Consider the following 47005-nt stretch of genomic DNA (forward strand, 5'->3'; position numbering starts at 1 on the left):
TATGACCCCCCCCCCCGCCGCTCCCGTGCCTCACGCGGACTCGGCGAGATCCTTGCCCTTGGTCTCCGGCAACGTCGCGATGGTGATGATCGAGATGATCGAGAGCCCGATCGCGTACAGCCCGAACAGCACCTGGTTGCCGAAGAGGGTGTTGAGCGTGGGCGCCGTCCCCCCGAACAGGGCGATGGCGATCGCGTAGGGGATCCCGAACCCGCTCGCACGGTTGGCGGTCGTGAACATCTCCGCGTACATCGCCGGGGCGTGCCCCAGGAAGCCCGCCAGGAACGCGAGCTGCACGCAGATCGCGAGGGTCAGCTGCCAGAACTCCCCCTGGATGAGCAGGATCAGCGGGATGTACGTGATCGCGCTGCCGGCCAGCGCCGCGATCGCGCACACCTTGCGTCCGATCCGGTCCGAGGCGAGCCCCCACAGCGGGAGCGCGACGATCAGCACCACGTTGCCGATCAGCGCGGCCTCGAAGGCCTCCTGCGGGCTGTACCCGAGGTTCTGCTTGGCCAGGGCCGCGATCGAGACGGACCAGATGTAGTAGGAGACCGTGAGTCCCGCGGTCATGAAGATGACCTGCAGGGCGGTGCGCCGACCCTTCCAGAGCGCGGAGAAGACGCGGACCTTCGTGCCGGCGGACTCCTGGGCGGACTTGTTCTCGGCGAAGACCTCGGACTCCTCCATCGAGGAGCGGATCCACAGGGCGATCAGTCCCAGCACGGCGCCGAGGGCGAAGGGGATCCGCCAGCCGAAGGAGTTCATCTGCGCCTCGGTCAGGACGCTGGACAGCAGCAGGCCCAGCAGCAGCCCGGCGATCAGCCCGAGAGTGCCGGTGATGTAGATCGAGCTGGCCCACAGCCCGCGTCGCGCTCGCGGAGCGTGCTCGGCGAGGTACGTCTGGGCCGAGGGCAGCTCCCCGCCGTGGGCGAGCCCCTGGATGAGGCGGGCCAGCAGCAGGATCAGCGAGGAGAAGACGCCCACCTGCCCGTAGGTCGGGAGCACGGCGATCAGCAGCGAGCCGAACGAGGCGCACAGCACGGCGAGGGTCAGCGCGTGCTTGCGGCCGATCCGGTCGCCGATCCAGCCGAACACGACCCCGCCGAGCGGGCGTGCCACGAAGCCGACGGCGAAGATCGCCATGGTCGAGAGGAATGCGGAGGTGGGGTTGGTGTCGTCGAAGGCCTGCGCGGAGAAGTACACCGCGAAGCTCGCGTAGATGTTCCAGTCGTACCACTCCAGGCCGTTGCCCAGGCCCGTCCCGAGGACGGTCTTCAGGCGGGACTGCGGAGCGGGTGCGGTCGTGGAGGAGGTCGGGGGCGAGGGGTGCGGGGACATGGGCGCGAGGGTAGACCTCCGTCCGGGCCACGATGCAAGTCCCCGAGGGTCCGCGGCGGCGTGTCCTGGCGAGATGCGCCGGTTCGTCCCGGTGCCCGGACATGCGGCGCCCCGACGTCCGCGTGGACGCCGGGGCGCTGCAGGTCCGGGGGTGCGGTCAGTCGACCTCGACCTCCGCGGTCTCCTCGCCCTCGGGCGTCTCGACGGACAGCCGCAGGCCGTCGGCCTCCTCGTCGCGGTCCACCGCCACGGTGTCCCCGTCGTGGACCTCGCCCTGCAGGATCAGCCGCGCGAGGGCGTCGCCGATCTCCTTCTGGACCAGGCGCTTGAGGGGGCGCGCCCCGTACAGCGGGTCGAAGCCCTTCTCGGCGAGCCAGTCCGTCGCGGCATCGGAGACGACGAGGTCGATCCGGCGCTCCGCGAGCCGGGCGCCCAGAGCCGCCACCTGGAGGGTGACGATCCGCGCGAGGTCCTCGCGGCTCAGCGGCTCGAAGATCACGATGTCGTCGAGCCTGTTGAGGAACTCCGGCTTGAACGAGGCACGGACGACGGTCATCACGGCCTCCTCCTGCGCCTTCTCGTCGAGCCCCCGGTCCTGCAGGAACTGGGCCCCGAGGTTCGAGGTGAGGATCAGGATCGTGTTGCGGAAGTCGACCGTGCGGCCCTGCCCGTCGGTGAGCCGCCCGTCGTCGAGCACCTGCAGGAGGATGTCGAAGACGTCGGGGTTGGCCTTCTCGATCTCGTCGAGCAGGATCACCGAGTACGGACGTCGCCGCACGGCCTCGGTGAGCTGACCGCCCTCCTCGTAGCCGACATAGCCCGGAGGGGCACCGACGAGCCGCGCGACGGAGTGCTTCTCCCCGTACTCGGACATGTCGATGCGGATCAGGGCGTGCTCGTCGTCGAAGAGGAACTCCGCGAGGGCCTTGGCCAGCTCGGTCTTGCCCACGCCCGTGGGGCCCAGGAAGAGGAACGAGCCGGTGGGGCGGTTGGGGTCGGAGATCCCGGCGCGGGCGCGGCGGACCGCATCGGCGACCTCCCGGACGGCCCTCTTCTGGCCGATCAGGCGGTTGCCGATGATGTCCTCCATCTGCAGCAGCTTCTGGGTCTCGGACTGCAGCAGGCGCCCGGCGGGGATGCCCGTCCAGGCCCCCACCACCTCGGCGATGTCATCGGGTCCCACGCGCTCGGAGACGAGCGGCTTCTCGGCCTCGCCGAGATCTCCGGCCTGCTCGCGCTCCTCGGCGTCCAGCAGCTCCTTCTTGAGGTCCGGGATGTCGCCGTAGAGGATCTTCGAGGCCGCGGACAGGTCCCCCTCGCGCTGGGCGCGGTCGGCCTGCATGCGCAGCTGCTCGAGGCGGGCCTTGAGCTCGCCCACCTGGTTCAGCCCCGCCTTCTCCCGGTCCCACCGGGCCGCGAGCGCATCGGCCTTCTCGCTGCGGTCGGCGAGCTGGGCGCGCACGGACTCGAGCTGGGCGACGGACCCGGGGTCGTCGCTGCCCGAGAGCGCGAGCTCCTCCATCTTCAGACGGTCGACCTGGCGACGGAGGATGTCGAGCTCGACCGGCGAGGAGTCCAGCTCCATGCGCTGGCGCGAGGCCGCCTCGTCGACGAGGTCGATCGCCTTGTCGGGCAGCTGGCGACCCGAGATGTACCGGTCCGAGAGCGTTGCGGCGGCGACGAGCGCGGAGTCCGTGATGGAGACCTTGTGGTGCGCCTCGTACTTGTCCTTGAGCCCGCGCAGGATCGTGATGGTGTCCTCGACGCTGGGCTCCCCCACGAACACCTGCTGGAACCGGCGCTCGAGGGCGGGGTCCTTCTCGATGTTCTCGCGGTACTCGTCGAGGGTCGTGGCGCCGACCATGCGCAGCTCGCCGCGGGCGAGCATGGGCTTGAGCATGTTGCCGGCGTCCATGGCGCCCTCGCTGCCGCCGCCGGCCCCGACGACGGTGTGCAGCTCGTCGATGAAGGTGATGACCTGCCCGTTGCTCGTGCGGATCTCGTCGAGCACGGACTTCAGCCGCTCCTCGAACTCGCCGCGGTACTTGCTCCCGGCGACCATCGAGGACAGGTCCAGGGAGATGAGGGTCTTGCCGCGCAGGGATTCCGGCACGTCCCCGGCGACGATCCGCTGGGCCAGGCCCTCGACGACGGCGGTCTTGCCGACGCCGGGCTCACCGATCAGCACGGGATTGTTCTTGGTGCGGCGTGAGAGCACCTGCACGACCCGGCGGATCTCGGCGTCGCGGCCGATCACGGGGTCGAGCTTGCCCTCGCGCGCCTGTTCGGTCAGGTCGATGCCGAACTTCTCGAGGCTCTTGAACGAGCCCTCCGGGTTCTCCGTGTCCATCGTGGTGTCCTTGTCCCCTCTGATCTCGGTGATGGCATCTCGCAACGGCTCGGGCCCCGCGCCGACGGCGGCGAGGAGTCGAGCGGTGTCGTCCGCACCGAGGGAGATGCCCATGAGCAGGTTCTCGGTCGACAGGTAGGTGTGGCCGCGGGAGTCCGCGTCCTTGCGCGCGTTCTCGAGCGCGTCGTAGCCGGGGCCGACGAACGTCGGACGCTGACCGCTGCCGCTGACCCGCGGCAGCGCATCGAGCTGCCCCTCGACCTTCGCGGTCAGGGCCGACAGGTCGACGTCGACGGCCGCGAGCACGGCGCGTGCGATCCCGTCGGGCTGATGGATGAGGGCCGACAGGAGGTGCGCCGGGGTGATCTGGGGATTCCCCCGTGCCTCGGCGAGCTCCGCGGCCTGGGCCACGGCCTCCTGCGACCGGGTGGTGAAGTGGAATTCCACTGCGTCTCCTCCGCATGTCGTGGTGTGTGTGCCGATCGGTCGTGGCCGCGCGGGTGCGACCGCCCGGGAACGGCGTCACAGAGTGCAACCCGCGCAACCTTGAGTCTATTCCGCTCAACCCTGACGGGTTCCGTGTCTCCGTGACCCGGTGTGGACGACGAACGACCTGTGTCCCCCGTCACCGGTAGCATCACCCGAGATGGTGGGTGGGCACCAGTCGCCGGGGCGGATCGCTCCGACTCGGTGACCGCCTGCGCCCGCCGACGCCCGCAGCATCCCGTCCCCGGACCCGGAAGGCCCTCCCCGATGACCCAGCCCCCGAGCTCCCCGCCGCCCGGCGATGGGCAGTACATGCCCAACGGTCGTCCGCGCCAGGGTGCGGCCCCCACCGGGCCGGTCCAGGGCGCACCGTCCTTCCAGACCCAGCCGCAGCACGTCGACTACGGGCTGCCCCGTCTGTACGACACCTCCGTGCGTCCCGCCTCGGGGCTCACGCGTCAGCGGTACGCGCCCGCGGGCATCCAGGCCCCGCAGCAGGCACAGCCGTCGAGCGCATGGGCGACCCAGAGCCGTCGCGTCCAGGACGTCTCGGGGCAGAAGTCCCATGCCCCCGCCTCCCAGATCGCCGCGTGGATCATCGCGGTCCTGCTCGGCCTGCTGCTCGTGTTCATCCTGACCGGCGCCTTCCTGCTGGTGGTCCTCGGAGGCGAGGTCAACCCCGCCTACGGCCTCGTCTACGGGACCATCGCGCTGCTGTCGCTGCTGGTCATCACCGGCGTGATCGTCCTGGCGGACCGCTGGGACCCCCAGCCCCTCCCCCTCCTGCTCATCGCCGTGTTCTGGGGTGCGGCGATCGCCGTCTCCATCTCGTTCGTGCTCAACACGCTCTTCGGCATGGTCGTGTTCTCCGCGACGGGCGACAGCTCGATCGCGGACTTCGCAGGATCCGTCTTCAGCGCCCCCATCGTCGAGGAGACCAGCAAGGGCCTGGGACTCGTGCTGCTGGCGCTGCTGGCCCGCCGGGCCTTCAACGGCCCCCTCGACGGCCTCGTGTACGGGGCGCTGATCGGCGGCGGCTTCGCCTTCGTCGAGAACATCCTGTACTACATGCGCGTGGCCGAGGCCGGCCTCGGCTTCACCGACAGCATCCCGATGATCATCGTCCGCGGTGTCATCGGGATCTTCGGCCACTCGATCTACTGCTCCCTGACCGGCGTCATCATGGGGCTCGTCCTGCGCAAATGGGGCACGGTCCCCGGGATCATCTCCTTCCTCGTGGCGACCTGGCCGGGCATGTTCCTCCACGCGTTCTGGAACGGCGGCGTGACCCTCCTGCCCGCGATGCTCGATGTCGCCGGGCTGATCATCATGCTGGCCCTGCAGTTCTGCATGTCGGCGATCTGGCTGGGACTCATCGGCTACCTCGTGTGGGACGAGTCGCGCCTGACCCGCGTGCGCCTGGGCGACTACGCGAACCAGGGCTGGCTCACCCACGCCGAGGTCGACCTGCTGGCCACCTGGAAGGGACGCCGCGAAGGCCGCCGGTGGGCGAAGTCCTTCAACGCCGGACCTCTCATGAAGCGGTTCATCCGGGATTCGGCGGCGCTGGCCTCCAACCGGCAGCGTCTGCTGGCCGACGGGGCGAGCCCGAAGGCGGTCGCGGAGGAGCGGCGACTCCTGGATCGTCTGACGGCGAACCGTCAGGAGCTCGCGGCACGCAGCGCCTGACCCGCCGGGCCGGGCACCGTCAGCGCCCGTCCGCCTCGCGGCCCAGCAGGTGATCCAGCTCGCGTCGTTCCTTCTTGGTCGGCCGCCCGGAGCCCTGGTCGCGGCGGGGTGGCCGCGCGAGCATCTGCGGCGGCGGAGGCGGGGTGAGGTCCTCGTACGCCGTGCGGGCCACGGGGGCACCGACCCGCTTGGCCAGCAGCCGGCGCACCACCAGCACGTGCTCGATGCCCGGACGCCGCACCCTGACCTCGTCGCCGAGCCGCACGGCCTGGGACGCCTTGACCGGCGCCCCGTTCAGGCGCACGTGGCCGCCACGGCAGTCCGCCGTCGCGGCCGAACGTGTCTTGGCCTGACGCACCGACCACAGCCACACGTCCAGGCGCACGCTGGCGGGATCTCCGGGCCGGGGTCCGACGATCTCCCGCGAGGTCCCGGCGTCTCCGGCGACCGCGGAGTCCGAGCGCGTGGCGGCGACCGGAGCGTCGGCACGGGGGCCGATGCCAGGACGCCCGTCCTCGGCCGCTGCCTCGTCGTCAGACATGGCCGGGTCCCTCGTCGTCCTCGATGGAGGGCGCCCGGACCGGCGTCACCAGCGGCCACGGGTCCAGACGCTCGAGCAGCGCGGCGACGGCGAGCAGGAGGTCGTCGTCGCCCGCGCGCACGGCCCCCAGGTGCACGCCGAAGGGGAGCTCCACACCGTCGAGGGTCTCACGGTGCAGCGGGACCGAGACGGCCGCGCGGCCCGTCATGTTCCAGGTGCTGGTCCACGGGGTGAAGGCGCATTGGGCCGCGAAGTCCGCCGCCGGGTCCGGCAGCTGCAGGGTCTCGGGCAGGGCGGGCGGTCCGGAGAGGCTCGGGGTGAGGATCACGTCGAACGCGGCGAAGGCCTCCCCCGCCCGCCGCGCGACGGTCTGCATGCCGATCGATGCCGCGGCGAGCTCGCGACCCGTGACCTCACGTCCCTGCTCCCGCAGCCAGCGGGTCAGGGCCGTCACGTGGTCCTCGGCCCCGTCGGGCAGCGGTATCGAGGCGGCGCCGACGGCCCACAGCGGGAAGAAGGCCTGCCACTGCTCGGGGGTGAAGGGCGCGCCGATCTCGACGACCTCGCAGCCCTGCCCCCGGAGCAGCTCGGCGGCCCTCTCCGTGGCCCGCAGGGCTGCCGGGTGGACGACGGTGCGGATGTTCAACGGCTCGGTGAGCAGCCCCACCCGCAGGCCGCCGCGCAGGGGCTCGGGGTGCTCGCAGGCCTGTCGGAAGGTCGTCGTGCCCGAGGCCAGGGGATACGCGTCCCCGGGTCGGGTGTGGACGATCACGTCGAGCCCGAGGGCCACGTCGCGCACGGTGCGCGCGAGGATCCCGTCCGCCACCAGCCCGGGCCCCTCGGAGCCGTGCGGCCCCGGGGAGACGAGCCCCCGCGAGGTCTTCAGCCCCACGACGCCGCAGCAGGCTGCCGGGATCCGGACCGAGCCGCCGCCGTCGCTGCCGTGGGCCAGCGGGACGATCCCGGTCGCCACCGCGGCCGCGGCGCCGCCGCTGGAGCCGCCCGCCGTGCGGCGGGTGTCCCACGGGGTGCGGGCGGGATCCTGCCCGACGGGCTCGGTGTAGCAGGGGAACCCGAACTCGGGCACCGTGGTGGTGCCGATCGTCACGGTGCCGGCGGCGAGGATGTCCTCGGCGACCCCGTCGGTGACCTCCGCGACGGTGCCCCGCAGGACCACGCTGCCCGCGTCCCATGGGACCCCGGCGATGCGGGTCAGGGCCTTGACGGGCAGCGGCACCCCCACCAGCGGGCGCGCGTCCCCGCGGGCGATCGCGGCGTCGGCGTGCTCCGCCTGGGCGCGGGAGAGCTCGGGAAGCAGATGCGCGAACGCTCCGACGGTCGGGCCGAGCGTGGCCGCGCGATCGAGCACGCGCTCGGTGTGCGCCGCGGCAGTCGTCGCCCCGGAGCGCAGGGCGGCGGCGAGGGACTCGGCCCCCGCGTGGTCCAGGCGTGGGCCGACGTCCGTCATGTCGACGGGACCTCCGCGCCGGCCAGCTGCCCGCGGACGAAGTCCACGATCCCCGGAGCGCCCGCGGCCAGCAGGTCCCAGGTCGTCGAGAAGTCCGCGTCGTCCCCGTACCAGGGGTCGCGGATCCCGAGATCGCCGTGCGCCTCCGGATCGAACTCCCGGTACAGATGGACGCGGTCCTCGGCGGACCCGGCCATCCGGCACAGCGGACCGAGATGGTCCCGGTCCAGCGCGAGGATGAGGTCGCTGCGCCGCAGCTGGTCCGGCGTCATCTGGGATGCCCGGTGCTCCGCGGAGTCGATGCCGTGCTCGGCCAGGACGGCACCGGCACGCGGATCGATCGGTTCCCCCTGCTCCCATGACGTGGTCCCGGCGGACTCGACCTCCACCTGGTCCGCGAGGCCCGCGTCCTCGAAGGCGCGCCGCAGGAGCAGCTCGGCCATCGGCGAACGACAGATGTTGCCGGTGCAGACCGCCAGGACGCGGTAGGGCATCGAGGAGGTCCTCTCGTCGGAAGGGAAGGGGGTGCCCGGGCCTGGCGCACGGCCGGGTGAGAGTGTGGGGCCACGCTACACTCCCCCTCATGCCCGCGCCCCTGATCTGGCACGTCACCGAGCTCGCCCTCTGGCAGGACGCGGTGCGGACAGGTGTCTACACCCATTCGACCCGGGGACGATCCCTCGCGGAGGAGGGGTTCATCCACGCCTCGTGGCCCGAGCAGGTCTCGGCCCTCGCCCGCCGCCTGTACCCCGAGCACCCCGAGGACCTCGTGATCCTCGAGATCGACGTCGCACGCGTGGAGGCCGCGGGCATCGAGGTGGAGGTCGAGATCGAACCGCACCCCGGCGGCGGCGACACCGCCCAGGGCTACCCGCACATCCTGGGTGCGCTGCCCGTCGACGCCGTGGTCCGGATCCGCCGCACGCGATGGATCGGCGCGGAGTTCGTCGTCGTGGCCTGAGGCCGCGGCGACAGCCCGCGGGCACGGAGGTCCGTCCCAGGGTGCGTCCCTAGCATGGCGCCCATGCCCGAGATCCCTGCGCCCAGCGTCCCCGCGGCGCTCGCGGAGGCGGCCCTCCGCGCGCCGTTGCAGATCGCCCTCGAGCACGACGGCCATCGACGCACCTACGCGCGCCTCCTCGACGAGGTGGCGCGCCTCGCGCGCGGCCTGCACCAGCTGGGCGTGCGACCGGGTCAGCGCGTCGCGATCGTCAGCGGCATGCACGCCGAGGCGGTGGTCGCCTTCCACGCCGTCACGCGGATCGGGGCGGTCGCGGTGCTGCACGACGGGGACTCGACGCCGCGGGAGCTGCGGCGCGCCTTCGAGGACCACGCGGCCGTCGTCGCGATCGTCGAGCCCGAGGCGCTCGAGGCCGTGCGCGCGCTGCCACCGGATCTCCACCCCAAGGCGGTCATCGCGATCGAGCCCCGCCGCCGCACCGTCGAGCGCCTGCAGAGCGCTGTCACCGGTCCGGTGCGGTCGATGCGCACCCTGGGGCGGCGCCCCCGCCAGCGCCGCCGGATGACCGAGGAGGTGATCCCCTGGCGCCAGCTCGCCGCCTCGGCGCCCCTGCCCGCGAGCCATCCCCTTCCGCGTCCGCGGGATCTCGCGCTCCTGCAGTACACGATCGGCCGCGACGGCGAGCTGCTGGGCGCGATGCTGACCCACGAGAACCTCGTGGCCGATGCCGATCAGCTCGCCCGGCTCTGGGACCCTGCCCCGCAGCCGGCCCCCCGCACCGCGCAGGTGGTCTGCGCGACCGTGCCGCTGCACGAGGCCGCGGGCGCGCCCGTGGGCCTCGTGGCCGCGCTGCTGGGGGGCCATCAGCTGGTCCTCGCCGAGACCGGCGAGGACGTCGTCGCCGCCGTCAGGCGTGGGCGCCTGACGATCCTCACCGGCACCCCGGCCCTGCTCTCGGAGGTCGCGGCGATGGCCGAGGAGTCCGGATGCGACCTCGCCTCCCTCCATCGCGCGCTCGCGCTCCAGCCGGGGCTGCGCACCGCCGTCGCGGATGCCTGGGCGGGTGTCCTCGGGCATCCCGTCGACGTCGCCTACGTGCGCGCCGAGTGCGGGGTGGCCCTCGGCGGCTACTTCGACGCCGGTGCGCCCCGCGGGCTCGGATCCGCGCTGCCCGGCGTCCAGGTGCGGATCGGCGCCGACCACGAGCTGCGGATCTCCGGGGCCCAGGTGTTCCACGGCTACTGGAACCGGCCCGACGAGACCGCGCTCGCGCTGTCCGGCGACGGCTGGGTGCGCACGGGCGACGAGGTCCGCCCGGGGGCTGCGACCGGTGAGGTCCTGGTGCGGTCGCGCCGCCGCGAGATCATCAGCCCCGACGGCCGGGTCATCTCCCCGCGCGAGGTGGCGGCGATCCTGCTGGCCCATCCCGACGTGGTCGCCGCCGCCGTCGAGGGGGTCGCCCTGCCCGACGGCGGGGACGCCGTGAGCGCCCGCGTGGTGCTGCGGGACGGCGCGCCCGCCACCCCCGCGGACCTCCGGGCCTTCGCCGCCGATCGCCTCTCGCCCGCCAAGGTCCCGCGCGAGATCGACGTCGTCGCGGAGCCGGAGGACCTCGGCGAGGGTTACGTGGTGCGCGCCGTCGCCGAGACCCCTCGGGCGGTCGCGCAGTAGCATCGGGCATGGCCCGCTATCTCGAGATCCACCCGGTGAACCCTCAGCCCCGCCTCATCGACCAGGCGGTGCACATCCTGCGCGAGGGCGGGCTGATCGCCTACCCCACGGATTCCTGCTACGCGCTGGGCTGCGCTCTGGATGCCAAGGAGCCCCTCGAGCGGATCCGTCGGATCCGTCAGGTGGGTGCGAACCACGACTTCACGCTCGTGTGCGCGGACTTCGCCCAGCTGGCCCAGTTCGTGATCGTCTCCAACCCCGTGTTCCGGCTGGTCAAGAACGCCACCCCGGGTCCCTGCACCTTCATCCTGCCCGCCACCAAGGAGGTGCCGCGGAGGATGGCCCACCCCCGCAAGCACACGGTGGGCGTCAGGATCCCCGATCACAAGGTGGCGCATGCGCTCGTCGAGGCCCTCGGGGAGCCCATCGTCTCCTCGACCCTGCTGCTGCCGGGCCACGAGGATCCGCCGACCGAGGGCTGGGTGGTCCAGGATCTCCTGGACCACCAGGTCGACGCGATCATCGAGGCCGGCGAGGTGGGCACGGAGCCGACCACGGTGGTGGACCTGTCCCGGGGCGACCTCGAGATCCGCCGCGAGGGCGCCGGGGACATCAGCCGCTTCTGACCCGGACGGCCTCGCCGCCCGATGGATCACACCGGCGCAGGCTGAGCCCCGTCCCGGTCCCCGCGCCGCGTGTCCAGGACCCCGGAGAACACGAGGATCCCGAGGGCGTACAGCGGCATCAGCCACAGCGCGTACCGGAGCGTGAACGCGTCGCCGAGCGCCCCGACGATCGGCGGGGCCAGGAAGAACCCGACCCGCGCGAACCAGCCCACCAGCGTGATGCCGACGCCGGGGGTCACGCCCGGCAGCTCGTCGGCCGTCCGGAAGGCCGCCGGGAACAGGGTCGCGATGCCCCATCCGGCACATGCGAAGCCGATCACCGCGGTCGCGGGGTGCGGCACCGTCAGGGCGAGCGTCATCCCGGCGGCCGAGAGCACGGCGCCCAGGCGCGCCGTCGTGCGGTCGCCCAGGCGGTCCACGACCGCGTCCCCGGTGAAGCGGCCGATGGTCTGGGCGCCCTGCAGGGCCACGAACGCCATGCCCGCCGCGAAGGGCCCGACCGCGAAGGTGTCGCGCATGAACAGCGCACCCCACGTGTTCCCGGCGTCCTCCGTGGACCCGGCGAACACGAGCACCATGCCCAGCGCCAGCAGCAGCGTCACCGAGCGCAGGGACATGTGCCATGCGCCGAGCACGCGGGCCGCGCCGACGGGTTCGGCGGGGGCGTCCTGGGCGCTCGCCGCCGAGGGGCCCGCCTGGGCGGGCACCCGCTCGGTGCCGTCGGGACCGGTCAGCAGGAACCGGGAGGCCACCAGGGCGAGCATCCCGAACACGACGAGGCCGCACGTGCCCTGGAGCCATAGCGGGACCTGGGCACCGGCGCAGGCGGCGCCGATGAGCCCGCCGGTGACCGCACCGAGGGACCACCACCCGTGATACGAGTTGAGGATCGACCGGCGGTAGCGGCGTTCGACCCGCATGCCGTGGGCGTTCATGGAGATGTCCGTGATCGCGTCCGAGGCGGCGGCGAGCAGCAGGGCCGTCGCGAGCCAGAGCCAGGACCCGGAGATGTAGACCAGCAGGTGCACCGTGCTCGCGACGAGCTGGAAGGCGACCGCGGTGGGTCCCGAGCCGAAGCGCCGCATGAGGGCGGCGGCGCCGAGCCCGGCGAGGAGTCCCCCGACGGGCCCCAGGCCCACCGCGAGACCGAAGGCGCCCAGCGACAGGCCGATCGAGTCCACGAGGTCCGGGTAGCGGGGCAGCAGCGCGCAGAACGAGCAGCCGTTGAGGAAGAAGATGAGCGACACGGCCCAGCGGGCACGACGATCAGCAGGGGCGGGGGCGGGGCGGCGTGGGGAGCGCCGTGCGGGACCGGAGGACACCAGGGCGATACTGCCACCTCGGGGACCGGTTCTCGACCTCGGGACCGTAGGCTGATCGCATGTCGACGCACATCGGAGCAGCACCCGGCCAGATCGCCCCCTATGTCCTCATGCCCGGGGACCCGTACCGCGCCCGCTGGATCGCCGAGACCTTCCTCGAGGACCCCGTGCAGTACAACGATGTGCGCGGGATGCTCGGGTACACCGGCACGTACCGCGGCGTCCCCGTCTCCGCACAGGGCTCGGGCATGGGCCAGCCCTCGATCGGCATCTACGCCCACGAGCTGTTCTCCGAGTACGACGTCCGGGCGATCGTCCGCGTCGGCACGTGCGGGGCTCTCGCGGAGTCGGTGAAGGTGCGCGACGTGATCCTCGGCCAGGCGGCCTCGACCGACTCCTCGATGAACCGGCCCCGGTTCGGGGACGTCACCTTCGCGCCCGCCGCGGACTTCGACCTGCTGCGCTTCGCGTGGGAGGCGGCGCAGGAGAAGCTGCTGCCCGCGGTCGTCGGCGGTCTGTTCTCCTCGGACCAGTTCTACAACCCGAACACGACGATCGCCTCGACGCTCGCGGACTACGGGGTCCTCGGCGTGGAGATGGAGGCCGCGGCCCTCTACACCCTGGCCGCACAGTTCTCGCGCCGCGCGCTCGCGGTGTGCACCGTCTCGGACCACCTGATCACCGGTGAGGAGACCTCGGCCGCCGAGCGCCAGGAGAGCTTCGAGGACATGATGGTGATGGCGCTGGACGCCGTCGTCCGGCTGCACGACGAGGAGGGCCAGGACCGCGGCTGAGCCGGAGGAAAGGCATCGTTCGGCCCGGGTCCGCCCCCGCGCTCCTCATCGGCCTCGGCCTCGGGCTCGAGCTCGGTGTCGGCCTCAGCCTCGGGCTCGGGCTCTGTGTCAGTCTCGGTCTCCGTGTCGGGCTCGGTCCCGGTGTGGGTCGCGGGGAACCCGGCGCACGGGACGCCGCCGGGACGCGCGAAGGCCCCGATGCCGAGCATCGGGGCCCTTCGTGCTGTGCGCTGCCGTCCCGGACCGGACGCACCGCTCAGGTGAGGAGCTTGGGGACCAGCGTGAACGTGCAGAACAGGCTCACGAGCACGATCCCGAGACCGGCGATGAAGTACACCGGGGTCAGGAGGCTCATGATGTAGAGGCCCAGGCAGAACGCCGCGAAGATGACGACGAACAGGACGATGCTCACGACGGGATTGTTGCCGGTCGAGACCGTCCGCGTGGGGCGCTCCTCGGCGGGCGTGGTCTCCGAGGTGTGGTTCATGCTGTGACCTCCAGGGCCGGCTCATCCATCGCTGGCTGATCCATCGCGACGTGCGTCGCCGATCATCCTAGACCACCGGGGTGCTCGCGCCATCCACGGTGCGGGCGGGCGCGCGCAGTGCCGCGGCCGAGACGAGCGCGGCGAAGATGCCGTCGCCCTCGGCCTCGCGGTCGTCCAGCTCGGGATGCCACTGGACGGCCAGCACGGGGCTGCCCTCGGCGGCCTCGAGCGCGAGCGCCAGGCCGCTCGCATGGCGGGCCACGACGCGCAGGTCCTCGCCGTGGGAGGCCACGCCCTGGTGGTGGAAGGCCTGCACGACGGCGCGGGTGCCGACGGCGAGCGCGAGGTCGCTCGCGGCGTCGATCTCGACGTCGACGGCGGTGATCCGCTCCCCGGTGACCGGGTGGGCGGGCAGATCGCGGGGCAGGTGCTGCAGGAGCGTCCCGCCCGTGGCGACCGCGATGATCTGGAGGCCGCGACAGACGCCCAGCACGGGGACCCCGGCGTTGCGGGCGGCGTGGAACAGGGCGATCTCGAAGGCGTCGCGCTCGGGGTCGGGGGTGAAGCCGGTGCCGTCGGGCAGCTCGCCGTAGCTCTCGGGATCGAGGTCCGTGCCGCCCGTGAGCACCACGGCGTCGAGCTCGGCGACCTCCTCGTCGCTCCACCGGTCCTGCGGGGCGAGGATCACCGGGCGGGCGCCGGCGGCGCGCAGCGCGGTGACGTAGTGCTCGGTGAGGACGACGGCGTCGTGACCCTCCCACGCGCCGGACATCATCCGAGCGGTTCCTGCGGTCACTCCGATGAGAGGGCGGCGGGTGCGGTGCTCGGCCATGTCGGTCCTTCCGTGCGCAGGTGAGGGGTCGTCGGTGCTCCGACGATCACCAGCAGACCTCGCGCGGGAGGGTGGCGGCCAGCTTCGTGGCGACATGTGAACGACGGCGAGCGCCGATGCGTCCGCCGTGCGCGCCCGGGGGCGGCGGGATCGGATCCCTCCACCGTGCGCGCCCGAGGACGGCGGGATCTGATCCCGCCGCGGTGCAGGTCCCGGGTCAGCGGGAGACGGACTCCCCCGCCGTGCCGCGCACCGCGTCGGTACTCGCGGCCAGGGCGATCGCCCGCCGGTAGTGGCCCAGCAGCTGCTCGGACAGCACCGGCCAGGTGCGCTGCCGGACCGAGGCCAGCGCCGCCTCGCCGAAGGCGTCCCGCTTGGCGGTGTCGAACAGCAGGTCGGTCGCGTGCTCGCGCAGCTCGTCGAGGTGCCCGGGCGTGTAGAGCCATCCGGTGCGGCTCGGCGCGATGAGGTCGATCGGACCGCCGCGCCGCGGGGCGATCGCCGGGACGCCGGAGGCCATGGCCTCCTGGATGGTCTGGCAGAACGTCTCGAGCTCCCCCGGGTGGACGAACAGGTCCGCGGCGGCGTAGAGGGAGGCGAGCTCACCGCCGGAGCGGAACCCGAGGAAGCGGGCGCGCGGCATGCGCCGCTGAAGGGCCTCGCGCTCGGGCCCGTCGCCCACGATCACCAGGCGCACCCCGGGCAAGTCGTGGAGCACGGCGAGGTCCTGGACCTGCTTCTCCGGCGCCAGGCGCCCGACGTACAGGACGATGCGCTCGCCCTCCTTGGCGTAGCGACGTCGCACGTGCTCCGAGCGCAGCGTCGGGGAGAAGCGGGCGGTGTCCACGCCGCGTCCCCAGAGGGAGACCCGCTCGATGCCGTGGGCCTCGAGCTCGGCGCGGGTGGCGGTCGAGGGCGCGAGGGTGATCGTCGCGCGCTGGTGCAGGTCCCGCAGGAGCTGCCACATGGCGGCCTCGAGGAACGGCAGCCCGTAGGAGCGGGTGTACCCGGGGATGTCGGTCTGGTAGACGGCCACCGTCGGGATGCCGAGCTTCTCGGCGGCTACGACGGCGCGTCCGCCCAGCACGGTGGGTGAGGCGAGGTGGATGACGTCGGGGGCGAAGTCGACGATCTTGCGCCGCAGGGACAGTGCGCTGGTGGTGGCGATGCGCACGTCGTGGTAGCCGGCCATCGGCACGGACGTCACGTGGCGCACCCGCACGGCTCTCCCGCACGCGGTGCGCAGGAACTTCTCGGAGCCCTTCTGATGGGGCGCGATGATGGAGACGTCGTGACCGCCCGCGGTGAACTGATCGACGATCCGCAGGACCGAGTTGGTGACGCCGTTCATGTGCGGCAGGAACGATTCGGAGACGATCTGGATCCTCACGCGACCCATCGTGCGCGCTCCGGGGAGCGCTCGGGTCGCGGCGTCGTGACGTGTCCGTGACGGGCCGGTGAACACTCGTCGAGCTCCGACGGGTGTCACCGGCCGTCCGGGGTCAGAGCCGGGCGGAGGCGATCGCGGCGCCGTCGACGAGGGAGCCGAGCTTGGCCCAGGCGATGTCGGGGTGGATGCGCCCGCCGAGCCCGCAGTCGGTCGAGGCGATCACCCGCTCGGGGCCCACGATCCGCGCGAACCGCTCGAGGCGCTGGGCCACCAGCTCGGGGTGCTCGACGACGTTGGTGGCGTGGGAGACGACACCGGGCACGAGCACGCGGTCCGCGGGCAGCTCGAGGTCCTCCCAGACGTTCCACTCGTGCTCGTGGCGCACGTTGCCCGCCTCGAAGGAGAAGTACTTCGCGTGGACGCCGAGCATCGTGGGCGCGAGGTACCGGAACTCCAGGTCGGTGGTGTGGGGGCCATGCCAGGATCCCCAGCACAGGTGGAAGTGCACCTGCTCCAGCGGGATGCCCTCCAGCGCGCGGTTGACCGCGTCGATCCGCTTGCCGGTGAACTCGGGGTAGTCCTCGACGGAGGGCTCGGGGTTGATCTGGTCGAAGTTCTCGGCGATCGAGGGGTCGTCGACCTGGATCACGAGCCCGGCGTCGGCGATGGCGCGGTACTCCGGGCGCATCACCTCGACCCAGGCGTCGAGGAAGGCGTCGACGTCGCCGTAGTGCTCATCGGGGATGCGGCTGCCGGACCCCGGCGAGAGCGAGTTCAGGAATCCCTGGCCGTAGCCGTGCGCCGTCAGCGCCGCGGTCAGGTGGCGGATGTCCAGCGTGACGAGCTCCGCGCCCTGGGCGGAATAGGCCACCGGGCCGGTCGCGGCGGGGAACACGTGCTGCTCGCCGAGGGAGATCCCCGCGGTGGGATCGGCGTAGGCGCCGGCGAAGCGGGTCCAGTCCCGGCGGTCGGCGAAGCTGGTCAGACGGACATCCCCGGGGCTCGAGCGCACGGGCTCGGAGCTGATGTGGTCCGTGCCGGTCAGCTCGAGGCCGTCGACGCGATCGAAGATGTACGACCACCAGGCGCCGTAGTTCAGGGACGAGGCCATCGCGTGGCCGTACTCGCCGTCGTTGGGCAGGGAGATCCCGAGGGCGCGCTGGCGGGCGACGACGTCGTCGACCGCCTGGGCGAGGATCTGCTCGTACCCCTGGGTGACGACGTGCGCCACCCCGTCGGGGCCCACGTCCCGGGCGGCGTTGGCGGCGATGAGCTCGGGCGTGCGGGGCAGCGACCCGGCGTGGGTCGTGAGGATCTCGGTCATGACCTCACGGTACGACCGCCGGCCGGTGCCGCGCACATCGTCCCGAGCCCCCCGACGCACGCGGACACGCCGCCCGGGCGACGCGCACGCGGACCGCGGGCGGGACGGCCGGGAGGTCAGCTCTCGTCGAAGGCCGACAGCGGCGGGCACGAGCACACCAGGTGCCGGTCCCCGTACGCCTGATCGATGCGCGCCACCGGGGGCCAGTACTTCGACTGGATCCGCATCTGCGCCGTCGAATGGTAGGTGCCGTCGTCGATGGAGCGCGAGGCATGGACCCCCGGGTACACGGCGATCTCCCGCGAGTAGGGGTGCGTCCAGTCCTCCACGGCGATCGATGCCGCCGTGTGCGGGGCGTTGACCAGGGGGTTGTCGTCCGCCGGCCAAGTGCCCGAGGCGACCTCCCCGGCCTCCGCCGCGATCGTGAGCATCGCCTCGATGAACCGCTCGAGCTCGGGCAGGTCCTCGGACTCGGTGGGCTCGACCATGAGGGTCCCGGCGACCGGGAAGGACATCGTCGGGGCGTGGAACCCGTAGTCGACGAGCCGCTTGGCCACGTCGTCGACGGTGATCCCGGTGCGCGCCGTGAAGGGACGCAGGTCGAGGATGCACTCGTGGGCGACCAGGCCGCCCTCGCCGCGGTACAGGATGTCGAAGGCCCCTTCGAGGCGGGTCGCGATGTAGTTCGCGGCCAGGACCGCCGAGGCGGTGGCGTGCCGCAGTCCCTCGGCGCCCATGAGGCGGATGTACGCCCACGGGATCGGCAGGATCGACGGGGAGCCGTACGGGGCCTGGGACACCGGAGGGCCGGCGTGCGCGACGGGGGCCGAGCCCGCGACCGCGTGCAGGGACTGCTGGGCGAAGGGATGCCCGGGCAGGAAAGGTGCCAGGTGTGCCTTGGCCGCGACGGGACCGACGCCGGGCCCACCGCCGCCGTGGGGGATGCAGAAGGTCTTGTGGAGGTTCAGGTGGGAGACGTCGCCGCCGAACTCCCCCGGCCGCGCGACCTCGACGAGGGCGTTGAGGTTGGCGCCGTCGACGTAGACCTGGCCGCCCGCGTCGTGGACCAGCTGGCAGATGGTCCGGACCTGACCCTCGTAGACGCCGTGCGTCGAGGGGTAGGTGATCATGATGGCCGCGAGCTCGTCGCCGTGGTCCTTGATCTTCTGCTGGAGGTCCTCGACGTCGACGTTGCCGTGGGCGTCGGAGGCGACCACCACCACGCGCAGACCTGCGAGGACCGCGGAGGCGGCGTTGGTGCCGTGGGCGCTGGCGGGCACCAGGCACACGTCCCGCGCGGAGTCCCCGCGCGAGAGGTGGTACGCCCGGATCGCCAGCAGGCCCGCGAACTCGCCCTGGCTGCCGGCGTTGGGCTGGAGGGAGACGGTGTCGTAACCGGTGACGTCCGCGAGCCAGCGCTCGAGCTGGTCGATGAGGTCGAGGTAGCCGCGGACGTCCTCGGCGGGGGCGAAGGGGTGCGGGGCCGAGAACTCGGGCCAGGTGACCGCGGTCATCTCGACGGCGGCGTTGAGCTTCATGGTGCACGAGCCCAGGGGGATCATGCCGCGGTCCAGGGCGTAGTCCTTGTCGGCCAGGCGCCGGAGGTACCGCATCATCGCCGTCTCGGAGTGGAACGAGGAGAACACCGGCTCGGCGAGGAAGGTGCTGGTGCGGTGCAGCTCGGCGGGCCAGTCGGCACCGATCGCGGACGGGGCGTCGGCGTCGGACGCATCGCCGGTGGTGTCGTCCCCGGCTGCGACATCCGCGTCGGAGAGGATCCCGGTCGTGTCGCCGTCGCCCGAGGCGTCGCTCGCGACGGGCGGCACGGCGCGCTCGGCGGGGGCGAAGCCCTCCAGGACCGCGGCGACGGCGTCGAGCCGCTCGGCGTCGATCGTCTCGTCGAGGCTCAGGCGCAGCACGTCGTCGTCGGTCACGTGGGCCAGGTATCCCGCGTCGCCGAGGACGTCCGCGATCTCGCGGGCGCGGCCGCCCGTGCGCACGGAGACGGTGTCGAAGAAGGCGTCGTGGACCAGCTCGAAGCCGTTGCGGCGCAGGTCGGCGGCGAGGTCCGCGGTGCGGGCCGCGACCTGGCGGGCGATCCGGGTGAGGCCGTCGGGCCCGTGGTAGACGGCGTACATGGCCGCCATCACGGCCAGCAGCACCTGGGCGGTGCAGATGTTCGAGGTCGCCTTCTCGCGGCGGATGTGCTGCTCGCGGGTCTGCAGCGCGAGGCGGTAGGCGAGGTCGCCGGCGGCGTCCTTGGAGACCCCCACGAGACGCCCGGGCAGCTGCCGCTCGAGCCCCTTGTGGACGGCCATGAACCCGGCGTGCGGGCCGCCGAAGCCCATCGGCACGCCGAAGCGCTGGGACGAGCCCACCGCGACGTCGGCGCCGAGCTCCCCGGGCGGCGTCAGCAGGGTCAGCGCCAGCAGGTCGGTCGCCACGACGGCCAGGCCCTTGATCGCGTGGATCCTCTCGATCACGGGGGCCGGGTCCCAGATCCGGCCGGAGGCGCCGGGGTGCTGGAGCAGGATCCCGAAGGCGCCGTCGGCCAGCGCCTCCTGGGCGGATGCGGGGTCCGAGAGGTCCGCGACCACGAGGTCGATGCCGACCGCCTCGGCACGGCCGCGCACGACGGCCAGGGTCGCGCCGAACACGTCGGCGTCGACCACGAAGCGCGGGTTCTTCGAGCGGGTCGCGCGCCGGGCCAGGAGCATGCCCTCGGCGGCGGCGGTCGCCTCGTCGAGCATCGAGGAGTTGGCGATGTCCAGCCCGGTGAGGTCGGCGACCATCGTCTGGTAGGTCAGCAGCGCCTCGAGCCGGCCCTGGGAGATCTCGGGCTGGTAGGGGGTGTACGCGGTGTACCAGGCGGGGTTCTCCAGGACGTTGCGCTGGATCACCGGCGGGGTGAGGGTGCCATAGTACCCCTCCCCCAGCAGCGAGGTGCGCACCGTGATGTCCCGGGCGAGGTCCCGGAGCTCCTCGAGCACCTCTTGCTCGGTGGCCCCGGATCCAAGGGCGTCATCCGTCCGGGGATCGAGCAGGATCGTGCCCGGCACGGCCCTGGCCAGCAGCTCCTCGAGGCTGTCGAGGCCGAGGGCGGCGAGCATGGTGGCCTGCGCGGCGGGGTCCGTGCCGACGTGGCGACGGACGAAGGAGTCGTGGGCGTTCACGGACATCGAGAGGTGCGTTCCCTTCACTCGCCGATGAGCTCGGCGTACTGCTGGGCGGTCAGGAGGTCGTCGGGCAGGGTGGTGTAGCGGACCCGCACGAGCCAGCCTTCGCCGAAGGGCGAGGCGTTGACGATCTCCGGGGAGTCGACGACGTCGCCGTTGACCTCCAGGATCGTGCCGTCCAGCGGGGAGAACAGGTCCGAGACGGACTTGGTGGACTCGATCTCGCCCATCTCGGTGCCGGCCGTCACCTCGGCGTCGACGTCGGGGAGGTCGACGTAGACCACGTCGCCGAGCTGACCCGCCGCGAAGGCGGTCACGCCCACCGTCGCGACGGAGTCGCCGTCGAGGCGGATCCACTCGTGGTCCTTGGAGTAGCTGAGGTCGTCGGTGTCGGCCATGGGAGATCCTCTCGGGGCGGGGCGATGCGGGGTGCGGGGTAGGTCAGGAACGGGAGTAGAACGGGAGCAGCACGACGACGGCGGGCAGGTCCTTGCCGCGCACGTCCACCACGAGTCCGGTGCCCTCGACCGCGCTCGCGGGGTCCACGAGCGCCATGGCGATGGGGTGCCCGAGCGTCGGGGACAGCGCCCCGGAGGTCACGACGCCGATCTCGGCGCCGTCGGCGTCGCGCACGAGGGATCCGGCGCGGGCCGCACGACGGCCCTCGGCGGCCAGGCCCACGAGGACGGGGCGACCGGTGAGGTCCGCGGACTCGATGGCGTCGCGGCCGATGAAGTCCCCTTTGGAGGACAGCGCCACGACCCGGCCCAGACCGGACTGCGCGGGCAGCAGCTCCGGGCCCAGCTCGTGGCCGTACAGCGGCATGCCGGCCTCGAGCCGGAGGGTGTCGCGGCAGGCGAGGCCGCACGGGACCAGCTGGTCCCCGCCGGCGGCGGTCAGCAGGTCCCAGAGATCCGCGGCGTGCTCGGCGGGGGTGTACAGCTCGAACCCGTCCTCGCCGGTGTAGCCGGTGCGGGCGATCAGCAGCTCCTCGCCCTCGAAGTCGCCCTGGAGCACGCGGTAGTAGCCGAGCCCCGTGAGCTCCTGCACGGCGGGACCGGCGCCGGCGCCGACGACGGCGCGGGTGACGATGTCCAGGCTCGCGGGGCCCTGCACGGCGATCAGGGCGGTACCGGCGCCGACGTCCGTGACCCGGGCGTCGAAGCCCTCGGCGCGGCGCGTCAGCTCGGCGGCGACGACCTGGGCGTTGGAGGCGTTGGCGACCACGAGGTAGCGCTCCTCGCCGAGGCGGTAGACCACGAGGTCGTCGAGGACCCCGCCGTCCTCGGCCAGCAGCAGGGAGTACTTGGCGCGGCCGACGGCGATCGTCGAGAGCTTCCCGGCGAGCGCGTGGTCGAGGGCCGCTCCCGCCTGGGGGCCGGTCACCGACACCTCGCCCATGTGGCTGAGGTCGAAGATCCCGGCGCCCTCGCGGACGGCGCGATGCTCGGCGAGAGCGGAGGAGTACCGCACGGGCATCGACCACCCGGCGAAGTCCGTGAAGGTCGCGCCGAGTCGTGCGTGGACGGCGGCCAGGGGGCTCGCGAGGAGGCTCTCGCTCACGTGGCGTCTCCTTCTCCGCCATGCGAGGCGGCAGCGGGTGGTTGCGGCCCGTGCGGGCGGGCATCGGGTGCGGGCACGAGGCGCCGCACCACGCGGCACACTGTACCGCCCCCCTTTCCCGGTCGCGGCGATGCCCGGCGGGTACCCTGGGGTCGTGACACGGGAAGGCACCGCCGAGTGGCCGATCCGGATCCCGGCGACGAGGCTGTGGATCCGGGAACCCGTCGACGCCGATCGCAGGACGATGATCCGCTTGCTCACCGACCCCGTGACTCGCGAGTACCTCGGCGGTGCCGTGGACTACGCCTCACGCCAGGCTCTCGAGCTCTCACCGCTGGGCCTGACCTGGGGACGCTGGGTGCTGGTGCTCGCGGAGACCGACACCATGATCGGCTCGATCACACTGGACTACGACCGCGGGGAGCCCGAGCTCTCCTACGCGCTGCTCCCGGAGTACATGGGGCTCGGCTACGCCGCCGAGGCGTGCCATGCGCTCCTGGGCTGGGCACGCGAGAGCCTCGAGGACCCCGTCGTCATCGCCGTCACCCAGACCCGCAACAAGCGCAGCGTCACCCTGCTGCGCCGCCTCGGCTTCACGGTGCGACGCGGCCTCGAGGAGTTCGGCGCCCAGCAGCTGCTCATGCAGCGGGCCCTGGCGACCCCCCTGCCGGACCTCGCATCCCTCGCGGTCACGGCACCCCAGCCGGTGCGGGACCTCCGGCGCTAGCGCCGGACGGGGCCCTACCGCCCCGGGACCGGATCCCGCAGCACCGGACAGGTCATGCACCGCGGCCCCCCGCGCCCGCGCCCCAGCTCGTTGCCCGCGACCTCGAGGACCTCGACGCCCTGGGAGCGCAGGTAGTCGTTCGTCGCGGCGGCACGCTCGTAGGCCACGACCCGACCCGGGGACACCGCCAGCAGGTTGCAGCCGTCGTCCCACTGCTCGCGTGCGGCGGCGTACGGGTCCAGCGGCGCCGTGAGCACGCGCAGGGACGGCACGCCCAGACCACGCGCGAGGACCGCGTCCATCTCCTCCGGGGCGTGGGAGGCCGTCACGAAGCGGTCCCCCACCTTCTCGATCTCGTAGCTCGCGAGATCCCCGAGGCCCGCGAAGCGCGTGACGGACTCCTGGTCCACGACGGTCATGACCGTGTCCAGGTGCATCATCGAGCGCCGGTGCGGCATCGCCAGGGCGATCACCCGGTGGGCGCCGCCACCGCTGAGCAGCTCCCCTGCGAGGCGCTCGGCACCGACGGCGGTGGTCCGCTCGGACAGGCCGATGGCCACGACACCGGGCGCGAGCACGAGCACGTCGCCGCCCTCGACGGTCGCGGGGCCGTTGGCCAGGCCATCTCCCCACAGCCGCGGCGCCGCGTCCCCCTCGGACCCGCGGAACAGCGGGTGGTGGCGGTAGATCATCGTCAGGTGCACGCTCTCGCGACGCCGCGCGGAGCGCTGCATCGCGTTGACGGCGACGCCGTCCCCGATCCACGCCGAGGTGTCGCGCGTGAAGAGATGGTTGGGCAGCGGGTCCAGGACGAAGTCGTCGGCCGCGAGCCGCCCCAGGGCGATCGAGCGCGGAGCCACGCCGAGCTCCTCGAGCTCGGCGCGCGTGATCCCGGCGACGAGCACGTCCGCGAGGTGCGCCGAGGACAGTCCCGCGAGGCAGGCCGCGAGGTCCTGCGCGGCGATGTCGCCGAAGACGAGGGGGTCCACCGTCGCCGTCAGGAGGTCCGAGCGCGCCGCCGGCGACTCGATGGTCTCGCGCAGGAGGTCTGCCAGCAGCAGCACCTCGGCGCCCTCGCGGCGCAGGAGGTCGGCGAAGGCGTCGTGCTCGGCCTGGGCGCGCTCGATCCACAGCACCTCGTCGAACAGGAACCGGTCACGGGTCTCCGGGGTCAGGCGCGCCATCTCGCGCCCGGGGCGATGCACGATCACCCGGCGCAGCGGACCGATCTCGTCGACGATGCCGTGCGTGCGCTCGCTGGATGCCATCGGCTGCTCCCTGCTGTCCGGGGTCCGTCGAGGGGCTCGTGCGGCGGACCGTGGAGGCACGGTACCAAGGCGTCCGTGGTAGGACTGGACCTGTTCGCCGCGCCCTTCCCGCCTCGGGCCCCGGCCCGGGTCCGGGCCCTCCCGGGACTGCGGCTCCGCTCCCGCCACGAAAGGCCCCACGATGTCGACCCCCGCCTCCGTCCGGCCCCTGTCCATCCCCACGACCACACTGCGCGACGGCAGCACGATCCCCCTGATCGGCTTCGGGACCAGCGGCATGAAGGGCACGGCCGCGGTCGACGCCGTCGCCTCCGCGGTGGGCTCCGGCTACCGCCTCCTGGACACCGCCGCCCAGTACGGCAACGAGGCCGCCGTGGGCCAGGGCGTCCGCGACAGCGGGGTCCCGCGCGCCGACGTGCTCGTGACCACCAAGGTCGCCGGGGGCGACCAGGGCCGGGAGGCCGCCCGTCGAGGTGTCGAGGAGTCCCTGCGCCGGCTCGGCCTGGACCGGGTCGACATCGTGCTGATCCACTGGCCCAACCCCTCGCGCGGCCTGTTCGTGGAGACCTGGGAGATGCTCCTGGAGCTGCGGGCCGAGGGTCTGATCTCCCACGCCGGGGTGTCCAACTTCCGTCCCGAGCAGCTGACGGCCCTGCACGACGCGACCGGCGAGTGGCCCGAGCTCAACCAGATCCAGCTCTCCCCCGCGCTCCCGCGTCTGCGCGAGGTCTCCTTCCACGAGGAGCACGGCATCGCCACCGAGGCGTGGGGCCCGCTGGGCGGCCGCGAGGGGCTGTTTTCGCAGTTCGCCCTGCAGAGGATCGCGGCGCGACTGGACGTGGACCCCGCGCAGGTCTCGCTGCGCTGGGCCGTGGACCGCGGCATCATCGTGATCCCCAAGTCCACCGATCCGGACCGTCAGCGCCGCAACGCGAGCCTGGAGTCCGTCGTGCTGACCGACGGGGACCGTGCCCTGCTGGCGACCCTGGACCTGGGCGAGGACCGCGTGTGGGACTCCCGCGTCCACGAGGAGTGGTGAGCGCACCGCATGCCTGAGGCCGCTGCCTTCTCCCCGGGACCTGAGCACGAGCGGATCGTCATGCTCACCGGTGCGGGCCTCTCCGCCCGTGCGGGGCTGCCCACGTTCCGCGGGCCCGACGGGCTGTGGGCCATCCATCCCGACCTCGAGCGGGCCATGCACGCCGACGCGCTGCCCGGTGCGATCCCCGAGCTGTGGGCGGTGTGGCCGCGGTTGTTCACCGACGCCCAGGCCGCGGGCCCCACGCCGGGACATCGGGCGATCACCCGCATGGGCGCCGCGGTGATCACCCAGAACATCGACGGCCTGCACCAGGCGGCGGGCAGCGAGGGCGTCGCCGAGCTGCACGGCTCGGCCGGACGGGCCGTGTGCCTGGACCCACGCTGCTCGTGGACGGCGCAGCTGACCGACGGGGAGGGCTCCCGCGCCGAGGACCACGGCGTGCCGTCCTCGTGCCCGGTGTGCGGGGCACCCACCCGGCCCGACGTCGTCCTGTTCGACGAGACGCTCCCGGAGGACGTCGTCGCGCGGGCCGACGAGCTGGCCCGCACCGCGGACCTCTTCGTGGCCGTCGGGACCTCGGGCGTCGTGTTCCCGGCGGCGCTGCTGGCACCGCTGGCCCGCCGCTGCGGGGCCACGACGGTCCTCATCGACATCGCGCCCGAGTCCCCCGAGGGCTCCCGCATGGCCTTCGACCACGTGATCATCGCCGACGCCCACGAGGTGCTGCCGGCCTGGGAGCGGGGCCGCTCCGGCGCGGGGCGCAACCCGTTCCTCGACCCGTTCGACTGAGCCGGGGAGCGTCCCTCCCGCCGCAGCGAATGCGGATCCGTCCCCCGCGGCGTCTGCCACGACCGCTGCCTGCGGGCCGCAGGTCAGATCCAGATGGCCGGGTCCTCGAGCTCATCGGGGTGCGAGGTGCCGCGCCGTATCCGCGCGGGCACGCCCACGGCCGTCGCCTCGCGCGGGACGTCGGCCACGACCACGGCATTGGCGCCGATCTGCGAGCGCTCACCGAGGACCACGGGCCCCAGGACCCGGGCCCCGGCACCGATGACGACGTGGTCCCCGACCGTGGGATGGCGCTTGGTGCGCTCCATGCTGCGGCCCCCGAGGGTGACGCCGTGGTAGATCATCACGTCGTCGCCCACCTCGGCGGTCTCGCCGATCACGACGCCCATGCCGTGGTCGATGAAGAAGCGCCGCCCGATCCGTGCCGCGGGGTGGATCTCCACCCCGGTGGTCGAGCGCACCGACTGGGACAGCAGCAGCGCCGGGAGCCGCAGGTCACGGTCCCACAGGGCGTGCGCGGCCCGGTGTGCCCAGATCGCGTGGAGGCCCGGCGCGGTGAGCGCGAGCTGCAGGGAGGACTGGGAAGCGGGATCGCGTCGACGCGCCGCCGCGACGTCCTCGGAGAACGTCGCGACGGCGTCGAGCACGCCCCCGACCGCGCGTCGGAGCAGTGCCATGGGGAGGGATCAGTCCATGTACTCGGCGTACAGCGGCGTCGAGAGGTACCTCTCGCCGAAGGAGGGCACGATCACGACGATCAGCTTGCCGGCGAACTCCTCGCGGGCGCCGATGCGTGCGGCGGCCTCGATCGCGGCGCCGGAGGAGATGCCCACGAGCAGGCCCTCGGTGCGTGCGACGAGGCGGGCGCGCGCCATGGCGGTCTCGGCATCGATGTCGAAGACCTCGTCGTACACGTCGCGGTCCAGGATCGAGGGCACGAAGTTCGCGCCGATCCCCTGGATCTTGTGGGGGCCGGGGGCCCCGCCGTTGAGGATCGGGGACTCGGCCGGCTCGACGGCGAAGACCTTGACCTCGCTCTTGCGCTCCTTGAGCACCTCGCCCACGCCGGAGATGGTGCCGCCGGTGCCGATCCCCGCGACGAGCGCGTCGACGGCGCCGTCGGTGTCGGCCCAGATCTCCTCCGCGGTGGTGTTGCGGTGGACCTCGACGTTGGCGGGGTTGTCGAACTGCTTGACCTGCACGCCGCCGGACTCCTCGGCGATCTCGCGGGCCTTCTCGACGGCGCCCTTCATGCCCTTGGCGGCCTCGGTGAGGACCAGCTCGGCACCGAAGGCGCGCAGCAGCGCACGGCGCTCCTTGGACATCGACTCGGGCATGGTCAGGATGACCTTGTACCCGCGCGAGGTGCCGATCATCGCGAGCGCGATGCCGGTGTTCCCGCTGGTCGCCTCGACGATCGTCCCGCCCGGCCGCAGCTCTCCGGACTTCTCTGCGGCATCGATCATGGCCACGCCGATGCGGTCCTTGACGGAGTTGGCGGGGTTGTAGAACTCGAGCTTGGCGACGACCGTGGCGCGCACGTCCTCACCGAGGTGGTTGAGCTTGACGAGCGGGGTGCGGCCGACGAGCTCGGAGACGTTCTCGTAGATGGTCATGTGTCCCTCCTCAGGGGATAGCAATGCTTGGTGGGAGTATAAGCGGGGCAGGTGGCACGCACCCTGGACGATCACCGGGCCCGGACCGGCCGGATCGCGGCGCCGCCCGGACACCGCCCTCGGGTCGGGGCGACGCCCGTCACACCCATGGCCTAGATTCGTCCCATGTCCGCGACGACCCACGCCCTCGTGAGCCCTCCCGTCCTCCCCCGACCACATCGCACCCCCGGGGAGCGGTCCGTGCGGGGACGTCGAGAGGGCGGGATGCGCCGGCTCGTGGCGATGCTCGCCCTGGCCGCGGTCCTCACCCTGCTCGGCGCTCCGGCGGCCCTCGCCGAGCCCGCGCGATCCGTGACGATCGAGGACACCCAGGGGGTGCTGCACCCCGCGCCGCTGGAGGAGCGCCTCGAGAAGGAGGTCTCGTTCCGCAGGGACGTCGACCTCGTGCTCCTGACCCTCGACGTGACCGAGCAGGGATTCCCCTCGAGCTCGGACCTGGCGCTGAACGACGCGGTCCTCGCCTACGCCCGGGCCGAGCGCCCCGAGTGGCTCACCGACGGCGGCGCCTACTGGCGCGACGGCCTGGTCATCCTCGCCGTGGATCCGGGCAACAGGTTCCTGGGCACCTACGCCGGCGAGGACGTCAAGCTCACCCAGGAGCAGTACACCGCGATCCAGAACGCGATGAAGACCCCTGCCCGCGACGGCGACTGGGACGGCACCATGGTCACCGGCGCGACGGAGTACGCGGATCTCCTGGCCAGACCCTGGTACCTCGAGCCGGGGTTCTTCGCCGCCATGGCCGCGGGCGTCCTCGCCCTGCTCGCGGTGATCGGCACCGCGCTCGGCATCGGCAGGGTCGCGCGCGGCCGGGTCCGGCGGGCGCTGCCCCGCTACGACGACGTGATGCTCAACTACGCGGCGACCGAGCTCGCGGCCAAGACCATCCCGGCGGACTCCCGCTACGGGGAGCCCGTGCTGCGGGACTACAAGACGTTCCGGGACCAGGCCGCCGAGGCCACCCGTCTGCGCGAGCAGATCCCCGAGCACCGCGGCCTGCTCTGGGGCATCCGGCCGCGCACGTACACCCTCGCGCGCGACTTCCTCGCACGGACCGAGCACGTCGACGCGGCCGACGACGAGATCGTCCGCACCAACGACCTGCTGAACCGGGGCAGCTCCTGGTTCGAGGCGTGGCAGCTCGAGGCGCGCCCCGTACGAGATTCCCTGCGGCAGGTCGACGCCGCGATCCGTCAGGCACCGGAGTTCGCCGACGGACGCACCGCCCAGGATCTCCGGGAGGTCGCGGGCAAGGTCGACGCGGGCCTCGAGGCGACCACCCGCAAGCTCCAGGACGGCACGATGAGCCCCGATGACGCGCTCGCCGAGCTGGACCTCATGACCAACTCCCTGGCGAAGGCCTCCACGGCGCACCGCGACCTCGTGATCGCGGCGATGGCCCGCACCGAGCGGGAGGCGCAGATCATGCGCGATGCGGGGTCCTCGGACACCTCGGAGGGCTCGTACCGGTCGATCCGCAGCCGGCGTCACCACTACTACCCGGGCAGCTATGCGCTGGGCTGGTCGCTCAGCCCGATCCTCACGCTGAACTCGTGGGGCTCGTCGGCGACGACGGCGCTCGAGAGCCATCGCAATCCGCCGTCGTCCAGCTCGGGCGGCGGCGGCAGCTTCTCGGGCTACTCCGGCGGCGGGGGCGGTTTCTCCGGCTCCGGGAGCTCGAGCCGGTTCTGACCAGGACGCACAGGTCCGTCCCGTGGGATCCCCGGGGCCCGAAGGTCACGCGGGGCGAGGATCACCCGGAATCGCGGGGCACCCAGGGCCCGCATGAGACCCTGGGGTCAGTAGACCATCCCCATGAACTCCCGCACCCGGTCCAGCGTCTCGTCGGCCACCGCGTTGGCGCGGGCGTTGCCCTCGCGCAGGACGGTGAACAGGTAACCCGGGTCCTGCTCGAGCTCGGCGCGGCGTGCGCGCAGCGGCGCGAGATGCTCGTTGAGCAGCTCGGCGGTCAGGACCTTGAGCGTGCCGGCGCCCCGGTCCCCGATCTCCTCGGCGATGGCCTCGGGGGCGCGACCGGAGGCCTGGGCCGCGATCGTCAGCAGGTTGGAGACCTCCGGGCGGTGCTCCGGGTCGAAGGTGATCTGCCGGTCGCCGTCCGTCTTCGCCTTGCGGATCGCCGCAGAGGTCTCGTCGGCGGTCATCCGCAGCATGACCGTGTTGTTGCGGGACTTGCTCATCTTGTCGCCGTCCAGGCCCAGGATGGTCGGGGACTCCGACAGCAGGGCGGCGGGCTCGCGGAAGAACCGCTCGCCGTGCGCGAAGCGCTCGTTGAAGCGGCGCGCGATGACGCGGGTCTGCTCGACGTGGGGCAGCTGGTCCTTGCCCACGGGCACCACGTCGCCGTGGCAGAACAGGATGTCGGCCGCCTGGTGCACGGGATAGTTGAGCATGAGCCCGCCCATCGCGGACCTGCCGGCGGCGTGCAGCTCCGACTTGACGGTGGGATTGCGCTCGAGCTCGGGCTGGGTCACGAGCGCGAGGAACGGCAGCATCAGCTGGTTCAGGGCCGGCACCGCGGAGTGCGTGAAGATCGTGGTCCGCTCGGGATCCAGCCCCGCGGCGAGGTAGTCCGTGAGCAGCTCGCGCACGCTGCCCCGGATGTCGCCGACGACATCGCGATCCGTGATCACCTGGTAGTCGGCGACGATCACCCAGGTCTCGACGCCGCGGTCCTGCAGGCGCACGCGGTTGCGCAGGGTGCCGAAGTAGTGCCCGATGTGGAGGGCGCCCGTGGGGCGGTCCCCGGTGAGCATGCGCAGCCTCGCGGGGTCCTGCGCGATCCTCTCCTCGATCTTCGCGCTGCGGGCGAGGGCGGCGTCGTAGCTGGTGCGGTGGGTCTCGTCAGGGGTCGTGTCCGTCACCCCGGCATGCTATCGGCCTCGCGCCGGTCCTCGCCCGCGCGACCTGCGCCTGCGGTGTGAAGGCTCGGTGAGCGCGACCTGTGCGCCTGCGGGACCGGCCCTGCGGATTGGTACCGTGTGCAGGTTCCCGGGATCGGCCCCGGGACGGGAAGGTGCTCAGCTCATGTGTGGATTCACCGGCTTCGTCGATGCTTCCGTGACGGACAGGGATCCCGTCATCCGGGAGATGTCGTCCACGATCGTCCATCGTGGCCCCGACGACGACGGCTACTACATCGACGAGGACGTCGCCTTCGCGTTCCGTCGCCTCGCGATCATCGACCTGAGCCACGGGGACCAGCCGATGCACAGCCAGGACGAGGACCTCGTCCTGATGTTCAACGGGGAGATCTACAACTACCGCGAGCTGCGCGCCGAGCTCACGGAGCTGGGGCGCACCTTCGGCACCCAGTCCGACACCGAGGTGCTCCTGCAGGGCTACCAGGAATGGGGGGAGGACGTCCTGCCCCGCCTGCGGGGCATGTTCGCCTTCGTCGTCTGGGACCGCCGGACCCGTACGCTGTTCGGTGCCCGCGACCCCTTCGGCATCAAGCCGCTGTACTACCAGCACAACGGCGCGGCGCTGCTGTTCGGCTCCGAGATCAAGTCGTTCCTGCCCCATCCGCACTTCGTCAAGGAGGTCGACGTCGACCTCCTGCCGGACTATCTCTCCTTCGAGTACGTGCCCTCCCGGCGCACGCTCTTCCGCGGCGTCGACAAGCTGCTGGGCGGCGAGTGCTTCACCTTCTCCGAGGGACGCCTGGACGTGCGCCCGTACACGTCCCTGGACTTCGACATCGACGAGGAGCCCACGCTCGAGGACTGGACGAGCACCATCGCCGAGACGGTCTCGGAGTCCGTCCAGGCGCATCGCATCGCGGACGTCGAGGTGGGATGCTTCCTGTCCTCGGGGATCGACAGCTCGTACATCACCAAGGAGATGTCCAAGACGGGCTCGGACATCAAGGCGTTCTCCGTCGGCTACGACGACTCCCCGCTGTCCGAGCTGCCGTACGCCCGGGACTTCGCCGAGAAGATCGACGTGCGTTTCCAGGACCGGCTCATCACGGCCGAGGAGACCTTCGAGTCCTTCGGCCGCATCCAGTACCTGATGGACGAGCCGCTGCCCAACCCGTCCGCTCTGCCGCTGTTCTTCCTGACCAAGGATGCCGCCGAGCACGTCAAGGTGGTCGTCTCCGGCGAGGGCGCCGACGAGCTGTTCGGCGGCTACAACCAGTACCGCGAGCCGCTGGACTACTCGCGCTACCAGAAGGTGCCCGCTCCGGTGCGCCGCGCGATCGGTGCCGTCGCTGAGCGCCTCCCGCACTTCCGCGGGCAGCGCTTCCTCGTGCGCAACGCCGAGCCGCTGGCGGAGCGCTTCTTCCGCAACAACTACGTGTTCTCGATGGACGAGCGGGAGAAGGTGCTGGCCCGCCCCGTCGCCGCGCCGTCCTCGGCCTCGCGCACCGCACCCCTGTTCGCGAAGGTCGCCGACCAGGACGCCGTCACGCAGATGCAGTACGTCGACATCCACACCTGGATGCTCTACGACATCCTGCTCAAGGCCGACAAGATGTCGATGGCCCACTCCCTGGAGCTGCGCGTCCCGTTCCTGGACCGCAAGGTCTGGGACGTCGCGCGCCGCATCCCCTCGCGCTATCGCGTGACCGAGGAGAACACCAAGATCGCCCTGCGCCGCACGGCGCTGCGTGAGCTCCCGGAGCGCACCGCCAACAAGAAGAAGCTGGGCTTCCCGGTCCCCCTGAACGGGTGGCTGCGCGAGGAGCGCTTCGCGTCGCTGGTGCGCGAGCGCTTCGCCAGCGACGAGGCCGCGGAGTTCTTCGACCGCGAGTACATCCTGTCGATGCTCGACACCCACCTCCGCGGTGTCGACGGCTACATGAAGCGCATCTGGTCGATCTACAGCTTCCTGATCTGGCACGACGAGTTCTTCGTCCAGCGCTGACCCGCCGATCCGTCGACGCCGGGCACCTCAGGGGTGCCCGGCCCCAACACGCGAGGACCCCATGAACGCCACCGCACCGACCGACGCCCCCGCCTTCGACGTCGTCCTGCTCGGCTCCGGACTGGGGATCTACGCCCTGACCCGGGCCTTCCACGAGAACCACGGCGTCGTCTCCGACGTCGTGGCGGCAGCGCCCTCGGAGGCGATGCGCCGCTCGATCACCTGCCGGATCCACGAGATCCCCCCGGGTGCCGACGACGAGACGCGGCTCGCCGCACTCGACGAGCTCTCCCGGGCGCGTCCGACCGGACGCCCGGCGCTGCTCCTGTGCAACACGGACGGGGACATCGAGTTCATCGCCCGGCACGCCGAGCGCCTGGCCGCCGACCATCTGCTCCGTCAGCCGGACCTCCCGGTGGTGCTCGAGCTCGCCGACAAGGCGCGCTTCGCGGAGCTGTGCACGCGCCTGGGGGTGCCCCAGCCGCTGACCGCGGTGATCGACTTCCGTTCGGGCGAGCGTCCGGCCCTGCCGGAGCTGGACGCCCCGTACCCGCTGGTGGCCAAGCCCGCCATCGCCCAGCCCCACGTGGCGATCCGCATGCCCGGCAAGAAGAAGATCTACTTCGTGGCCTCCGCCGCCGAGCTCGAGGACCTGGTGGGCCGTCTGCACGCCGCCGGGTTCCGGGACCGGTTCGTGCTGCAGGAGCTGATCCCGGGCGATGACACCACGATGCGCTCCATCACCGCCTACCGGGACGCGCACGGGGAGGTGACGCTGCTCGCGGGAGCCGACGTGCTGCTGGAGGAGCACACCCCGGACGCCCTGGGGCGCCCGGCGGCGATGATCACGGCGACGGACCCGGACACCCTCGCGCAGGCGCGTCGCCTGCTCGACGCCACCGGCTACGTCGGGTACGCCAATGCGGACCTCAAGATCGATCCGCGCGACGGCGTCCCGCGGTTCCTCGAGATCAACCCCCGGATCGGCCGCAACAACTACTACGTGACGGGCGCCGGGGTCGACGTCACGCGGTTCATCGTCGAGGACGCCGTCCACGGACGCCGCGTCGAGCCGGTGATCGGGCTGCCGAGCATCCTGTACTCCATCGTCCCGGACCTGTTCCTGCGCCGGTACGTGACCGATCCCGAGCGCTGGCAGCAGGTGCGTGCCGCAGCGCGACGCCGGCGGGTCAACCCCTGGGCGAACCCCCGGGAGGGCCTGTGGGTGCGCGCCTACGCCCGCGTGGTCGAGCTGAACCACGTGCGCAAGTTCCTCGCGCACTATCCCCGGCCCACCGACACCGGCTTCTGATCCGGCCTGCGGGACCGGGGCGCCCGGGATCCGCAGGACCGCGCCCGGGCACCTCGCACCGGTTTCCCGCTTCCTGGGGCCCGGCATCCAGCGCCCAGCGCCCAGCGCCCAGGGCATCGTGCCGGCCGCATCGTGCCCGGTGCATCGTGCCCGAGGCATCGTGGACGCGACGGCCTGTCGCCGTGCCTCAGGCGAAGGCGGGCGCGAGCGGCCTGCACGCCGCCGTGATCGTGTGCCGCGCGAGCTCGGTGAGGGAATCGATCATGCGCGGATCGCCGCGGAAGCCCTGCTGGTCGTAGACCACGGAGAGCTCCGTGCAGCCCAGCACCACGGTGCCCGCGCCGGCGGCGAGGGCCTCGTCGACGCAGCCCTCGAACAGCTCCCGGTCCACGGGCCGGTTGGCCTTGACCTGCTCGTAGATGATCGTGTTGATCCGGTCCTGCAGGGCGCGGTCGGGCACGCACGCCTCCGCACCGACGTCCCGCAGGGCGTCCTGGAACACCTCGGCGTGGACGTTGCCCTCCGTCGCGAAGACGGCCACCGGCCGACCCGTGCCCTCCACGGCCCGGGCCGCCGCGGCGGCGGTCACCTCCACGATGCTGAGGAAGGGCACCGAGGTGCTCTCGTGGACCCCGCGCACGAAATGGTGAGCCGTGTTGCACGGCAGCACCAGCAGATCCACCCCGGCCCGCTCCAGCATGCGGGCATCGGCGGCGATCACGGGCCCGGGGTCCGCGGCGGTCCCGTCGGTGTCCAGGATCTTCGCGGTGCGGTCCGGCGTCGAGGAGTGCTGGGAGACCAGCAGGTCCAGGTGCTCCTGGTCGCTGCGGGCGTCGGTCGCCCTCACGAGCACGTCGAGGAAGACGGCGGTGGCGGCGGGACCGAGACCGCCGATCACCCCCACCACCGGGGCATGCCAGCTGGCAGGGTCCAGATGACCGCCCTCGGGCGCGGTCATCGGGCCGATCCCCCCTCCGTCGGCGCCTGCGCGCCGACCGGGTCCGGGTGGTAGTGGCGGCGGAACTTGCGCACGTAGTTGGCCATCGCGGCGGCGATGTACGCCCAGCGGCGCGGATCGCGCTCGACGCCGCGGTAGACGAGGGGATTGCGCACGCGGCGAGCGCGCAGCACGCGCTCGAGCTGCGCGCGGGCCTCCGGGAGCATCGTGTAGTGCTTGACGAGGGCCACCGGGACGACGGTGTAGAGCACCTCGGGCTGATCCTGCACGATCCGGGGGCTCTGCCCCGCGGGGACCGCCGGCAGGTCATGGGCGATGTGCTCGTCGACGTACCAGGTGACGGGATTGTGACCGCCGGCAGTGACGTAGTAGTTGGAGCGTCCCAGGCGGGGGTTCAGCTCGAAGAAGCGCGTGCGGCCGTCGCGGGGGTCGTGCTTGAGGTCGAAGTTGGCATAGCCCGTCCACCCCAGGGCGGTGCAGATCCGCTGCGCCTGGGCGACCATCTCCTCGTCGACGCCGGTGATGATCGCGGCGGGGTTCCCGATCGCCCCGGGGCTGTGCTCCTCGAGCAGGGTGCGCCCCCATGAGGCGAAGCGCACCCGGGACTGCTCGTCGCAGTAGCAGGTGAGGATCCGCATGTTCTGGTCGTCGCCCGGGATGCGGTCCTGGACGATGATGCTGTCGCGGTAGCCCGCGTCCCGGATCCGGTGCAGGAGCGCCAGCAGGTCGGCGCGGCTCTCGACGGTGTGCACCTTCTGCTTGCCCTCGAAGCTGATGCGCTTCCAGTCCGAGACCTCGGCGGGCTTGGCGATCACCGGGTAGGCGAACGGCACGTCGAGGTCGTCGTCGACCTCCTGGGACAGGTCCACCACCCGCGTGAGCGGATGATCGACCCCCAGCTCGAGGCACAGTTCGGTGAAGTTCTGCTTCTCGGTGCCGCGCCGGAACGTGGCCAGGTCGACGTAGGGCGCGATCCACCGTTCGTCGAGGCCGCCGACCTCGTCGCGCACCTGGATGATCGCCTTGACCGTCGCATCGGCGGAGCCCAGCAGGAGCAGAGGCCCCTCCGGGTGCGCGCGGGCCACCTGGACCAGGACCGGCGCGAGCTCCTGCGGGTCGAAGGGATCCGGGCAGGAGACGTTCTCGGTGATGGCCGAGTGCGTGACGTGCCAGCCCGCGAGGCGGGAGATCACCACCGTGCGCACGCCGTAGGCCTCATGGAACGCCCGTGCCAAGGAGTAAGCCCCGATGTCGCCGCCCACGACGACGGGCGTGAAGGCTGGTGCCGGGCGTGCGGGAGTGCGGGAGGTCGAGGCCATGCCCGGCATCCTATCGACGCGCCGCCCGTGGACCCGGGACGATCACGACCTCTGCACGTCCCGGTCACCGCCGTGCCCTCACCCCGCCACGCGATGGGCCGCCGGCTCGCCCCTGCGTGGATCGACCCCTCGCCCACGACGTGACGCACAGCACCTAGGGTGGAGATCATGAGCACCTTCACCGTGACCTCGTCCGCTCTCGCCGACGGCGCGGAGGTCCCCGCCGCGCAGCTGCCGCCGGAGCTCGACGGCCCGTCGACGTCCCCGGACCTCACCTGGAGCGGCGCACCCGAGGGGACCCGCAGCTTCGCCGTGACGTGCTTCGACCCCGACGCCCCCACGGGTTCCGGCTTCTGGCACTGGGTCGCGTGGGATCTCCCCGCGGACGCGACCACGCTGCCCGTGGGGGTGGCGCGCGACGCCGGGATCCCCCTCCAGGCGGTCAACGACTTCGGGCGCCCGGGCTACGACGGCCCCAACCCTCCGCAGGGTCCCGTGCACCACTACGTGTTCACCGTCCACGCGCTGCCGGTCGAGACGCTGGGCGTCGACGCCGACGCCCCCCACGTCCAGGCCCGTTTCGCCATCTTCAGCCAGCAGCTCGCGTCCGCCTCGGTCACAGGGACCTACCAGGCCGAGGTCTGATCTCGCACGGGGGTTATCCCCGGGGAAACTCCGGGGCGCGCCGGAGGGTTGTACGACCTCGACAAACGTACGCTCGAAGCATGACCGCACTCCCCGTGAGCACGTCGTCGCCGGTCGGGTCCATCCCGACGTCGACCGGCGGCCTCGTGCGCCCCCTCCCCCGTTCCTCCCGGCCCCTGCGCGTGCTGCTGACCACCGACTGGTGGGAGCCCGTCGTCAACGGCGTGGTCGCCTCCGTCACGACCCTCAAGCGCGAGCTCGAGGCAGCCGGGTGCGACGTCCGCGTACTGACCCTGTCCGACGGCCTGCGCTCGAGCCGCCGCGACGGCGTGTACCGCCTCGGCTCGGTGTCGGCGTCGATCTTCTACGACCGCGCCCGGATCGGCGTGCTGCGCAACGATCCGATCCGCCGCGAGATCCTCGAGTGGTCCCCGGACGTCGTCCACTCCCAGTGCGAGTTCACCACCTTCGTCTGGGCCCGCCGCATCGCGCGCGAGCTCGGGGTGCCGCTGCTGCACACGTACCACACCATCTACGAGGACTACACGCACTACTACTCCCCGAGCCGCACGATGGGCCGCAAGATGGTCGCGGCCTTCTCCCGCAAGCTGTGCGAGAGCACCGACGCGGTCGTGGCGCCCACCGCCAAGGTCAAGGAGCTGCTCGAGGGCTACGGGGTCACCCGTCCCGTGCACGTCGTGCCCACCGGCCTGGACCTGCGCCGCTTCCGTCCGGTGCGTGACGACGCCGATCGGGCCGATGTCGCCTCCCTGCGCCGTGCGCTCCGGATCCCGGCGGAGGATCTGCTGCTGGTCTCGGTGTGCCGCCTGGCCAAGGAGAAGAACGTCGAGGAGGTCCTGACCCACCTCGCGGCCTCCGGACGCGAGGACTGGACCCTGGCCCTCGTGGGCGACGGCCCGTCCCGCGAGGATCTCGCAGAGCTCGCCGCCGATCTCGGGATCGCCGACCGCGTCCGCTTCGTCGGCGCGATCGATCCCGCGGAGGTCCCCCGCTACTACCGCATGGCCGACGTCTTCGTCAGCGCCTCGCTCTCGGAGACCCAGGGGCTGACGTTCATCGAGGCCCTCGCCTGCGGCCTGCCGCTGCTGTGCCGGCGCGACCCCTCGCTCGAGGGTGTGGTGCTCGACGGGATCACCGGCTGGCAGTACGCCGACGAGCAGGAGTTCACCTATCGCCTCGCCGACCTCGCCGACCACCGGGCGGGGAGGGAGCGGATGGCCCGTGCCGCCGCGGTCCACGCCCATGCGACCTGCGGTTCCGAGGCGTTCGCCCGCACGATGATCGGGGTCTACGAGGACGCCCTGTCGCGCAGCCGCGCGCTGCGTCTGACCGCCGCGTGACGGCGCCCGACGTGCCGATGAGCTTCCGCACCCGCCTTCCGGGGACCCTGCCCGATCGCCTGTCGATCCGCGCGCGGGGCCTCGCCGACGCCGCCCTGCGCACGGTGCGCGGACGCCCCACCCGGGAGCGCGCCGCCGCGAACCGCCCGCTGCGGGTGCTGATCCCCCGGGGCCTCGCGCGCCTGGCGACGCAGTCCGGGATCGGCGAGGCGATCCGCCACCAGGAGCACGCCGTGCGCGCCCTGGGCCACCAGGTCGTGACGAGCCCGTGGGGACCCTTCGACGTCGTCCACCTCAACACGCCCTTCCCTGACACGCCGCTGCTGGCCCGCTGGGCGCGCCTTCGGCGGCGGCCGGTGCTGGTCTGGGCGCACTCGACGGAGGAGGACTTCCGGGACTCCTTCACCGGGGCCAACCGCATCGCTCCGCTGTTCCGGCGCTGGATCGCCTGGATCTACCGGATGGGCGACGCCGTCGTCACCCCCACGGACTACGCGCGCTCGCTGATCGTGCGCCCGCAGTACGGGTTGCGGCGCAACATCCACGTGCTGTCCAACGGCGTGGACACGACCGTCTTCCGGCCCGATCCCGCGGCGCGCGGACCTCTGCGCGAGGACCTGGGCCTCGCTCCGGAGGCCCCCGTGGTCATGAGCGTCGGGATCCAGATGGTCCGCAAGGGGATCCTCGACTGGGTCGAAGTGGCCCGGCGCATGCCCGAGGTGACGTTCGTCTGGTACGGGCACACGGACCCGCGGATGATCACCCGCGACGTGGAGGCGGCGATCTCCTCGGCACCGGAGAACTGCCGATTCCCGGGCTACGTGGCCCCGGCGGTCCTGCGCCGCGCCTACACGGGCGCCGACGCCTTCTGCTTCCTGTCCAAGGAGGAGACCGAGGGCATCGTGCTGCTGGAGGCGCTGGCGTGCGGGACCCCGGCCGTGGTGCGGGACATCCCGATCTACCGCGACTGGCTGCCCGACGGCGTGGTCACCCGTATGGTGCGCGGCACCGGGGACGCCTTCGTGGCCGATGTGGTCACGCGCCTGCGCGACCTGCTGGACGGGCGGCTCGCCGACCTCACGCCGCAGGGCCGCGCCGCCGCCGAGGCCGTGGACCTGCGGCGCGTCGCCGAACGTCTCGGGGAGATCTACCGCACCGAGGGCATCCGCACGATCGGCCGGTGAGATGGCCGTCAGGAACGGCGCGGACCGCTCCACAGCACCAGCTCGCCCGGGGCGCGGCGCTCGGGCCGCTGACCGCGGCGCATCGACGTGACCTGCCCCGCGGCATCGGCGGCGAAGAACCTCCGCGTCGGGCGTGACCCGAGCTCCCCGGACAGCACGTCCTGGGCGGCGTCGAGCTGGTCGGCCTTGCGGCGCACCCGGTCCTCGAGCTCGAGGATCCGTTTGATGCCCGCGAGGTTCACGCCCTCGTCCTGGGAGAGCTGCTGGACCTGCCGCAGCCGCTCGACGTCCAGCGCGCTGTAGCGGCGGCCACGGCCGGCCGTGCGCTGGGGGGTGACCAGGCCCAGGCGGTCGTACTGCCGCAGGGTCTGCGGGTGCATCCCCGAGAGCTCGGCGGCCACGGAGATCACGAAGACGGGCGCGCGTTCGTCGAATCCTGAGGTGGCTGCCATCGTGATCCCCTCGTCCTCATCGGGCCGCGTCGGCCATCAGGCGCGAGCGCGGATCATCGTGCAGGGCATCGCGCAGGGCGATGACCGCCTCGCGCTGGGTGTCGTCGAGGTCCTGGGGCACCTGCACCTCGACGGTCGCGAGCAGATCGCCCGTGCCCTTGGGGGTGGTGATGCCCTTGCCCTTGGCGCGCAGGGTGCGTCCCGTGGGCGTGCCCGCGGGGACCTTCAGGCGCACGCTGCCGCCGTCGAGCAGCGGGACCTGCACGGTGGCCCCGAGCACCGCCTCGTCGAAACGGATCGGGACGGTGACCCGCAGGTTCGTGCCGTCGAGCGAGAAGACGGGATGCGGGGTGACGTCGATCGTCAGCAGCAGGTCACCGGCGTCGCCGCCGGTGGTCGACGGCTGGCCCTTGCCGCGCAGACGGATCTTCTGTCCGTCGTGCACGCCGGCCGGGACACGGGCGGTCACGGTGCGACCGCCGACCTCGAGCCGGATCTCCGTGCCGAGCGCGGCCTCCCGGAAGCCCAGACGGGCCCGGGCGCTGAGGTCCTGGCCCTTGGTGGGGCCGCCGTAGCCCGCGCCGGAGAAGCCGCCCCGGCTGCCGCCGAAGCCGCCGCCGGCGCCCCCTGCGCCGCCGCCGAACATCGAGAAGATGTCCTCCATGTTCGGGGCGCTCTGGCCACCGCCGCCGGCGTACCGAGGACGTCCGCCGCCTGCGCCGCCGCCTCCGAACATCGAGGAGAAGACGTCCTCGAAGCCCTCGGCGCCCGAGGGGCCGCCGGCGCCGGAGGAGAAGCGGGCGCCGCCGCTGCCCATGGCGCGGATCGCGTCGTACTGCTTGCGCTGCTCGGGGTCGTTGAGCACCCCGTAGGCCTCGCCGACGGCCTTGAAGCGGTCCTCCGCGCCGGCGTCATCGGGATGACGGTCGGGGTGGAGCTCCTTGGCCTTCGTGCGGTAGGCCTTCTTGATCTCCGGGGCGCTCGCGTCCTTCGAGACACCGAGCACCGCGTAGAAGTCCTTGTCGAGCCAGTCCTGTCCGGACATCGTCTGCGCCTCCTTTCGAGTGCGGGGTAGAGGGAGAAATCAGAGGGGAGAACTGCGGGAAGGGGGAGGGATGAGCGGGGTGCTCCACCGCCCATGGATCGGGGCGGACCGCCCGGCAGCGGTGCTGCGCGGACGGCCCGCCCCGATCTCAGGAGGTCACTGCGGGCCGCGGGTGGCCACGCGCGCCGGCCGCAGGATGCGGTCCTTGACGCGATAGCCGGGCTGCAGGACCGTCTTGACGGTGTTGACCGGGACCTCGTCGAAGTCCTCGTGCATGAGGGCCTCGTGCCTGTTCGGGTCGAACTCCTCACCCTCGGCGCCGTAGCGCTCCAGCCCGTGGGAACGCAGGGCGTCCTCGAGCTTGTGCGCGATGGCTCCGAAGGGGGTGCCCTCGGCGAGGTCGCCGTGCTTGCGGCTGAGCTCGATGTCGTCCAGGACGCTCACGAGCGAGCCGAGCACACGCCCCGCCGCGGCCTCGGTGGCCGCCGCGGCACTGGCCTCGATGCGCCGACGGGAGTTGACGTACTCCGCCTGGGAGCGCTTGAGCTCCTCCTCGAGCTCCGCGACGCGGTGCTCGAGCCCGGCGACGCGGTCGTCACGACCGGCGGCGTCCGCGGCGTAGAGCTTCGCGGCCTCGGCGTCGATGGGGTCGACACCCTCGGTCGCTCCCTGCCCCGCGGGGCCCGACGGCCGGACGCTGCCGTCCGTCGGGTCCACGCGGCGCTTGTCGGAGAACGAGAACCGCGAGGTGTCCGGGGTTCCCTCGGGGCCCTGGGGGTCCTGTCGGGGGTCCGGGGTGCTCGGGTCCGGGCTCACTTCTTCTCCTCGTCGTCGTCCACGATCTCGGCGTCCACGACGTCGTCGTCATCCGACGAGGTCGAGGAGGCGGGCTGCTCGCCGGCGGCACCCTCGGTGCCCTCGGCGGCGTCGGCCTGCGAGTAGATCGCGGTGCCGACGGTCTGCAGCGCCTCGTTCAGGGCGTCGCGCTTGGACTCGAGCTCGTCCTTGGGGGCGTCCTCCTTGGCGAGGGACTCCTTGGCGGCCTTGATCGCGTCCTCGGCGCCGGTGCGGTCGCCGTCCGAGATCTTCTCGGCGTTGTCCTTGAGCAGCTTCTCGCCCTGGTAGACGAGCTGCTCGAGGGTGTTGCGGGCATCGGCCAGGTCGCGGCGCTCCTGGTCCTCGGCCGCGTGGGCCTCGGCGTCCTTGACCATGCGGTCGATGTCCTCCTTGGAGAGGGCGGAGCCGCCGGTGATCTGGATGGACTGCTCGTTGCCGGTGCCGCGGTCCTTCGCGCTCACGTGGACGATGCCGTTGGAGTCGATGTCGAAGGTGACCTCGATCTGCGGGACGCCACGGGGCGCCGGGGCGATCCCGGACAGCTCGAAGGTGCCGAGCAGCTTGTTGTCGCGGGTGAACTGACGCTCGCCCTGGAACACCTGGATCGCGACGGAGGGCTGGTTGTCCTCGGCGGTGGAGAACACCTCGGAGGTCTTGGTGGGGATGGCCGCGTTGCGCTCGATGAGCTTGGTCATCACCCCGCCCTTGGTCTCGATGCCCAGGCTCAGCGGCGTGACGTCCATGAGCAGGACATCCTTGCGCTCACCCTTGATGACGGCGGCCTGCAGGGCCGCACCGATCGCGACGACCTCATCGGGGTTGACGCCCTTGTTGGGCTCCTTGCCGGTGAGCTCCTTGACGACCTCGGAGACGGCGGGCATACGGGTCGAGCCGCCGACGAGGACCACGTGGTCGATGTCGGAGACCTTGACGCCGGCGTCCTTGATCACCTGGTGGAACGGCGCCTTGGTGCGCTCGAGCAGATCAGCGGTCATCTCCTCGAAGTGCGAGCGGGTCAGCTTCTCGTCGAGGTGCAGCGGGCCGTTCTCGGTCATCGAGAGGTACTGGAGGGAGATGTTCGTGGACGTGGTCGACGACAGCTCCTTCTTGGCCTGCTCGGCGGCCTCCTTGAGGCGCTGCAGGGCGATGCGGTCCTTGGAGAGGTCCACGCCGTCCTTGTTCTTGACCTGCTGGACGAGCCAGTCGACGATCTTCTGGTCCCAGTCGTCGCCGCCGAGGCGGTTGTCGCCGGCGGTCGCCTCGACCTGGATGGTCGAGCCGTCCTCGTCCTTGGAGACCTCCAGGAGCGAGACGTCGAACGTGCCGCCGCCGAGGTCGAAGACGAGGATCTGCTCGTCGTTCTTGCCCTTCTCGAGGCCGTACGCGAGCGCGGCCGCGGTGGGCTCGTTGATGATGCGCAGGACGTTGAGGCCTGCGACCTGCCCGGCGTCCTTGGTGGCCTGGCGCTCGGAGTCCGAGAAGTAGGCCGGGACCGTGATCACGGCGTCCGTGACGGTCTCACCGAGGTAGGACTCGGCGTCGCGCTTGAGCTTGCCCAGGATGCGGGCGGAGATCTCCTGCGGCGTGTACGTCTTGTCGTCGATCTTCGTGGTCCAGTCGGTGCCCATGTGGCGCTTGACGGATGAGACGGTGCGGTCGACGTTGGTGACGGCCTGGCGCTTGGCGACCTCGCCGACGAGGACCTCGCCCTGCTTGGAGAAGGCGACGACGGACGGGGTGGTGCGCAGACCCTCCGCGTTGGCGATCACGGTGGGCTGACCGCCCTCGAGGACCGCGACGCAGGAATTGGTGGTGCCGAGGTCGATGCCGACGACACGGGACATGGGTGCCTGCCTTTCATACGGCCGATCGGCCGCGATAGCGAGTGAAGCTCTACGGCTCAAGTACAGGAGCCCGGGTTGACCGTGTCAAACCTCGACGCACTGAACTTGAGTACACCAGGCTCAACCATGGGGGTGGGTGGTTCATTCCTCGCGCTCTCGCGCTGTGTCGGGAGTCACAGCTGTAGGTTCTCGCCCAACTTGGCCAGTTCTCACTTACTTGGCCAGTGCGTGTCAGATTTCTCCCCGACCTGTCAGACGGGCACGATGGACGTGTGGGCGGACGCGAGGTGTTCCTCCGGTACTGCACCGTCGCCGGCGACGAGGTCGCGACGACGTGGGAGCAAGCACGTGCCGATCTGATCGTCGAGGGACTACCCGTGCGAGTGCCGCCGACCTACCGGGGCCAACGCAGCTACCCAGGATTGTTCTGGGCCGCGACCAATGATCGAACTCTGGTCTACGAGAGCTTGCTCGAGCTGGATCGACTGTGGTTGGCGGACTTCGATCCGGCAGTGACCAGAATCTGTACCCAGCCGTTCCAAGTCACCGGCCTCGACGGTACGGACGCACGTTCGCACGTGCCCGATGTGCTGCTGATCGATGACGACGGCACGGCGACCGTCGTCGACGTGAAGCCCGCTGCGCTCGTCGAGAAGACACGGGTTCGTGCCCAGTTCGAATGGACGCGTCGGCTCTGTCGCGACAAGGGCTGGCGTTACGAGGTCTTCACCGGCAGCGACCCCATCCTGCTGCGCAACATCAAGCTCCTTGCCCTCGGCCGCCGGCCCGGACGACTGCCCGACGAGTACCTACCAGAAGTACGGGCAAGATTGGACGGGCCCGAAACCACGTTGGGCAATATCCTTGCCCGCAGGCCCGTGACTGGAGATGAAAGTCTGTGGCACGCGGCAGTCTTCGCGCTCGCCTGGTCCGGTGAGGTCACGATCGACCTCCGCCATCCCGTGAACGCCGAGACGATCCTCCAACGCACCGCCGAGGTGATGGCGTGAGCGCGGAGACCCTGGGCACATCGGTGGGGGCGCGGCTCTGGTACGAGGGCGCAGCCTGGACAGTCGTCCAACTCGATGGGTCCGCAGTTCTGTTGCGGTCGGCCGACCGGTTCATGCGCGTCCACGCGCCCGCTCTGGTGGGCGTTGCCCGGGCACTGGACGATCCCATGCAGGAGGAGGGACCGCATGCCGAGCTTGATGCGGTCATCCTCGCCGGGCTAACCAGGGCTCAACGATCTTGCATCGAGGCCGAAGCCGAGGGGACTGATGCACGATCAGGTGTCACATGATCGTGCATCAGTCCCTGCATCCGCCGCCACCACCCCGGCGCCCACCGCGCCACCCCCTAACTCCTCCCCGCACCCCGGCGGCTCTCCGGCGGGCCAAAGCACCGCGTCCCCCGCAGCGTCACCTGATCGCTGGAAATAGCATCGCGAGTCAGTCCAGTCGTAGAGGATGGCGTCCATGAAAGCTTTCGACGCGAACCTGCTGGAGCTCCTACGGAAGAGCAACCAGCTCATGGTGCCCATCTACCAGCGGGTGTACTCGTGGGAGCGGGCCGAGTGCCAGCGCCTCTGGGACGACATCCTGTACGCCGGCAAGACCGAGAGCCTGCCTGCCCACTTCACCGGGTCCATCGTCTATGTCGAGCGGGGCCAAGGCACTCTCACGTCGGCTGAGCCTGACCTGATCATTGATGGCCAGCAGCGCGTCACCACGGTCATCTTGCTCCTCGCCGCACTGGCCGCGCACCTCGAGGAGCTTCCCGAAGACCAGCGAGAGCCGGTCGAGGGGTTCTCCCCTCGCAAGATCCGGAACCGCTACCTCTCCAACCCGGATGAAGACGGCGATCAGTTCTACAAGCTGATCCTGTCCAAGGCCGACAAGCCCGCACTGCAGGCCGTCATCGGCTCCGCTCCCCTATCCCAGGTCGAGGGGTCTCGCGTGCGCGTGAACTTCGAGTTCTTCCGCGCGAAGCTGTCCGATCCCGGCGTTGACCTGGTTGCGGTCTGCCTAGGGTTGAAGAAGCTCGTTGTCGTCGATGTACGCCTCACCCGCGGCAGCGACAACCCCCAGCTCGTCTTCGAAACTATGAACTCCACGGGAAAGAAGCTGTCTCAGGCAGACCTCATCCGAAACTTCGTGCTCATGGACCTCGAACCTAAGCAGCAGTCCGAGTTGTACGACCACTACTGGTTCCCGATGGAGCAGATCTTCGCTGGCCCCTACGAGGACCGTTTCGATGAGTTCGTGCGACACTACCTCACACTCAAGACCGGCATCATTCGCAAGGTCGGGGACATCTACGAGGCGTTTAAGGAGTACGCAACCGCTGCCGATCAGCACGGCCAGGGGCGTCGCCTGCTCGTCGAGGACCTCCACCTTCACTCGACGTGGTTCGCCGCGATGGCACTCGAGCGCGAACACCGTCCGCGCCTGGCCCGCGCCTTCCATGACATCGAGCAGCTTCGAGCAACCGTCGTCTACCCGTTCCTGCTCCGCCTCTACCGCGACATGCACATTGGCGTGATCAGCGAGGACGACTTCCTCGAGGTCCTCCACATCACCACGTCGTACCTGTTCCGACGCGCGGCTTGCCAGGTTCCGACGAACACTCTGAACAGCACGTTCGCGGCCATGGGCGGCGCCATCGACCCTAATGACTACGTCCGCAGCATCGCCGCCCGATACCTGACTCTGGGAGGGAGCACCCGCTTCCCGCGCGATGCAGAATTCCGCGAGGCGCTGCGCGGCAACGACTTCTACCATTTCAAGCGCGCCCGGTACTTCTTCCGGAAGATTGAGAATGAAGGCCGTAAAGAACCGGTCTCCACCGCCGAGTACAGCATCGAGCACATTATGCCGCAGAACGAGCGGCTACACACCGAATGGCAGAAGGCGCTCGGAGAGAACTGGAAGGGAATTCATCAAAAATACCTCCACACACTTGGCAACCTCACACTGACCGGCTACAACTCAGAGTACTCCGACAAGCCATTCGCACAGAAACGCGACATGGAGGGAGGGTTCAAGCACAGCCCCCTACGGCTCAACGAGGGGCTCGGACAACTCGAGACGTGGAACGAAGAGTCCATCCGTGAACGATCCGAACGACTCGCCAAGCGCGCACTCGCCCTGTGGCCCCTCCCCGACCTCGACGACAACACACTCGCCACCTACCGCCAGCGCTTCCGGGACAGAACAGGATTCGACTGGACCCTCGTCCACAGCATCCTGGAGCAGCTTCCCGCTGGCCGTTGGAGTGGCTACTCGGACCTCGCCGAAGCCGCGGGCACCTCGGCCCAGCCACTCGCGGGCCACATCTCCCAGTGCCGACTGTGCACAAATCCCTACCGCATCCTGACGGCTGACGGCCGCGTCGCAAAGAAGTTCCGGTGGAGCGACCCTGACGACCACCGCGACCCCCGCGAGCTCCTCGAAGCCGAAGGCATACAGTTCGCAGGCAGGATCGCCGACCCCGAACAGAGACTCGACGCCGAGGACCTCCTCGCCCTGGTGCGCGAATAGCCGCCACCCGCCGCCTCCCACCCCGCGGGACTGGGAAGATACGCCCATGAGTCAAAAACCTCTCGTGCTGCCCGACGTCCGCTCCAGAGCAGGGGCGTT

The 47005-nt window shown here is 71.5% G+C and carries 40 protein-coding genes; 17 read left to right on the forward strand and 23 right to left on the reverse strand.

Annotation, left to right across the window (positions count from 1 at the left end; genetic code table 11):
* Nucleotides 1-30 precede the first annotated feature (30 nt).
* Together ACT3TZ_RS13095 and clpB are read right to left on the reverse strand one after the other, a co-directional pair.
* Complete coding sequence (locus tag ACT3TZ_RS13095; RefSeq protein WP_444583871.1) at nucleotides 31-1341, reverse strand: MFS transporter; 1311 nt, start codon at nucleotides 1339-1341, stop codon at nucleotides 31-33.
* A 157-nt stretch (nucleotides 1342-1498) separates the two neighbouring features.
* Complete coding sequence (gene clpB, locus ACT3TZ_RS13100; protein WP_444583872.1) at nucleotides 1499-4138, reverse strand: ATP-dependent chaperone ClpB; 2640 nt, start codon at nucleotides 4136-4138, stop codon at nucleotides 1499-1501.
* A gap of 306 nt (nucleotides 4139-4444) precedes the next feature.
* Between clpB and ACT3TZ_RS13105 the strand changes: the two genes are divergently transcribed.
* Nucleotides 4445-5866: a PrsW family intramembrane metalloprotease gene (locus ACT3TZ_RS13105; protein ID WP_444583873.1), complete on the forward strand. Its 1422-nt coding sequence runs from the start codon at nucleotides 4445-4447 to the stop codon at nucleotides 5864-5866.
* A 19-nt stretch (nucleotides 5867-5885) separates the two neighbouring features.
* Here ACT3TZ_RS13105 and ACT3TZ_RS13110 read toward each other — a convergent pair whose 3' ends face one another.
* Genes ACT3TZ_RS13110 through ACT3TZ_RS13120 form a run of 3 tightly spaced genes read right to left on the reverse strand, consistent with a single transcriptional unit; the run spans nucleotide 5886 to nucleotide 8369 of the window.
* The gene (locus ACT3TZ_RS13110) at nucleotides 5886-6407 is read right to left on the reverse strand and encodes an RNA-binding S4 domain-containing protein (protein WP_444583874.1); all 522 of its coding nucleotides are present in this window, start codon (nucleotides 6405-6407) and stop codon (nucleotides 5886-5888) included.
* Complete coding sequence (locus ACT3TZ_RS13115) at nucleotides 6400-7875, reverse strand: amidase (RefSeq protein WP_444583875.1); 1476 nt, start codon at nucleotides 7873-7875, stop codon at nucleotides 6400-6402. Before ACT3TZ_RS13115 ends, ACT3TZ_RS13110 begins: the two co-directional genes overlap by 8 nt.
* Nucleotides 7872-8369, reverse strand: coding sequence for a low molecular weight protein-tyrosine-phosphatase (locus tag ACT3TZ_RS13120; protein WP_444583876.1), 498 nt, complete (start codon nucleotides 8367-8369; stop codon nucleotides 7872-7874). The genes ACT3TZ_RS13115 and ACT3TZ_RS13120 overlap by 4 nt, the downstream gene beginning before the upstream one ends.
* An 89-nt stretch (nucleotides 8370-8458) precedes the next feature.
* On the opposite strand from ACT3TZ_RS13120, the gene ACT3TZ_RS13125 reads away from it, so the two are divergent.
* From ACT3TZ_RS13125 to ACT3TZ_RS13135, 3 genes are all read left to right on the forward strand, one after another.
* On the forward strand, nucleotides 8459-8836 hold the full coding sequence (locus ACT3TZ_RS13125) for a DUF952 domain-containing protein (RefSeq protein ID WP_444583877.1): 378 nt from the start codon (nucleotides 8459-8461) through the stop codon (nucleotides 8834-8836).
* 63 nt (nucleotides 8837-8899) lie between these two features.
* Nucleotides 8900-10507 carry an AMP-binding protein gene (locus tag ACT3TZ_RS13130; protein WP_444583878.1) on the forward strand — a complete coding sequence of 536 codons (1608 nt, stop codon included), beginning with the start codon at nucleotides 8900-8902 and terminating at the stop codon, nucleotides 10505-10507.
* An 8-nt stretch (nucleotides 10508-10515) separates the two neighbouring features.
* Nucleotides 10516-11133, forward strand: a complete 618-nt coding sequence (locus ACT3TZ_RS13135; RefSeq protein ID WP_444583879.1) for an L-threonylcarbamoyladenylate synthase — start codon at nucleotides 10516-10518, stop codon at nucleotides 11131-11133.
* Between the two features lie 26 nt (nucleotides 11134-11159).
* Here the strand turns inward: ACT3TZ_RS13135 and ACT3TZ_RS13140 are convergent, their stop codons facing one another.
* Nucleotides 11160-12455: an MFS transporter gene (locus tag ACT3TZ_RS13140; protein WP_444583880.1), complete on the reverse strand. Its 1296-nt coding sequence runs from the start codon at nucleotides 12453-12455 to the stop codon at nucleotides 11160-11162.
* A 59-nt stretch (nucleotides 12456-12514) separates the two neighbouring features.
* On the opposite strand from ACT3TZ_RS13140, the gene deoD reads away from it, so the two are divergent.
* Nucleotides 12515-13249 carry a purine-nucleoside phosphorylase gene (gene deoD, locus ACT3TZ_RS13145; RefSeq protein ID WP_444583881.1) on the forward strand — a complete coding sequence of 245 codons (735 nt, stop codon included), beginning with the start codon at nucleotides 12515-12517 and terminating at the stop codon, nucleotides 13247-13249.
* A gap of 256 nt (nucleotides 13250-13505) precedes the next feature.
* Here deoD and ACT3TZ_RS13150 read toward each other — a convergent pair whose 3' ends face one another.
* From ACT3TZ_RS13150 to gcvT, 7 genes are all read right to left on the reverse strand, one after another.
* On the reverse strand, nucleotides 13506-13736 hold the full coding sequence (locus ACT3TZ_RS13150; RefSeq protein ID WP_444583882.1) for a hypothetical protein: 231 nt from the start codon (nucleotides 13734-13736) through the stop codon (nucleotides 13506-13508).
* Between the two features lie 67 nt (nucleotides 13737-13803).
* The gene (locus ACT3TZ_RS13155; RefSeq protein WP_444583883.1) at nucleotides 13804-14568 is read right to left on the reverse strand and encodes a gamma-glutamyl-gamma-aminobutyrate hydrolase family protein; all 765 of its coding nucleotides are present in this window, start codon (nucleotides 14566-14568) and stop codon (nucleotides 13804-13806) included.
* A 217-nt stretch (nucleotides 14569-14785) separates the two neighbouring features.
* Complete coding sequence (locus ACT3TZ_RS13160; protein WP_444583884.1) at nucleotides 14786-15958, reverse strand: glycosyltransferase family 4 protein; 1173 nt, start codon at nucleotides 15956-15958, stop codon at nucleotides 14786-14788.
* 112 nt (nucleotides 15959-16070) lie between these two features.
* A complete protein-coding gene (locus tag ACT3TZ_RS13165) occupies nucleotides 16071-17282 on the reverse strand; it encodes a cobalamin-independent methionine synthase II family protein (protein WP_444583885.1) in 1212 nt (403 codons plus the stop codon).
* A gap of 116 nt (nucleotides 17283-17398) precedes the next feature.
* Nucleotides 17399-20461 carry an aminomethyl-transferring glycine dehydrogenase subunit GcvPB gene (gene gcvPB, locus ACT3TZ_RS13170; RefSeq protein WP_444583886.1) on the reverse strand — a complete coding sequence of 1021 codons (3063 nt, stop codon included), beginning with the start codon at nucleotides 20459-20461 and terminating at the stop codon, nucleotides 17399-17401.
* A 17-nt stretch (nucleotides 20462-20478) separates the two neighbouring features.
* Nucleotides 20479-20856, reverse strand: a complete 378-nt coding sequence (gene gcvH / locus ACT3TZ_RS13175; protein ID WP_444583887.1) for a glycine cleavage system protein GcvH — start codon at nucleotides 20854-20856, stop codon at nucleotides 20479-20481.
* Nucleotides 20857-20899: 43 nt separating this feature from the next.
* Nucleotides 20900-22021: a glycine cleavage system aminomethyltransferase GcvT gene (gene gcvT / locus ACT3TZ_RS13180; RefSeq protein ID WP_444583888.1), complete on the reverse strand. Its 1122-nt coding sequence runs from the start codon at nucleotides 22019-22021 to the stop codon at nucleotides 20900-20902.
* A 154-nt stretch (nucleotides 22022-22175) separates the two neighbouring features.
* Here gcvT and ACT3TZ_RS13185 point away from each other — a divergent pair, with 154 nt between their 5' ends.
* Nucleotides 22176-22748, forward strand: a complete 573-nt coding sequence (locus tag ACT3TZ_RS13185) for a GNAT family N-acetyltransferase (RefSeq protein WP_444583889.1) — start codon at nucleotides 22176-22178, stop codon at nucleotides 22746-22748.
* 14 nt (nucleotides 22749-22762) lie between these two features.
* Here the strand turns inward: ACT3TZ_RS13185 and ACT3TZ_RS13190 are convergent, their stop codons facing one another.
* Nucleotides 22763-24016: an arginine deiminase gene (locus tag ACT3TZ_RS13190; protein WP_444583890.1), complete on the reverse strand. Its 1254-nt coding sequence runs from the start codon at nucleotides 24014-24016 to the stop codon at nucleotides 22763-22765.
* Between the two features lie 181 nt (nucleotides 24017-24197).
* On the opposite strand from ACT3TZ_RS13190, the gene ACT3TZ_RS13195 reads away from it, so the two are divergent.
* Nucleotides 24198-25055 (forward strand): aldo/keto reductase, encoded by an 858-nt coding sequence (locus ACT3TZ_RS13195; protein ID WP_444583891.1) that lies wholly within the window; start codon nucleotides 24198-24200, stop codon nucleotides 25053-25055.
* Nucleotides 25056-25064: 9 nt separating this feature from the next.
* Nucleotides 25065-25847 (forward strand): SIR2 family NAD-dependent protein deacylase, encoded by a 783-nt coding sequence (locus ACT3TZ_RS13200; protein ID WP_444583892.1) that lies wholly within the window; start codon nucleotides 25065-25067, stop codon nucleotides 25845-25847.
* 83 nt (nucleotides 25848-25930) lie between these two features.
* Here the strand turns inward: ACT3TZ_RS13200 and epsC are convergent, their stop codons facing one another.
* Both epsC and cysK read right to left on the reverse strand, forming a co-directional pair.
* Complete coding sequence (gene epsC / locus ACT3TZ_RS13205; RefSeq protein WP_444583893.1) at nucleotides 25931-26524, reverse strand: serine O-acetyltransferase EpsC; 594 nt, start codon at nucleotides 26522-26524, stop codon at nucleotides 25931-25933.
* Between the two features lie 9 nt (nucleotides 26525-26533).
* Complete coding sequence (gene cysK / locus ACT3TZ_RS13210) at nucleotides 26534-27463, reverse strand: cysteine synthase A (protein WP_444583894.1); 930 nt, start codon at nucleotides 27461-27463, stop codon at nucleotides 26534-26536.
* Nucleotides 27464-27628: 165 nt separating this feature from the next.
* Here cysK and ACT3TZ_RS13215 point away from each other — a divergent pair, with 165 nt between their 5' ends.
* On the forward strand, nucleotides 27629-29215 hold the full coding sequence (locus tag ACT3TZ_RS13215) for a DUF5129 domain-containing protein (protein ID WP_444583895.1): 1587 nt from the start codon (nucleotides 27629-27631) through the stop codon (nucleotides 29213-29215).
* A 107-nt stretch (nucleotides 29216-29322) separates the two neighbouring features.
* Here the strand turns inward: ACT3TZ_RS13215 and trpS are convergent, their stop codons facing one another.
* Nucleotides 29323-30405: a tryptophan--tRNA ligase gene (trpS, locus tag ACT3TZ_RS13220; RefSeq protein ID WP_444583896.1), complete on the reverse strand. Its 1083-nt coding sequence runs from the start codon at nucleotides 30403-30405 to the stop codon at nucleotides 29323-29325.
* Between the two features lie 163 nt (nucleotides 30406-30568).
* Here trpS and asnB point away from each other — a divergent pair, with 163 nt between their 5' ends.
* A complete protein-coding gene (gene asnB, locus ACT3TZ_RS13225; RefSeq protein WP_444583897.1) occupies nucleotides 30569-32410 on the forward strand; it encodes an asparagine synthase (glutamine-hydrolyzing) in 1842 nt (613 codons plus the stop codon).
* A 61-nt stretch (nucleotides 32411-32471) separates the two neighbouring features.
* A complete protein-coding gene (locus ACT3TZ_RS13230; protein WP_444583898.1) occupies nucleotides 32472-33722 on the forward strand; it encodes a carboxylate--amine ligase in 1251 nt (416 codons plus the stop codon).
* A gap of 187 nt (nucleotides 33723-33909) precedes the next feature.
* Here ACT3TZ_RS13230 and ACT3TZ_RS13235 read toward each other — a convergent pair whose 3' ends face one another.
* Both ACT3TZ_RS13235 and ACT3TZ_RS13240 read right to left on the reverse strand, forming a co-directional pair.
* Nucleotides 33910-34680 (reverse strand): aspartate/glutamate racemase family protein, encoded by a 771-nt coding sequence (locus ACT3TZ_RS13235; RefSeq protein WP_444583899.1) that lies wholly within the window; start codon nucleotides 34678-34680, stop codon nucleotides 33910-33912.
* On the reverse strand, nucleotides 34677-35999 hold the full coding sequence (locus tag ACT3TZ_RS13240; protein ID WP_444583900.1) for a carboxylate--amine ligase: 1323 nt from the start codon (nucleotides 35997-35999) through the stop codon (nucleotides 34677-34679). The genes ACT3TZ_RS13235 and ACT3TZ_RS13240 overlap by 4 nt, the downstream gene beginning before the upstream one ends.
* A gap of 168 nt (nucleotides 36000-36167) precedes the next feature.
* Between ACT3TZ_RS13240 and ACT3TZ_RS13245 the strand changes: the two genes are divergently transcribed.
* The 3 genes from ACT3TZ_RS13245 (at nucleotide 36168) to ACT3TZ_RS13255 (ending at nucleotide 39189) form a co-directional block, all read left to right on the forward strand.
* Nucleotides 36168-36644 carry a YbhB/YbcL family Raf kinase inhibitor-like protein gene (locus tag ACT3TZ_RS13245; protein ID WP_444583901.1) on the forward strand — a complete coding sequence of 159 codons (477 nt, stop codon included), beginning with the start codon at nucleotides 36168-36170 and terminating at the stop codon, nucleotides 36642-36644.
* A gap of 80 nt (nucleotides 36645-36724) precedes the next feature.
* A complete protein-coding gene (locus ACT3TZ_RS13250) occupies nucleotides 36725-38005 on the forward strand; it encodes a glycosyltransferase family 4 protein (protein ID WP_444583902.1) in 1281 nt (426 codons plus the stop codon).
* Nucleotides 38002-39189, forward strand: coding sequence for a glycosyltransferase family 4 protein (locus ACT3TZ_RS13255; protein ID WP_444583903.1), 1188 nt, complete (start codon nucleotides 38002-38004; stop codon nucleotides 39187-39189). Before ACT3TZ_RS13250 ends, ACT3TZ_RS13255 begins: the two co-directional genes overlap by 4 nt.
* Before the next feature lie 8 nt (nucleotides 39190-39197).
* On the opposite strand, the gene ACT3TZ_RS13260 is transcribed toward ACT3TZ_RS13255, so the two are convergent.
* From ACT3TZ_RS13260 to dnaK, 4 genes are all read right to left on the reverse strand, one after another.
* Nucleotides 39198-39641 carry a heat shock protein transcriptional repressor HspR gene (locus tag ACT3TZ_RS13260; protein WP_444583904.1) on the reverse strand — a complete coding sequence of 148 codons (444 nt, stop codon included), beginning with the start codon at nucleotides 39639-39641 and terminating at the stop codon, nucleotides 39198-39200.
* A 16-nt stretch (nucleotides 39642-39657) separates the two neighbouring features.
* On the reverse strand, nucleotides 39658-40686 hold the full coding sequence (locus ACT3TZ_RS13265; RefSeq protein ID WP_444583905.1) for a DnaJ C-terminal domain-containing protein: 1029 nt from the start codon (nucleotides 40684-40686) through the stop codon (nucleotides 39658-39660).
* A gap of 156 nt (nucleotides 40687-40842) precedes the next feature.
* On the reverse strand, nucleotides 40843-41502 hold the full coding sequence (locus ACT3TZ_RS13270) for a nucleotide exchange factor GrpE (RefSeq protein WP_444583906.1): 660 nt from the start codon (nucleotides 41500-41502) through the stop codon (nucleotides 40843-40845).
* Complete coding sequence (gene dnaK, locus ACT3TZ_RS13275) at nucleotides 41499-43367, reverse strand: molecular chaperone DnaK (RefSeq protein WP_444583907.1); 1869 nt, start codon at nucleotides 43365-43367, stop codon at nucleotides 41499-41501. The genes ACT3TZ_RS13270 and dnaK overlap by 4 nt, the downstream gene beginning before the upstream one ends.
* A gap of 272 nt (nucleotides 43368-43639) precedes the next feature.
* On the opposite strand from dnaK, the gene ACT3TZ_RS13280 reads away from it, so the two are divergent.
* The 3 genes from ACT3TZ_RS13280 (at nucleotide 43640) to ACT3TZ_RS13290 (ending at nucleotide 46906) form a co-directional block, all read left to right on the forward strand.
* Nucleotides 43640-44377 (forward strand): TnsA-like heteromeric transposase endonuclease subunit, encoded by a 738-nt coding sequence (locus ACT3TZ_RS13280; protein ID WP_444583908.1) that lies wholly within the window; start codon nucleotides 43640-43642, stop codon nucleotides 44375-44377.
* The gene (locus ACT3TZ_RS13285) at nucleotides 44374-44667 is read left to right on the forward strand and encodes a hypothetical protein (RefSeq protein ID WP_444583909.1); all 294 of its coding nucleotides are present in this window, start codon (nucleotides 44374-44376) and stop codon (nucleotides 44665-44667) included. Before ACT3TZ_RS13280 ends, ACT3TZ_RS13285 begins: the two co-directional genes overlap by 4 nt.
* Before the next feature lie 175 nt (nucleotides 44668-44842).
* The gene (locus tag ACT3TZ_RS13290) at nucleotides 44843-46906 is read left to right on the forward strand and encodes a GmrSD restriction endonuclease domain-containing protein (protein WP_444583910.1); all 2064 of its coding nucleotides are present in this window, start codon (nucleotides 44843-44845) and stop codon (nucleotides 46904-46906) included.
* Nucleotides 46907-47005 lie beyond the last annotated feature (99 nt).

The organism is Brachybacterium sp. AOP25-B2-12 (assembly GCF_052378625.1).
Taxonomy (GTDB): domain Bacteria; phylum Actinomycetota; class Actinomycetes; order Actinomycetales; family Dermabacteraceae; genus Brachybacterium.

Bases quoted from the DNA above. Each gene is read 5' to 3' on its own strand.
- gcvH (WP_444583887.1), bottom strand. From the start codon at position 20,856: ATGGCCGACACCGACGACCTCAGCTACTCCAAGGACCACGAGTGGATC.
- ACT3TZ_RS13165 (WP_444583885.1), bottom strand. From the start codon at position 17,282: ATGACCGAGATCCTCACGACCCACGCCGGGTCGCTGCCCCGCACGCCC.
- ACT3TZ_RS13250 (WP_444583902.1), top strand. From the start codon at position 36,725: ATGACCGCACTCCCCGTGAGCACGTCGTCGCCGGTCGGGTCCATCCCG.
- gcvPB (WP_444583886.1), bottom strand. From the start codon at position 20,461: ATGTCCGTGAACGCCCACGACTCCTTCGTCCGTCGCCACGTCGGCACG.
- asnB (WP_444583897.1), top strand. From the start codon at position 30,569: ATGTGTGGATTCACCGGCTTCGTCGATGCTTCCGTGACGGACAGGGAT.
- ACT3TZ_RS13120 (WP_444583876.1), bottom strand. From the start codon at position 8,369: ATGCCCTACCGCGTCCTGGCGGTCTGCACCGGCAACATCTGTCGTTCG.
- ACT3TZ_RS13115 (WP_444583875.1), bottom strand. From the start codon at position 7,875: ATGACGGACGTCGGCCCACGCCTGGACCACGCGGGGGCCGAGTCCCTC.
- cysK (WP_444583894.1), bottom strand. From the start codon at position 27,463: ATGACCATCTACGAGAACGTCTCCGAGCTCGTCGGCCGCACCCCGCTC.
- ACT3TZ_RS13230 (WP_444583898.1), top strand. From the start codon at position 32,472: ATGAACGCCACCGCACCGACCGACGCCCCCGCCTTCGACGTCGTCCTG.
- ACT3TZ_RS13290 (WP_444583910.1), top strand. From the start codon at position 44,843: ATGAAAGCTTTCGACGCGAACCTGCTGGAGCTCCTACGGAAGAGCAAC.
- ACT3TZ_RS13105 (WP_444583873.1), top strand. From the start codon at position 4,445: ATGACCCAGCCCCCGAGCTCCCCGCCGCCCGGCGATGGGCAGTACATG.
- ACT3TZ_RS13135 (WP_444583879.1), top strand. From the start codon at position 10,516: ATGGCCCGCTATCTCGAGATCCACCCGGTGAACCCTCAGCCCCGCCTC.
- ACT3TZ_RS13195 (WP_444583891.1), top strand. From the start codon at position 24,198: ATGTCGACCCCCGCCTCCGTCCGGCCCCTGTCCATCCCCACGACCACA.
- epsC (WP_444583893.1), bottom strand. From the start codon at position 26,524: ATGGCACTGCTCCGACGCGCGGTCGGGGGCGTGCTCGACGCCGTCGCG.
- ACT3TZ_RS13130 (WP_444583878.1), top strand. From the start codon at position 8,900: ATGCCCGAGATCCCTGCGCCCAGCGTCCCCGCGGCGCTCGCGGAGGCG.
- ACT3TZ_RS13215 (WP_444583895.1), top strand. From the start codon at position 27,629: ATGTCCGCGACGACCCACGCCCTCGTGAGCCCTCCCGTCCTCCCCCGA.
- ACT3TZ_RS13155 (WP_444583883.1), bottom strand. From the start codon at position 14,568: ATGGCCGAGCACCGCACCCGCCGCCCTCTCATCGGAGTGACCGCAGGA.
- ACT3TZ_RS13125 (WP_444583877.1), top strand. From the start codon at position 8,459: ATGCCCGCGCCCCTGATCTGGCACGTCACCGAGCTCGCCCTCTGGCAG.
- ACT3TZ_RS13095 (WP_444583871.1), bottom strand. From the start codon at position 1,341: ATGTCCCCGCACCCCTCGCCCCCGACCTCCTCCACGACCGCACCCGCT.
- ACT3TZ_RS13245 (WP_444583901.1), top strand. From the start codon at position 36,168: ATGAGCACCTTCACCGTGACCTCGTCCGCTCTCGCCGACGGCGCGGAG.
- dnaK (WP_444583907.1), bottom strand. From the start codon at position 43,367: ATGTCCCGTGTCGTCGGCATCGACCTCGGCACCACCAATTCCTGCGTC.
- ACT3TZ_RS13150 (WP_444583882.1), bottom strand. From the start codon at position 13,736: ATGAACCACACCTCGGAGACCACGCCCGCCGAGGAGCGCCCCACGCGG.
- ACT3TZ_RS13265 (WP_444583905.1), bottom strand. From the start codon at position 40,686: ATGTCCGGACAGGACTGGCTCGACAAGGACTTCTACGCGGTGCTCGGT.
- ACT3TZ_RS13190 (WP_444583890.1), bottom strand. From the start codon at position 24,016: ATGGCATCCAGCGAGCGCACGCACGGCATCGTCGACGAGATCGGTCCG.
- ACT3TZ_RS13260 (WP_444583904.1), bottom strand. From the start codon at position 39,641: ATGGCAGCCACCTCAGGATTCGACGAACGCGCGCCCGTCTTCGTGATC.
- ACT3TZ_RS13235 (WP_444583899.1), bottom strand. From the start codon at position 34,680: ATGACCGCGCCCGAGGGCGGTCATCTGGACCCTGCCAGCTGGCATGCC.
- ACT3TZ_RS13200 (WP_444583892.1), top strand. From the start codon at position 25,065: ATGCCTGAGGCCGCTGCCTTCTCCCCGGGACCTGAGCACGAGCGGATC.
- ACT3TZ_RS13110 (WP_444583874.1), bottom strand. From the start codon at position 6,407: ATGTCTGACGACGAGGCAGCGGCCGAGGACGGGCGTCCTGGCATCGGC.
- ACT3TZ_RS13240 (WP_444583900.1), bottom strand. From the start codon at position 35,999: ATGGCCTCGACCTCCCGCACTCCCGCACGCCCGGCACCAGCCTTCACG.
- deoD (WP_444583881.1), top strand. From the start codon at position 12,515: ATGTCGACGCACATCGGAGCAGCACCCGGCCAGATCGCCCCCTATGTC.